This is a genomic window from Rhizobium album (genome assembly GCF_003122325.1).
Lineage (GTDB): Bacteria > Pseudomonadota > Alphaproteobacteria > Rhizobiales > Rhizobiaceae > Metarhizobium > Metarhizobium album.
In genome coordinates this window covers 677,238-733,902 of sequence record NZ_QFBC01000001.1, presented here as the reverse complement: position 1 = coordinate 733,902, position 56,665 = coordinate 677,238, and the positions used below count along the sequence as shown (strand labels likewise).

55 protein-coding genes, 1 tRNA gene and 1 pseudogene (2 of these 57 only partly in view) are annotated in these 56,665 nt (G+C 61.3%); 25 read left to right on the top strand and 32 right to left on the bottom strand.

Annotated features, from left to right (window positions below):
- The 3 genes from DEM27_RS03610 to DEM27_RS03600 all read left to right on the top strand — a co-directional run.
- Positions 1 to 32, top strand: partial view of a YfbR-like 5'-deoxynucleotidase gene (locus DEM27_RS03610; RefSeq protein ID WP_109456942.1) — the end only. The gene continues 553 nt to the left of window position 1, outside the view; 32 of the gene's 585 nt are visible here — the last part of the coding sequence; its start codon lies off the left edge, out of view; the stop codon is at positions 30 to 32.
- The gene (locus DEM27_RS03605) at positions 29 to 568 is read left to right on the top strand and encodes a tyrosine phosphatase family protein (RefSeq protein ID WP_109456783.1); all 540 of its coding nucleotides are present in this window, start codon (positions 29 to 31) and stop codon (positions 566 to 568) included. Before DEM27_RS03610 ends, DEM27_RS03605 begins: the two co-directional genes overlap by 4 nt.
- A 104-nt stretch (positions 569 to 672) precedes the next feature.
- Positions 673 to 1,491, top strand: coding sequence for a mechanosensitive ion channel family protein (locus DEM27_RS03600; protein ID WP_109456782.1), 819 nt, complete (start codon positions 673 to 675; stop codon positions 1,489 to 1,491).
- A gap of 25 nt (positions 1,492 to 1,516) precedes the next feature.
- On the opposite strand, the gene DEM27_RS03595 is transcribed toward DEM27_RS03600, so the two are convergent.
- Positions 1,517 to 2,023, bottom strand: a complete 507-nt coding sequence (locus DEM27_RS03595) for a superoxide dismutase family protein (RefSeq protein ID WP_109456781.1) — start codon at positions 2,021 to 2,023, stop codon at positions 1,517 to 1,519.
- A gap of 394 nt (positions 2,024 to 2,417) precedes the next feature.
- Here DEM27_RS03595 and DEM27_RS03590 point away from each other — a divergent pair, with 394 nt between their 5' ends.
- The 4 genes from DEM27_RS03590 to DEM27_RS03575 all read left to right on the top strand — a co-directional run bounded on the left by DEM27_RS03590 (position 2,418) and on the right by DEM27_RS03575 (position 8,820).
- Complete coding sequence (locus tag DEM27_RS03590) at positions 2,418 to 4,280, top strand: putative bifunctional diguanylate cyclase/phosphodiesterase (RefSeq protein WP_245445629.1); 1,863 nt, start codon at positions 2,418 to 2,420, stop codon at positions 4,278 to 4,280.
- 147 nt (positions 4,281 to 4,427) lie between these two features.
- Positions 4,428 to 7,241, top strand: coding sequence for a DUF2339 domain-containing protein (locus DEM27_RS03585; protein ID WP_109456780.1), 2,814 nt, complete (start codon positions 4,428 to 4,430; stop codon positions 7,239 to 7,241).
- Between the two features lie 35 nt (positions 7,242 to 7,276).
- Entirely contained in the window at positions 7,277 to 7,966 is a 690-nt protein-coding gene (locus tag DEM27_RS03580) for an HD domain-containing protein (protein WP_109456779.1), read from the top strand.
- Positions 7,966 to 8,820 (top strand): MOSC domain-containing protein, encoded by an 855-nt coding sequence (locus tag DEM27_RS03575; protein ID WP_109456778.1) that lies wholly within the window; start codon positions 7,966 to 7,968, stop codon positions 8,818 to 8,820. Before DEM27_RS03580 ends, DEM27_RS03575 begins: the two co-directional genes overlap by 1 nt.
- On the opposite strand, the gene recO is transcribed toward DEM27_RS03575, so the two are convergent.
- Positions 8,804 to 9,541 carry a DNA repair protein RecO gene (recO, locus tag DEM27_RS03570; protein ID WP_109456777.1) on the bottom strand — a complete coding sequence of 246 codons (738 nt, stop codon included), beginning with the start codon at positions 9,539 to 9,541 and terminating at the stop codon, positions 8,804 to 8,806. The genes DEM27_RS03575 and recO overlap by 17 nt on opposite strands.
- Positions 9,542 to 9,728: 187 nt before the next feature.
- Entirely contained in the window at positions 9,729 to 10,094 is a 366-nt protein-coding gene (locus tag DEM27_RS03565) for a response regulator (protein ID WP_337250463.1), read from the bottom strand.
- Between DEM27_RS03565 and DEM27_RS33470 the strand changes: the two genes are divergently transcribed.
- On the top strand, positions 10,077 to 10,433 hold the full coding sequence (locus tag DEM27_RS33470; protein WP_165823307.1) for a hypothetical protein: 357 nt from the start codon (positions 10,077 to 10,079) through the stop codon (positions 10,431 to 10,433). The genes DEM27_RS03565 and DEM27_RS33470 overlap by 18 nt on opposite strands.
- On the opposite strand, the gene DEM27_RS03560 is transcribed toward DEM27_RS33470, so the two are convergent.
- From DEM27_RS03560 to rpoZ, 9 genes are all read right to left on the bottom strand, one after another.
- Entirely contained in the window at positions 10,426 to 11,175 is a 750-nt protein-coding gene (locus DEM27_RS03560; RefSeq protein ID WP_109456776.1) for a Crp/Fnr family transcriptional regulator, read from the bottom strand. The genes DEM27_RS33470 and DEM27_RS03560 overlap by 8 nt on opposite strands.
- An 82-nt stretch (positions 11,176 to 11,257) precedes the next feature.
- Positions 11,258 to 12,208, bottom strand: coding sequence for a GTPase Era (gene era, locus DEM27_RS03555; protein WP_109456939.1), 951 nt, complete (start codon positions 12,206 to 12,208; stop codon positions 11,258 to 11,260).
- An 8-nt stretch (positions 12,209 to 12,216) separates the two neighbouring features.
- A complete protein-coding gene (rnc, locus tag DEM27_RS03550; protein ID WP_109456775.1) occupies positions 12,217 to 12,936 on the bottom strand; it encodes a ribonuclease III in 720 nt (239 codons plus the stop codon).
- The gene (gene lepB, locus DEM27_RS03545) at positions 12,933 to 13,676 is read right to left on the bottom strand and encodes a signal peptidase I (RefSeq protein WP_109456938.1); all 744 of its coding nucleotides are present in this window, start codon (positions 13,674 to 13,676) and stop codon (positions 12,933 to 12,935) included. Before lepB ends, rnc begins: the two co-directional genes overlap by 4 nt.
- 87 nt (positions 13,677 to 13,763) lie before the next feature.
- Positions 13,764 to 14,180 (bottom strand): holo-ACP synthase, encoded by a 417-nt coding sequence (gene acpS, locus DEM27_RS03540; protein ID WP_109456774.1) that lies wholly within the window; start codon positions 14,178 to 14,180, stop codon positions 13,764 to 13,766.
- A 63-nt stretch (positions 14,181 to 14,243) separates the two neighbouring features.
- Entirely contained in the window at positions 14,244 to 14,822 is a 579-nt protein-coding gene (locus tag DEM27_RS03535; RefSeq protein ID WP_109456937.1) for a DUF2062 domain-containing protein, read from the bottom strand.
- 120 nt (positions 14,823 to 14,942) lie between these two features.
- Entirely contained in the window at positions 14,943 to 15,095 is a 153-nt protein-coding gene (locus tag DEM27_RS03530) for a DUF3563 family protein (RefSeq protein ID WP_109456773.1), read from the bottom strand.
- Between the two features lie 263 nt (positions 15,096 to 15,358).
- A complete protein-coding gene (locus DEM27_RS03525) occupies positions 15,359 to 17,599 on the bottom strand; it encodes a RelA/SpoT family protein (RefSeq protein ID WP_109456772.1) in 2,241 nt (746 codons plus the stop codon).
- Between the two features lie 99 nt (positions 17,600 to 17,698).
- Entirely contained in the window at positions 17,699 to 18,109 is a 411-nt protein-coding gene (rpoZ, locus tag DEM27_RS03520; RefSeq protein WP_109456771.1) for a DNA-directed RNA polymerase subunit omega, read from the bottom strand.
- 302 nt (positions 18,110 to 18,411) lie between these two features.
- Between rpoZ and DEM27_RS03515 the strand changes: the two genes are divergently transcribed.
- Together DEM27_RS03515 and DEM27_RS03510 are read left to right on the top strand one after the other, a co-directional pair.
- Positions 18,412 to 18,990 carry a LabA-like NYN domain-containing protein gene (locus DEM27_RS03515; RefSeq protein ID WP_109456770.1) on the top strand — a complete coding sequence of 193 codons (579 nt, stop codon included), beginning with the start codon at positions 18,412 to 18,414 and terminating at the stop codon, positions 18,988 to 18,990.
- Positions 18,991 to 19,233: 243 nt separating this feature from the next.
- Positions 19,234 to 20,745 (top strand): globin-coupled sensor protein, encoded by a 1,512-nt coding sequence (locus DEM27_RS03510; protein ID WP_109456769.1) that lies wholly within the window; start codon positions 19,234 to 19,236, stop codon positions 20,743 to 20,745.
- A gap of 29 nt (positions 20,746 to 20,774) precedes the next feature.
- On the opposite strand, the gene DEM27_RS03505 is transcribed toward DEM27_RS03510, so the two are convergent.
- From DEM27_RS03505 to dapA, 3 genes are all read right to left on the bottom strand, one after another.
- On the bottom strand, positions 20,775 to 21,188 hold the full coding sequence (locus tag DEM27_RS03505) for a DUF3830 family protein (protein ID WP_109456768.1): 414 nt from the start codon (positions 21,186 to 21,188) through the stop codon (positions 20,775 to 20,777).
- 8 nt (positions 21,189 to 21,196) lie between these two features.
- The gene (gene smpB / locus DEM27_RS03500) at positions 21,197 to 21,673 is read right to left on the bottom strand and encodes an SsrA-binding protein SmpB (RefSeq protein ID WP_109456767.1); all 477 of its coding nucleotides are present in this window, start codon (positions 21,671 to 21,673) and stop codon (positions 21,197 to 21,199) included.
- A 124-nt stretch (positions 21,674 to 21,797) separates the two neighbouring features.
- Positions 21,798 to 22,682: a 4-hydroxy-tetrahydrodipicolinate synthase gene (dapA, locus tag DEM27_RS03495; protein WP_109456766.1), complete on the bottom strand. Its 885-nt coding sequence runs from the start codon at positions 22,680 to 22,682 to the stop codon at positions 21,798 to 21,800.
- A 262-nt stretch (positions 22,683 to 22,944) separates the two neighbouring features.
- On the opposite strand from dapA, the gene DEM27_RS03490 reads away from it, so the two are divergent.
- From DEM27_RS03490 to DEM27_RS03475, 4 genes are all read left to right on the top strand, one after another.
- Positions 22,945 to 25,008 carry a lytic transglycosylase domain-containing protein gene (locus DEM27_RS03490; protein WP_165823341.1) on the top strand — a complete coding sequence of 688 codons (2,064 nt, stop codon included), beginning with the start codon at positions 22,945 to 22,947 and terminating at the stop codon, positions 25,006 to 25,008.
- A 75-nt stretch (positions 25,009 to 25,083) separates the two neighbouring features.
- Positions 25,084 to 25,977 carry an alpha/beta fold hydrolase gene (locus DEM27_RS03485; RefSeq protein WP_109456764.1) on the top strand — a complete coding sequence of 298 codons (894 nt, stop codon included), beginning with the start codon at positions 25,084 to 25,086 and terminating at the stop codon, positions 25,975 to 25,977.
- A 197-nt stretch (positions 25,978 to 26,174) separates the two neighbouring features.
- Positions 26,175 to 27,203, top strand: coding sequence for a porin (locus DEM27_RS03480; protein WP_109456763.1), 1,029 nt, complete (start codon positions 26,175 to 26,177; stop codon positions 27,201 to 27,203).
- Between the two features lie 246 nt (positions 27,204 to 27,449).
- Complete coding sequence (locus DEM27_RS03475; RefSeq protein ID WP_109456936.1) at positions 27,450 to 28,397, top strand: tyrosine-type recombinase/integrase; 948 nt, start codon at positions 27,450 to 27,452, stop codon at positions 28,395 to 28,397.
- Between the two features lie 198 nt (positions 28,398 to 28,595).
- Here DEM27_RS03475 and DEM27_RS03470 read toward each other — a convergent pair whose 3' ends face one another.
- Together DEM27_RS03470 and DEM27_RS03465 are read right to left on the bottom strand one after the other, a co-directional pair.
- Positions 28,596 to 29,636 (bottom strand): porin, encoded by a 1,041-nt coding sequence (locus DEM27_RS03470; RefSeq protein WP_109456762.1) that lies wholly within the window; start codon positions 29,634 to 29,636, stop codon positions 28,596 to 28,598.
- A 454-nt stretch (positions 29,637 to 30,090) separates the two neighbouring features.
- Entirely contained in the window at positions 30,091 to 31,128 is a 1,038-nt protein-coding gene (locus DEM27_RS03465; protein WP_109456761.1) for a porin, read from the bottom strand.
- Positions 31,129 to 31,810: 682 nt separating this feature from the next.
- On the opposite strand from DEM27_RS03465, the gene DEM27_RS03460 reads away from it, so the two are divergent.
- On the top strand, positions 31,811 to 32,566 hold the full coding sequence (locus tag DEM27_RS03460) for a FadR/GntR family transcriptional regulator (RefSeq protein WP_245445627.1): 756 nt from the start codon (positions 31,811 to 31,813) through the stop codon (positions 32,564 to 32,566).
- Between the two features lie 139 nt (positions 32,567 to 32,705).
- Complete coding sequence (locus tag DEM27_RS03455; RefSeq protein WP_109456760.1) at positions 32,706 to 33,035, top strand: DUF6665 family protein; 330 nt, start codon at positions 32,706 to 32,708, stop codon at positions 33,033 to 33,035.
- Positions 33,036 to 33,047: 12 nt separating this feature from the next.
- On the opposite strand, the gene DEM27_RS03450 is transcribed toward DEM27_RS03455, so the two are convergent.
- From DEM27_RS03450 to DEM27_RS03425, 6 genes and pseudogenes are all read right to left on the bottom strand, one after another.
- Positions 33,048 to 33,254, bottom strand: a complete 207-nt coding sequence (locus DEM27_RS03450) for a hypothetical protein (RefSeq protein WP_109456759.1) — start codon at positions 33,252 to 33,254, stop codon at positions 33,048 to 33,050.
- A gap of 376 nt (positions 33,255 to 33,630) precedes the next feature.
- Positions 33,631 to 34,404, bottom strand: a pseudogene (locus DEM27_RS03445) (putative bifunctional diguanylate cyclase/phosphodiesterase); the annotation flags it as partial.
- Between the two features lie 350 nt (positions 34,405 to 34,754).
- Complete coding sequence (gene minE / locus DEM27_RS03440; RefSeq protein ID WP_109456757.1) at positions 34,755 to 35,015, bottom strand: cell division topological specificity factor MinE; 261 nt, start codon at positions 35,013 to 35,015, stop codon at positions 34,755 to 34,757.
- Positions 35,012 to 35,827, bottom strand: a complete 816-nt coding sequence (gene minD / locus DEM27_RS03435; RefSeq protein ID WP_109456756.1) for a septum site-determining protein MinD — start codon at positions 35,825 to 35,827, stop codon at positions 35,012 to 35,014. Before minD ends, minE begins: the two co-directional genes overlap by 4 nt.
- Positions 35,828 to 35,859: 32 nt before the next feature.
- Positions 35,860 to 36,600 (bottom strand): septum site-determining protein MinC, encoded by a 741-nt coding sequence (minC, locus tag DEM27_RS03430; RefSeq protein WP_109456755.1) that lies wholly within the window; start codon positions 36,598 to 36,600, stop codon positions 35,860 to 35,862.
- Positions 36,601 to 36,912: 312 nt separating this feature from the next.
- Entirely contained in the window at positions 36,913 to 37,386 is a 474-nt protein-coding gene (locus tag DEM27_RS03425; protein WP_109456754.1) for a nuclear transport factor 2 family protein, read from the bottom strand.
- Between the two features lie 312 nt (positions 37,387 to 37,698).
- Here DEM27_RS03425 and DEM27_RS03415 point away from each other — a divergent pair, with 312 nt between their 5' ends.
- Entirely contained in the window at positions 37,699 to 38,109 is a 411-nt protein-coding gene (locus DEM27_RS03415) for a winged helix-turn-helix transcriptional regulator (RefSeq protein WP_420028792.1), read from the top strand.
- Between the two features lie 178 nt (positions 38,110 to 38,287).
- Here DEM27_RS03415 and DEM27_RS03410 read toward each other — a convergent pair.
- The 5 genes from DEM27_RS03410 to DEM27_RS03390 form a co-directional block, all read right to left on the bottom strand.
- A tRNA-Ser gene (locus DEM27_RS03410) sits at positions 38,288 to 38,377 on the bottom strand.
- 397 nt (positions 38,378 to 38,774) lie between these two features.
- Positions 38,775 to 39,044 (bottom strand): BON domain-containing protein, encoded by a 270-nt coding sequence (locus DEM27_RS03405; protein WP_109456753.1) that lies wholly within the window; start codon positions 39,042 to 39,044, stop codon positions 38,775 to 38,777.
- A gap of 192 nt (positions 39,045 to 39,236) precedes the next feature.
- Positions 39,237 to 40,037: an aldolase/citrate lyase family protein gene (locus DEM27_RS03400; protein WP_109456752.1), complete on the bottom strand. Its 801-nt coding sequence runs from the start codon at positions 40,035 to 40,037 to the stop codon at positions 39,237 to 39,239.
- An 11-nt stretch (positions 40,038 to 40,048) separates the two neighbouring features.
- Positions 40,049 to 41,266 (bottom strand): NAD(P)/FAD-dependent oxidoreductase, encoded by a 1,218-nt coding sequence (locus tag DEM27_RS03395; protein WP_109456751.1) that lies wholly within the window; start codon positions 41,264 to 41,266, stop codon positions 40,049 to 40,051.
- A 313-nt stretch (positions 41,267 to 41,579) separates the two neighbouring features.
- Positions 41,580 to 44,951: a caspase family protein gene (locus DEM27_RS03390; protein ID WP_109456750.1), complete on the bottom strand. Its 3,372-nt coding sequence runs from the start codon at positions 44,949 to 44,951 to the stop codon at positions 41,580 to 41,582.
- A 245-nt stretch (positions 44,952 to 45,196) separates the two neighbouring features.
- On the opposite strand from DEM27_RS03390, the gene DEM27_RS03385 reads away from it, so the two are divergent.
- From DEM27_RS03385 to DEM27_RS03375, 3 genes are all read left to right on the top strand, one after another.
- Positions 45,197 to 45,550, top strand: coding sequence for a hypothetical protein (locus tag DEM27_RS03385; protein ID WP_109456749.1), 354 nt, complete (start codon positions 45,197 to 45,199; stop codon positions 45,548 to 45,550).
- Between the two features lie 177 nt (positions 45,551 to 45,727).
- Positions 45,728 to 46,087: a PilZ domain-containing protein gene (locus DEM27_RS03380; protein ID WP_109456748.1), complete on the top strand. Its 360-nt coding sequence runs from the start codon at positions 45,728 to 45,730 to the stop codon at positions 46,085 to 46,087.
- An 81-nt stretch (positions 46,088 to 46,168) separates the two neighbouring features.
- Positions 46,169 to 47,278: a pyridoxal phosphate-dependent aminotransferase gene (locus DEM27_RS03375; protein WP_109456747.1), complete on the top strand. Its 1,110-nt coding sequence runs from the start codon at positions 46,169 to 46,171 to the stop codon at positions 47,276 to 47,278.
- A gap of 250 nt (positions 47,279 to 47,528) precedes the next feature.
- On the opposite strand, the gene DEM27_RS03370 is transcribed toward DEM27_RS03375, so the two are convergent.
- Both DEM27_RS03370 and DEM27_RS03365 read right to left on the bottom strand, forming a co-directional pair.
- Complete coding sequence (locus DEM27_RS03370; RefSeq protein ID WP_109456746.1) at positions 47,529 to 47,795, bottom strand: sel1 repeat family protein; 267 nt, start codon at positions 47,793 to 47,795, stop codon at positions 47,529 to 47,531.
- Between the two features lie 448 nt (positions 47,796 to 48,243).
- Positions 48,244 to 48,942: a glutathione S-transferase family protein gene (locus tag DEM27_RS03365; RefSeq protein WP_109456745.1), complete on the bottom strand. Its 699-nt coding sequence runs from the start codon at positions 48,940 to 48,942 to the stop codon at positions 48,244 to 48,246.
- 155 nt (positions 48,943 to 49,097) lie between these two features.
- On the opposite strand from DEM27_RS03365, the gene DEM27_RS33840 reads away from it, so the two are divergent.
- A complete protein-coding gene (locus DEM27_RS33840) occupies positions 49,098 to 49,268 on the top strand; it encodes a hypothetical protein (RefSeq protein WP_165823306.1) in 171 nt (56 codons plus the stop codon).
- 89 nt (positions 49,269 to 49,357) lie between these two features.
- A complete protein-coding gene (gene amn, locus DEM27_RS03360; protein ID WP_109456744.1) occupies positions 49,358 to 50,860 on the top strand; it encodes an AMP nucleosidase in 1,503 nt (500 codons plus the stop codon).
- Positions 50,861 to 50,864: 4 nt separating this feature from the next.
- Here the strand turns inward: amn and DEM27_RS03355 are convergent, their stop codons facing one another.
- Positions 50,865 to 51,830 carry a lysylphosphatidylglycerol synthase transmembrane domain-containing protein gene (locus tag DEM27_RS03355; protein ID WP_109456743.1) on the bottom strand — a complete coding sequence of 322 codons (966 nt, stop codon included), beginning with the start codon at positions 51,828 to 51,830 and terminating at the stop codon, positions 50,865 to 50,867.
- Between the two features lie 102 nt (positions 51,831 to 51,932).
- Between DEM27_RS03355 and DEM27_RS03350 the strand changes: the two genes are divergently transcribed.
- From DEM27_RS03350 to DEM27_RS03335, 3 genes are all read left to right on the top strand, one after another.
- Positions 51,933 to 52,934, top strand: a complete 1,002-nt coding sequence (locus DEM27_RS03350; RefSeq protein ID WP_109456932.1) for a glycosyltransferase family 2 protein — start codon at positions 51,933 to 51,935, stop codon at positions 52,932 to 52,934.
- 1 nt (position 52,935) lies between these two features.
- Positions 52,936 to 54,438 (top strand): ArnT family glycosyltransferase, encoded by a 1,503-nt coding sequence (locus tag DEM27_RS03345; RefSeq protein WP_165823332.1) that lies wholly within the window; start codon positions 52,936 to 52,938, stop codon positions 54,436 to 54,438.
- Between the two features lie 216 nt (positions 54,439 to 54,654).
- Positions 54,655 to 56,010, top strand: a complete 1,356-nt coding sequence (locus tag DEM27_RS03335) for a glutamine synthetase family protein (RefSeq protein WP_109456740.1) — start codon at positions 54,655 to 54,657, stop codon at positions 56,008 to 56,010.
- On the opposite strand, the gene DEM27_RS03330 is transcribed toward DEM27_RS03335, so the two are convergent.
- Positions 56,011 to 56,665: the 3' portion of a diacylglycerol/lipid kinase family protein gene (locus tag DEM27_RS03330; protein WP_109456739.1), read on the bottom strand. Its footprint extends 308 nt past the window's final position; the window shows 655 of its 963 coding nt (coding positions 309-963); its start codon lies off the right edge, out of view; the stop codon is at positions 56,011 to 56,013.

The window sequence follows — 56,665 nt, the reverse complement described above, 5'->3', positions numbered from 1 at the left end:
AACGCGCGGACGCGAAGGAGACGGCCAAGTGACCATGATCGTCGTCTCTCCCCTCGCCCGCATGGCTGAAATGGCGGTCAAGCATCGCGCAAGGGAAATGGTCAGCCTGCTGGCGAAAGGCCAGGATTTTCATCGGCCGGCCGTCATCGACAAGGCGCGGCACCTCGTTCTCGGCATGAACGACATCAGCTTCGCGGGCACGCCCGACCTGGTTGCGCCGCAGGAGAGCCATGTCGGGCAGATCATCGATTTCGCCCGGAGCTGGGATCAATCGGCCCCCGTGCTCATTCACTGCTGGATGGGCATTTCCCGCTCGCCGGCTGCAGCCCTCATCACCGTTCTCGCGCTCCATCCCGATCAGGACGACGCGGTCCTGGCGAACCGCCTGCGGCAGGTCTCCCGATACGTCACACCGAACGCCCGGCTGGTCGAAATCGGCGATCACATGCTCGGGCGGAACGGCCGGCTGGTCGCAGCAGTGCGCGCCATCGGTCGTGGTGCGGACACGGACGGCAACGTGCCGTTCGTCCTTCCACTCCTGCCGTCCGGCGACGCTGCCTCCTCCTGAAGCCTCGCCTACCGACCCATCTGATCCAGCCCGGAAAGGTTGACCCGCCCGCCCGGTGCTCCATGTTCTGTTGCACCATCAATAGCTGGAGCCATCACCGGACAATGAACCAGGAAGCGACCGATTTCATTCTCGCCAGCCGCGCGGCTGTCAGCCAGGCCGGTGCGCTGGCGGTGCATTATTCGTTCTCGATCATCGGCGCCATCGTCATTCTCATTATCGGCTGGCTGCTGGCCGGCCTATTGCACCGCTGGGCGCATCGTGGCCTCAGGAGCGTTCACGGCATCGACGAAACGCTTGCCGGATTTTTCTCGAATCTCATCCGCTATCTGATTCTCATTCTCGTCTTCATCACCGTGCTGGGGCAGTTCGGCGTCCAGACAGCCTCGATCATCGCCGCCCTGGGTGCGGCGGGTCTTGCCATCGGCCTTGCCTTGCAAGGCACGCTGCAGAACATCGCCGCAGGCATCATGCTGCTGGTGCTGCGTCCCTTCCGCGTCGGGGAATATATCGAAACCTCGTCGGTTTCCGGCACCGTGCAGGAAATCGGCCTGTTCGCCACCGAACTACGAACCGCCGACGGGCTTTACCGTCTTGCACCCAATTCCACCTTGTGGAACACGCCGGTCACCAATTACAGCCGTGAAAAGGCCCGCCGCCACGACCTGAGCATCGTGCTCGACGTCAAGGACGACCTTCAGGATGCTGAAAGGAAACTCCACGAACTTGCCCGGCAGGTGCCGAATGTCGAGGCTTCGCCCGCACCACACACGTTCATCGCCGATCTCACCGACACGAAGGTGACGCTGACGTTGCGATACTGGGCGGGCACCCGCCATTGGGACGAGACCACCCGCGCCGTGCGCCGCGCGGTCAAACGCGCGTTCTATCAGCAACCGGAAGACGCGCCGGCCCGCCCCTGACACAAGGGGCGCGACCAAGGCGATCCTATTGGATCACGCCGCAGGCGAGCCTGTCTCCGGCATCGCCGGAGGGCTGGCTTCGATAATCGTCGGAGCGCGCGTGGATCATCAGCGCCTTGCCGCGAATGGCATTCTTGTCGTTCAGCGTTACCAGGTTGTTGAAGACATGCGCACGCGCCGTGCCGTCGGCGCCGACATAGATGTTCGGCATATCGCCGGCATGCGGTCCTTCGGCCGCCAGGAACCCATGCTCCTTCTTGTCCGGATTGAAATGACCGCCGGCGCTTTCATGATGGGAGGCGGCGTCGCAGCGACCGTTTTCATGGACGTGGAAGGCCACCCAGCTGTTCGGGGGCAGGTTGGAAACCTCGACTTCGATCAGTACGCCGGTCTTGCCCCCGGTCAGTGCGGCACGGCCGGTCTCCTTGCCGTCGGCCCCGATAAAATTGGCGATGGCGTTCTGGGTCTGTTGGGCGGCCGCCGGAGCGGCAAGGGCGATGACCGCCAACGCCGAAAAAAGAATGCTTCTCATCTCAGATCCTTCCTCGATCCTGTTTTCATCACTTGGAAGCCCAACGCCTGAGCCGGCATGCGGTTCCCGCCGGGCGCGGCGGGTAAACATGTGACAGGCGAATGCGGGCATTGGCGCCCGACCGCCGGCGGCCGGAAATTCTTCGTCCGGCGTCGCTGCGAGGAAGATGGAATCAACAGAATATTAACCTCGCTCACCCAATCTGGAGGTGGGGGATTTTCCTCGGATCGCACTATGTTTCAATGCCGTTTTCTCGTTGAGGATTCGGCAGTTACGGCATTTTTGGATATCGTTATCTTGTTATCTGCGGAGAAAATAATAGATGTTTCGACTGATTTTGCGGGACGCACCGCATTATGTCTCTTCCTCCCGTCCGACGCATTCTTAAGATGCAATGATGCTCTCGCCTGAACTCCAGTTCAGCCAGCAATGGCGCCTCGCCGCCGAGGGCGGCACGATCGATTCCGAGCGTCTGATGGATCTTGTCGTCGGGGCTTACCGCGACTACCAGACGGAAATCCGCCTCGCCGAAGAGGCGATGGGCAAGATGCGCTCCGTCCACCAGGCGACGACGGCAGACCTCGATTTCCGCCTTGCCGCCGCCAAGGCACGCAATGCCCTTTTGCAGAACGTCCTCGACAATGCGCCTGTCGGCATCAGCCTGTTCGACAGGAACGGCACGCTCGTCGCCTGCAACAAGCAGTTCTGCCAGCATCTCGGTCTTCCGTCCGCCAGCGTCCAGCCGGGGGTGAACTTCGAGACGTTGCGCCCGCTGGTCAAGGGAACGGAGAGCATGCGCAGTGCGCTTCTGCCGCAGGCATCCGAGACCACGCAACCGCAACGCACGGAATTTCGCGAATGGGAAATGGATGACGGAAGGATCATCCATGTCGTCCTGACCTTCCTGCCGGACGGCCAGTGTGTCGCTATCCACCAGGACGCGACAAAGGAGCGCAAGGCCGGGGACCGGCTACGGGAGATCGCGCTGCGCGATCCGCTGACCAACCTCGCCAACCGCCTCGCCTTCCGCCAACAACTGGAGGAGCGGCTTGCCGGGCTGAAGGACGGCGAAAAGCTCGCCTTGCTGCAACTCAATCTCGATTTCTTCAAGACGATCAACGATACGATGGGCGCCTCGACCGGCGACGAGGTGCTGAAGCTCGCCGCCGAACGGCTGGTCGAGTGCCTGGGACCGCAGGATGTCGTCGCACGGCTCGGATCCGACGAATTCGTCATCATCCAGACGAAGGCCCGCCAGCCTGAGGGATCAACCGATCTCGCCCACGCGATCATCGACCAGCTCGGTCACCCGTTTTCGGTCGACGGCAAGCAGATCCTGCTCAGCACCTCGATCGGCATCGTCATCGCGCCCGACTACGGCCAACAGCTCGATATCCTGCTGCGCAGCGCCGGCATGGCGCTGGCCCGCGCCAAATCCGAAGGCCGCAAGACCTTGCGGTATTTCAAGCCGGAGATGGATGCCCGCCAGCAGGCGCGCCGCGAACTGGAGGCCGACCTGCGGAAAGCGGTGCAGAACGGCGAATTCGAGCTGTATTACCAGCCGATCTACGATCTTCACCGGGAAAAGGTCTCGACGCTCGAAGCGCTGCTGCGCTGGAACCACCCGCAGCGCGGCCGCGTGTCGCCGGCCGATTTCATTCCCCTGGCGGAGGAAATGGGCCTGATCGTCGATCTCGGCCGCTGGGTGCTGTACCAGGCCTGCCTCGATGCGGCGCAGTGGCCGGAGGAGGTGAAGGTCTCCGTCAATGTTTCCGCCATCCAGTTCAAGAGCGCCGATCTCTTCGGCGACATCGTCTCGGCGCTGGCGGTCGCCGGACTTCCGCCGGAACGGCTGGACCTGGAAATCACCGAAAGCGTCATCATCCAGAACCGCGACCAGACGCTCGCTTTGCTGCACGACCTGAAATTCCATGGCGTCAGCATCTCGATGGATGATTTCGGAACCGGCTATTCCTCGCTGAGCTACCTGCGCAGCTTCCCGTTCGACAAGATCAAGATCGACAAGTCCTTCGTCGACGATATCGCCGAAAACCAGCAGGCGCTGGCGCTGATCCGGGCGATCATCTTCCTCGGCAAGACACTCGGCATGGCGATCACGGTCGAGGGCGTGGAAACCAGCGAACAGTTCTCGCTGCTGCAGAAGGAAGCCTGTGACGAAATCCAGGGGTATTACGTCAATGCGCCGCGGCCGGTCAGCGAGGCCCAGGCGATGATGGAATTCTACCCCGCCGAATAGGTCGAATAAACCGTTGCAGGCGCCCGTCTTCTCGACGGCTGTCAACAAGCTGTGTTGCGAAATACGCCGAATGCCGGCCAGGCCGCCTTTCCGTGTGCCGTCAATGCATTAGATTGGTGGACTCGGTTTCTCGATTTCTGGTGGGGCATGTTCGAAATCCTCCTTATCCTCGTCTTCATCATCGGCTTTGCGACGCAACGCGGCAACGACCGACGCCTGCGGCAGATGGAGAGAGAGCTAAACCGGCTGAGCGCGCAACTGGCCGAGATGCAGCTTGCGGCACCGGCAGCAGTCGAAACGGCCGCTGAAGCCGCCAGTCTTGCAACCAATGAAGTCGAGACGGCAGACGTGCAGGAACAGGTGGGAACGGCGACCGAACCGGTGACGCCGGAGGCACCGGAACCGACCGAAACGATACCGCCGGCGGAGGATGTTTCCCCTCAAATCGCTGCCCGCGAACTGCCGAGCCGGGAGAGCCTGGAAAGCTGGCTCGGTGCCCGATGGGCGGTCTGGGTCGGCGGCCTCGCCCTGGCGTTCGGCGGCATATTCCTGATCAAGTATTCCATCGAAAGCGGCCTCTTGAGCCCGGCCGTGCGGCTGGTGATGGCCGCCGTCTTCGGCCTCGCCTTGTTCGGCGCCGGCGAAGTGGTGCGCCGCCGGGCGCTACCGTTCGAGAAGGACGCTTTCCGCAACGCCATGATCCCCGGCGTGCTGACGGCCGCCGGCGCGGTGACGCTGTTCGGTGTCGTTTACGCCGCCTATGCGATCTACAGCTTCATCGGCCCGGCGCCGGCCTTCTTCATGCTGGCGCTCGTCGGTTTTGCAACGCTCGGGCTGTCGCTGCTGCACGGCCAGGCGCTGGCGGGCGTCGGCTTGTTGGGCTCGATGCTGACGCCGGCGCTGATCGCCGCGGATGCGCCGGATATCCGCGCCCTCTTCGCCTTTCTCAGCATCAGCTGGCTGGCAACCGCGGCGGCGGCGCGCTTCCGCCGCTGGACCATCGTGCCGTCGCTGGCCAATGCCGGCATGGCGATCTGGGCCCTCGCCTACATCGTCAAGGCGCCGGTCATCGATCCGGTTCCGGCAACGCTCGCCTTGCTGGTGATGCTGGCCGGCACCCTCTTTCTCTGGCCGGGCCGCAGCTTTGGTGAAACCGCTGCGACGGCTGAGCCGATAGATACAGATGCCGCCGAGCCCGTTGCAGGCGCGGCCCCCGCGGCGCCTACAGCCAGCCACGGTTGGCAGCCGGGACCTTGGGAGCGCCTTTTCGCCCGCCCGCCGGCGGCGCTGACTGTCACTGCCAGCCTTGCGGCCATGCTGCCGCCGCTCGCCATGATCGCCGTGCCGACGCCTGCGACGATGGATCCGGCCTTTGCCTTTGCCGCCCTGATCGCCACGGTCGCGGCCTTTGGCGCCGGCCGGCTATATGCGGCGCTGGCCGCCATCTTTGCCGCGCTTGGCGCCATCGCCGGCATGATGCTGCTGGCCGTCACCAGCTTCTATCCCGAGGTCATCGGCCTTGACGTCGAACCCGGCGCCACGGCTGCAGGCATCGGTTACGGCACCGAAATCGTCCTTTGCCTTGGGTTGGGGGCGCTGTTCGTGCTGTTCGGCTTTGCCTTCCTTTACCGGCATGGACGCGGCGAGCCGCAGTTTTCGACCCTGTGGTGCGCGCTCGCGGTCGTCGTGCCGCTGATCGGCGGCGGAATCAGTCTCTTGAATTTCGGCAATCTCGGCCGTGACTGGACACATGGGCTCTACGGGATCGGGCTAGGCCTCGCCTATCTCGCCGCCGCCGAGTGGCTGTCGCGCCGGGGCGAAGGCCGCACGGCTTCGCTCAACTGGCTCATCGCCGGCGCCTTTGCCATCTTCGTTTTCGCCCTGCATTGCCTTGTCCACGATGTGCAGGCGATCGTCGGCACGGCGATCATCGGTTTTGCCTTCGTCCTCGCCACGCGCATCCGACCATGGGCGATGCTGCCCTGGGCGATGGCGGCAGCCTGCGTGCTCGTGCTGGCGCAGATCGCCGCCGACCCCACCATCGTCGGTGTCGACAATCTCGGCACGCAGCCGATCTTCAACGCGCTGGCGGTCGGTTACGGTATTCCGGCGTTGCTTGCGGCCATCGCCGCCTTCGAACTGCGCGCCTGGCCGGATCTGCGCGTCCGCAACCTGCTGCAGGCGCTCGCCAGCCTGATGGCGTTCCTCACCGTCGCCGTCCTCGTGCGCCACGCGATGAACGGCGGCGTGCTGCAGGGCGACGTGCCGACGCTCAGCGAACAGTCCATCTACACGCTGCTGACCATCGGCGCGTCCGCGGTGCTGATGACGCTCGATTTCCGCTCGCCGAGCTCTGTGTTCCGTTATGGCTCGATGCTGGCCGGCGTGTTCTCGATGCTGTCGATCCTCGGCGCCCACCTGTTGACGCTCAACCCCTACTTTACCGGCGAAAATACCGGTCGCCTGCCGTTGCTCAACCTGCTGCTGATCGGCTACCTGCTGCCCGGCATCGCTTATGCCGGCCTCGCCTATTATGCCCGCAACCGCCGACCGATGCCTTATGTCACCGCGCTTGCCGTTGCCGGCGCGGTGCTGGGTTTCGTCTGGGCGACACTCTCGGTGCGGCGGTTCTGGCAGGGCGAAAATCTGCAGGACTGGAAAGGCTTCCTGCAAAGCGAGACCTACAGCTATTCGGTGGTCTGGCTGCTGATCGGCGTCATCCTGCTCGGGCTTGGTTCGCGGTTCGACGCCAAGAGCCTGCGCGTCGCTTCGGCGGTGCTGGTTTTCCTGACGGTCGTCAAGGTGTTTCTCATCGACATGTCGAACCTCGACGGCGTGCTGCGCCCGATCTCCTTCATCGGCCTCGGCATCGTGCTGATCGGCATCGGCCTGTTCTACCAGCGCATTCTCACCAGCAAGGGAAGTGGCAAGCCGCAGCGGGAGGTCGCGGCCGAGGGGTGATTGCCGACCGAAGCCGAAGGCGGTAAGGATCGCATATGTCGCATCGAAGCCGCTCCCTTCCGTCCTCGCACGATCTCAGTTCCGCCTTTGCGCCGCATCAGGCGCTGGCGGCAGAACTGCTGCCGCATGCGACGGAGGGCGACGACGGTTCGCACGATGTCGCCCACCTGCTGCGCGTCTACCGCAACGCCATGCGCATCCATGCCGTCGAAGGTGGCGACGGGCAGGTCCTGGCTGCGGCCGTGCTGCTGCACGACTGCGTCGCGGTCGAAAAGAATTCTCCCCTGCGATCGCAGGCCTCGCGGCTTGCAGCCGACAAGGCCGCCGGCATTCTCGACGGCCTCGGCTGGCGTGCGCAGGATATCGCCGCCGTCGCGCATGCGATCACAACGCACAGCTTTTCCGCCAACATCGCCCCGGAGACGTTGGAAGCAAAAATCCTGCAGGACGCCGACCGCCTCGATGCCATCGGCATGGTGGGCGCCGCGCGCTGCTTCTACGTCGCCGGCCGCATGGGCTCGGCGCTCTACGATGCTGCCGATCCCGAGGCGAACGCCCGGCCGCTCGACGACAGGGCCTATGCCATCGATCATTTCGCCGCCAAGCTTTTCAAGCTGGCGGACGGCTTCCACACGGTCGAAGGTGCAAGGCTGGCGCTGGAACGCCACGACCGGCTGCGGCAGGTCTACGACCTCTTTCTCGACGAAATCCAAGGAAACCTCTGATGCGTGTCGCCAACCTGTTCATCTATCCGTTCAAGAGCGCCCGCGGCATCACGCTCGACAGCGCCAGGATCGACGCCTTCGGCATGCAAGGCGACCGTTTCGCCATGCTGACGGACCCGGACGGACATTTCATCACCCAGCGGGACATGCCGGCATTGGCGCGCATCAGCGTCGAACCGGCCGGGGACGGTGGGCTTCGGCTGGCCATGGACGGCAAGGGCGAGATCGTCGCTGCCCGGCCGACGGGTGAGGACCGCCTCGGCGTCGACGTCTGGAAATCGGAACTGAGCGCAGCGCTGGCCGATGCGGCGGTGCATGCGACGCTGAGCGACTGGCTGGAGCGGCCGGTGCGCCTGGTGTTCTTCGACAGCCATTCGACACGCATCGCCAGCGAGGAATGGGCCGGCGAAGGCACGCCGGTGCGTTTTGCCGACGGCTACCAGATCCTGGTGACGACGACGGGTTCGCTGAAGGCCCTGAACGACGACATGGCGGCGCATGGCGAGGCGGGCGTCGGCATGGATCGCTTCCGACCGAACATCGTCATCGACAGCGACGAGCCCTGGGCGGAGGACCGCTGGGCGGCCATCGAGATCGGCGGCATCAGGCTCGACCTCGTCAAGCCCTGTGCCCGCTGCATCATGACGACCCAGGACCAGCGCACCGGCTCCCGCGAGATCGCCTCACCGATGCCGGCCATGGGCCGCATCCGCATGTCCGCCGATCGGCGCGTGCCCGGCCCGCTGTTCGGCTGGAACGCCGTGCCGCGCGGCGAAGGCCACATCGACCTCGGCGACGCGGTGACGGTGATCCATGAGCGGCCGGAAGGCTGGGCGATCAAGCGGCGCGCTTGAGCGCTTTCAGGGCGGCCTGGACGAAACCGTCGCGTGCCGACGTCACCGTCAGGCCACGCGGCTCATAGACGTGGCGATGAAGGAAAAAGGCGGTGAGGCGAAAGGCGGCTTCCAGACCGTGATAGTCGGCGCCCCGGCGCTCGCCATTGGCGAGGAACGACGGCAGGGCGAGCAGGCGTTCGGCATAAGGGGCACCGGCCGCACGGCAGACGGCGCGGCCGGATTTCGGCGAGACGTAAACGAGATCGTCGCTGCTGCCGGTCGCGGCGCATTCGTTGAGATCGAGGCCGAAACCGAGATCGTTGAGCACCGCCAGCTCGAAACGGATGAACAGCTCGCCAGCGCCAATGGGCTCGTGGAGATGGCCGAGGATCACGTCCAGTGCCTCGAAAAGATGCGGATGCGGATCGCGCTCCGGCAACAGGCGCAGCAGGGCGGCCATGGCCTGGATGCCGTAGACGGCGGTCGCCGTTTCCATCAGCTGCGCGGCACGCAGCCGCACCGGTTCGATCTTGAATTCGCCGAGATGCTCGTCGAGCCTCGCCCGCCAGGTGACCTCGACTTCGTTGCCGGCCTGCAGCACCGGCTGCATGCTGCGCGAACGGCCGTTGCGCACCAGGCCCAGATGCCGGCCGCGCCCACGCGTCATCACTTCGGCGATGACGCTTGTTTCGCCGAGCCGCTTGATGCCGAGAATGATCGCCTGTTCCTGCCACTGCATCGGCGGGATAACCGTCCTGATTTGTTTTGCCGAACCTAGCGCAATTCCGGGAAAAGTGCGTCGCGGTTTTGCGTAAAAACAAAGAGATGGAGCGTTTCGGGGAAACGCGGAAACAGTCTATCGCAACCGGCGGCGAAGGGAAACCGTCAATGACGCGCCCTCACCGCACCGGGCAGGTCCTGCCAGATCAGCCGTGCTTGCCGAACACATCGGCCAGATGTTGCAGGATCGTCTCCTCGCCGAAAGGCTTGCGCAGCAGCGAGACACTCTTCAGGTCGTCTGGAAAGTCGGTGTTGTCGGGATAGCCGCTCGAAAATCCGAAAGGAACACCCTTTTCACGCAACGCGCGGGCGAAGTCGAAACTCATGGTGGAGCCGAGATTGACGTCCAGAAGCGCAAAATCGATCGGATGGACATCGATCAGTTCTTTCGCCTCGCGCAGATTGCTGGCGACATAGATCTCGCTCGCCCCCAGGCCGCGAAAAATATCCTCCGCCTCCATCGCGATAATCAGGCTGTCCTCCAGGACAAGAATGTGGTGAGGCGTTATCAATGGCTCTCTCTCTTCCGGCATCTGCCCTTTGGCGGCAAGACGGCGCTTGTAGCTGCACATACTCGCCACGCACCATGCCAAAAGCAATCGGCGTCATCGCACGGAACCATTCCGCATCGCAATCCTTCCGCTGACAAAGCAGCTTCCAGTCTGGTCGATTTCATCGCATCGTACATGCCCCATGGCGAAGACAAGACGCCTTTGCCGGCCCCGTTCTATATCGCCTCCCGCCTGCCGATTGGAATCGATGGCGGCGGAAAGATGCATTCACCCTATTCCGGCAACCCCGCCAGCGCATTTAAAAAAGATATAAACCTTCGCTGCAAATCGTTCAAATGAAAGGTCGGGACTTTTCCTCCAGCCCCTCCCACCCGGAGACCGCTTTCAGCGCCTCTTCGTCGAGCACGTCGCAGCTTCGGTCGCGCCAGACGATGGCGCCGCGGTCGGCGAGTTTCTTCAAGGTCTTGTTGGTGTGGACGATGGAGAGGCCGAGCGTGTCCGCCACATGCTGCTGGGTGATCGGCAAGACAACCCGGCCTTCGACCATCCGCAGCGCTTTCGCCCGTTGCGCCAGGAAGGCAAGCAGATAGGCAGCCCGCTCGATGGCTGTCCGCCGGCCGATGCTCAACAGATGCTCGTCGAGAATGCGCTCCTCCCGCGCGGCGATCCAGGTGATATCGTAAGCCAGGCTGGGATACCGCGAAAACAGCGTATGAAGCTGCGTCCTTTCGAAGACGCACAAGGTCACGGTCGAAAGCGCCTCGACCGAATGCTGCATTTCGCCGGTGATCGATCCCTGCAGCCCGACGAGATCCCCCGGCATCACATAGTTGAGGATCTGCCGGCGACCGTCCAGCAGCGTCTTGTAGCGGAAGGCCCATCCCGACAGCACGGTGTAGAGATGCGCGCTGCGCGCTCCTTCGAGAAGCACGATGGCGCCGGGATCGACGGTCAGCTCGCCCTTCTTGAAGTCCGAGACGAAATCGAGTTCTTCCGAGGTGAATTCCCGAAAATGCGGCAGGGGCCGCAGAGGACAAAGCTCGCAGGGGGTCTTTCTGGAATTGGTGAGCTTAGCAGCCATGGGCACCTGACGTTAGAGAAAGTGGCCGGACAGACGACCACCGATGTTCAAACGCTCAAATACCAAAAATGTTCCCTGTCGCTCAGCCGCGCGGAAACTCCAGTCCCATTTCACGGAAACGCTCCGGATCGTCGCCCCAGTTCTCGCGCACCTTGACGAACAGGAAGAGGTGCACCGGTTGCTCGAGGATTTCCGAAAGCTCCTTGCGCGAGGCCGTCGAGATCGATTTGATCGCCTCGCCGTTCTTGCCGAGCGCAATCTTCTTCTGGCTCTCGCGCTCGACGTAGATCACCTGTTCGATGCGGACCGAACCGTCCTTGCGCTCCTCCCATTTTTCCGTCTCGACATGCGACGAGTAGGGAAGCTCCTGGTGCAGCCGCAGAAACAGCTTTTCGCGGGTAATCTCGGCGGCGAGCTGGCGCATCGGCAGGTCGGAAATCTGGTCTTCCGGATAATACCACGGGCCTTCCGGCAGGGTCTCGGCCAGATAGTCCATGATGTCGTCGCAGCCTGAACCGGTCGTTGCCGAAATCATGAAGGTGCGCTCGAAGGCAATCTTCTCGTTGGCGGCGGCGGCAAGCTTCAGCAGATCTTCCGGGCGCACCTGGTCGATCTTGTTCAGCGCCAGGATCTTGCGCTGCGGCACGTCCTTGAGGCCTTCGAGGATCGCCTCGGCATCGCCGCGCAGGCCGCGCTCGCTGTCGATCAAGAGCATGATCAGGTCAGCATCCTTGGCGCCGCCCCAGGCCGACGTCACCATGGCGCGGTCCAGCCGGCGGCGCGGCTTGAAGATGCCGGGCGTATCCATGAAGACGATCTGGGCGTTGTCATGGATGGCGATGCCGCGCACCACGGCGCGCGTCGTCTGCACCTTGTGGCTGACGATCGACACCTTGGCGCCGACGAGGCGGTTGAGCAGCGTCGATTTGCCGGCATTGGTCGGGCCGATCAGGGCGACAAAGCCGGAATGGGTGGGGCCAGGCGCTGCAGAAACTGCGTCTTCCGTGCCGGGCGTTTCTTGATCTTCTGCCATCTTGTCCGTCATTTTTCTGCAGGCGCTGCCTGCCAAACGCCTTCGCGTTCCAACAATTTCATCGCCGCGACCTGTTCCGCCGCCCGCTTGGAGCGCTCGACACCCGTCTCCGGCGCCACGCCGGGGATCTCGACCGTCACGGTGAAGCGCGGATCATGATCCGGGCCCGAACGATCTTCAACCCGATATTGCGGCGTGACCGCGAATTTCGCGTGCGCCCATTCCTGCAGCTCCGTCTTGGCATCCCGGCGGGCGGCATCGGCGCGGGTGGCGCGTTCCTCCCAGAATCGCAGGATAAAGCCGCGGGCCGTCTCCAGGCCGCCATCGAGATAAAGGGCCGCGATCAGGCTCTCGACCACGTCGGCGCGCACGTTGAGCATGCGCTTGCCGGTCAGTTTCTTGACGTCGGCGCCGGTGCGGATGAAACGGTGCAGTTCCATCTCGTCGGCCACTTCGGCGCAGGTCTCCGCGCTGACCAGCTGGTTGAGGCGAACCGAAAGCTCCCCTTCCCCGGCATTGGCGAAGGTGCGGAACAGAAGTTCGGCGATGCACAGGCCGAGCACCCGGTCGCCGAGGAATTCCAGCCGTTCGTAATTTCCAGCCTTGCCGGAGCGCGCGCTCGAATGGGTAAGCGCCCTGTCCAGGCGCTCCTTCTGCGCGAATTCATGACCGATCACCGTTTCCAGCCGGAGGCGATCCGCCGGCGAGAGGGCTACCGGCTTGCTCATTCGACGACCTTGAACAGGCGGTCCCAACGCATGTTGGCGGGCCAGCGCCAGATCTCGCGGAAGGCCGTATCGTTTCCGAGCGAGAAGAAGATGATGCTGGCGCGGCCGATCAGGTTTTCCGCCGGAACGAAACCGACATCGAAGCGGCTGTCGGCGGAATTGTCGCGGTTGTCGCCCATCATGAAATAATGGCCTTCCGGCACGATGAACTCACGCGTGTTGTCGCCGCGCGAATTCGGCGACTGGTCGAGCGTGTCGTAGGCGACGCCCGTATCCAGCGTCTCGCGGAATACCGGCACGTCCTCGCCCGGATCCATTTTGTAGTCCGAGGTGAAGGTGCCGTCCGGCTCCTTCGGCACGGCCTCGCCGTTGACGTGAAGCACGCCGGCGATCATCTGCACCCGGTCGCCGGGCAGGCCGATGACGCGCTTGATGTAGTCGATGTCCGGGTTCGGCGGAAAGCGGAAGACCACGACGTCGCCACGCGCCGGCTGGCTGCCGAAAATACGGCCGCTGAACAGGTTCGGCGAGAAGGGCAGCGAATATTTCGAATAGCCGTAGGCAAACTTGTTGACGAAGATGTAGTCGCCGACGAGCAGCGTCGGCATCATCGAGCCCGACGGGATGGTGAAAGGCTGGAAGAGAACGGTCCGGATGACCATCGCCAGAACCAGAGCCTGGACGATGACCTTTATGTTTTCCCAAAGCGCATTCTGCTTCTTCTCAACTTTTTCGGACACGCAGGCATCTTCCTTCAACACGGCAATTGGCCTCTCTCTAGCTGCTTCATCGGCTCGCGGCAATGCCGACGCTCAATAAACCCGCTGTTAGCGGGCTCCTGCGGCGATTTCCGGGCAGGCTTCGATGATGACGAAAGCTTGAGCATAGGGGTGGTCGTCGGTGATCGTCAGGTGGATGATCGCCACATGTCCATCCGGCAACAGCGCCTTGAGACGTTCCTCGGCGCCACCGGTCAGCTTCATCGTCGGCTTTCCCGATGGCAGGTTTATGACACCCATGTCCTTCCAGAACACGCCCTCGGCAAGCCCGGTGCCGAGCGCCTTGGAACAGGCCTCCTTGGCAGCGAACCGCTTGGCATAGGAGGCGGCGCGATTGGCGCGGCGATCCGAACGGGCGCGCTCGACATCCGTAAAGCAGCGATGGGTGAAACGCTCGCCGAACCGCTCGATGGATTTTTCAACCCGCGTGATGTCGATGAGATCGCTGCCGATGCCGATGATCATTCTTTCCAACCTTCCGCCCATTCGCCGCCGGCGCCACATGCCGCCGGCAGCTGTCCAATATCGTCAAACGCTTGAAATTTCGTCGGGATAACGCAGCTGGCTTCGCGCCCGCTCCAGAAGCCGCAGGTGCCGGCGGCGCTGGAAGCTGCGCACGGCAAGGAATGCCAGACCATACAGGAGGGTGGAACTGACGGCGGCGAACGGAATGGCGCCAACCAGCATCGGCTTCAGCACCGGTTCCCAAAGCTGTGCGAAATCCAGGCTTTCGAACAGGGCGGCGAGGTCGATGTGGCTCTTCTCACCGTTCGTGCCGAGAATCCACTTGCCCGTCTCCCAGGTGAGAGCCGAAATGACCGGGAACGTCGCGGGGTTGCTGACAGTGGTGCCGAGAGCGGCGGCAACCAGGTTTCCGGCAAGCAGATAAGAAACGATGATCGCCAGGACGAGATGAAAGCCGAGGAACGGGGTCCAGGACAAAGCGATCCCGCAGGCAAAGCCGGTGGCGATCGAATGGGGCGACGCGCTCAGCCGCAGCAATCGCATCCGGAAGTAGCGGAATGACCGCGTAAAACCTTTGCGGGGCCAGAACAACTCCCGCAACTTATCGGACAATCGGGCAGGCTTGCGGCGTCGAAAGAGCATGGCGCACATTTAGTGCATTACGGTCCGACATGACAAGACCACACCTGCCGCGCGGTTGCCGAGGCAACCACGCCTTCCCATGACGCAGCCGCATGGCTGGCATCATGCAATCGATGGATCTCAGAAGCCGCGACGGAACAGGCCGCGATCGACCTGGCGCTGGCGGTATTCGAGATCGACACGGTCGCCGGCACCGTTGAGATATGCCATCTCGCGTTCTTCGACGCTGGGAACGCGCAGGGCGCGGGCGATTTTCTTGATTTGACCGAACATGACGTGGTCCTTTCCTTCGTTCTCTTCGATGAGATGAAGATAGGCCCTGCATCGCCTTTTTACTAATGTTGCATCGCACAATCAGCCATGCATGATACGCATGCCCTGGCGCTCAGATCGTCATTTTTCTGCCCATTTCAAAGGCATTTGCCAAACAACATGGCCACAAAGGGGTAAAACCGGCAGCAAGCAGGGACAGGCCGACCACGACGGGCCGGGCAGCAGTCTGCCGCCCCGGCCCGTTTACGGGAAAAGGGATCGTTTCAGTCGAAAATGCGCTTCACCGTGGCGATGCAGTCGAGGTCCTTGAGCTGCGCCAGCAGATGGTTCAGCTGGCGCAGGTCCCAGACTTCGACATCGACGGCCATCTCGGTGAAGTCGGTGGCGACGCCGATCATCGTCAGGCCGCGAATGTTGACGTCCAGCGTCGCGATGGTCTGCGCCACCTTGGCCAGCGTGCCGGGTTCGTTCAGCGCGTTGATCATCAGCCGCGCCATGAAGCGCGACTTGTTGGCCTCGTCGAGATCCCAGCGAATGTCGATCCAGCTTTCCGGTTCGTCGTCGAAGCGCTGCAGCGCCGGCGCCTGGATCGGGTAGATGGTGATCCCCTTGCCCTTCTCCATGATGCCGACGATGCGATCGCCGGGAACGGCGCCGGAGGGGGAGAAATGCACCTCGGCATTGCTGGTGATGCCGCGGATCGGCAGGACGTCGAGGTCGCCGCCGGCCTCGTCGCCGATCTGCGAACGGTCGAGGTCGGCCTTGGTCTTCCCGGGAATGCGGAAGACCATGCCGGAGGCGCTGCGCATGTTGAACCAGCCTTCATCACTGTTCGGCTTGACCGTGACGCGCTCGTCCTGGTGATCGGGAAAGACCGCCCGCAGCACGTCGAGCGACGAAATCTCCCCGCGTCCGACGGAGGCGATGGCATCCTCGACTTCCTTGCGTCCGAGCCGGTGCAAAGCGGGCTTCATGACATCCTTGGAAAAGACCTTGCCGGCCCGCTCGAAAGTGCGTTCGAGGATGCGGTGGCCGAGGCCGGCATATTGCTTGCGGATGGCCATGCGCGTCGCGCGGCGGATGGCGGCGCGCGCCTTGCCGGTGACGACGATTTCTTCCCAGGCGGCCGGCGGTACCTGCACGCCGGAGCGGATGATCTCCACTTCGTCGCCATTGGCGAGTCGCGTCACCAACGGCATGATCCGGCCGTTGATCTTGGCGCCTACGGTGGTGTCGCCGATATTGGTGTGGACGGCGTAGGCGAAATCGATCGGCGTGGCGCCGCGCGGCAGGGCGATCAGCTTGCCCTTCGGGGTAAAACAGAAGACCTGGTCCTGGAAGAGTTCGAGCTTGGTATGCTCCAGAAACTCTTCGGGACTGTCGCCCTCGGCCAGGGATTCGATGGTGTGGCGCAGCCACGAATAGGCATTGCTTTCACGCGACAGCAGATCGCTGTCGCCGCCCGTCGCGCCGTCCTTGTAGAGCGTATGCGCCGCGATGCCGAACTCGGCGATCTCATGCATGCGCCGGGTGCGGATCTGCAGTTCGATACGCTGGTTGGACGGGCCGACGATCGTCGTGTGGATCGAGCGATAGTCGTTCTGCTTCGGTGTCGAGATATAATCCTTGAAACGGCCGGGCACGACGCGCCAGCGCGTGTGGACGATGCCGAGCGCCCGGTAACAGGCCGGGATATCGTCGACGATGATACGGAAACCATAGACGTCGGAAAGCTGCTCGAAGGAGAGCGACTTCGACTGCATCTTGCGGAAAACCGAATAGGCCTTTTTCTGCCGCCCCTTGACGAAGGCGTTGGTCAGGCCGTTGGCGACCAGGAGATCGCGCAACTCCTCCTCGATCTTGCGGATCAGGCCTTCGTTGCGCGAAGAAAGCTCTTCCAGCCGCTTGGTGACGGTCTCGTAAGCTTCCGGGTTGATGTACTGGAAGGAAAGCTGTTCCAGCTCCTCGCGCATGTCCTGCATACCCATGCGGCCGGCGAGCGGCGCATAGATATCCATGGTTTCTTCTGAAATGCGGGCGCGCTTCTCCTGGTTCATATGCTCCAGGGTGCGCATGTTGTGCAGGCGGTCGGCGAGCTTGACGAGCAGCACGCGGACGTCGTCGGAAATCGCCAGGAGCAGCTTGCGCAGGTTTTCGGCCTGCTTCGCCTTCTTGGTGACGAGGTCGAGCTTCTTGATCTTCGTCAGGCCTTCGACAAGCGCGCCGATATCCTCGCCGAACAGTTCGTCGATTTCGGCACGCGTTGCGGTGGTGTCCTCGATCGTGTCGTGCAGCAGGGCGACGGCGATGGTCGATTCGTCGAGATGCAGTTCCGTCAGGATCGCCGCGACTTCCAGCGGATGCGAGATATAGGGATCGCCACTCGCGCGTTTCTGCTGCCCATGCTTCTGCATCGCATAGACATAGGCCTTGTTGAGCAGCGCTTCATTGGCATCCGGCTTGTATTTCTGAACGCGCTCGACGAGCTCGTATTGCCGCATCATCCAAAGCTACTCCGGGAGGAAATAAAAAACGCGCCAATCATAGGATTGGCGCGCGCCATTGCAACGCGAAAGAACACATAGTGGAATAAAGATTGACGATTAGTAATCGTCGCTCTTTTCCGGCGGCACGAGGCCTTCGATACCGGCCAGCAGGTCTTCTTCCGACATCTGGTCGAAAGTCAGCGTTTCCGGCAGATCGTCTTCCTCGTCGCCCTTGTCGGCGGCGGCAACGCCGCCCTGTGCGCCGATCAGCGACCCCGTATCGTGTTCCGGCTCGTCGATTTCCACATGCTTCTGCAGCGAGTGGATCAGGTCTTCCTTGAGGTCGTCGGGCGACAGTGTTTCGTCGGCGATTTCGCGCAACGCCACCACCGGGTTCTTGTCGTTGTCACGGTCGATGGTGATCGCCGCACCCTGTGAAATCAGGCGGGCACGATGGCTGGCGAGGAGCACCAGTTCGAAACGGTTATCAACCTTGTCGATGCAATCTTCTACTGTGACACGGGCCATTGCCTGTCCTTTACGGTCGAGTTTTCATGAATTAGCACGCCCGATACAATCAAAGTGCGGCGAATTCAAGTTTTTCCTGCAAGGGACCATCGCTTGCCCTGTCGCACAATTTATAGAGCCGGCACGCTTGCCGCGCAAATTCTACCCCCGGTTGCTTGGATTATCCTGAATCGTGCCCTAAATGAAAGATATATGAATAGTTCTTAATGTACATGAATTATTCCGTTCCGCGACCAAGCTATCGCCTCGGTTACTTGATGGCGGAACATATATCATTTTGCGCGAACGGGAATTGAAGCGCCATGTTTGACCCACGGGAAAAAATTGCTCTTTTTATAGATGGAGCAAATCTTTACGCAGCATCCAAAAGTCTTGGCTTCGATATAGACTATCGGAAACTACTGAAAGCATTTCAAAAACGGGGATATCTTCTTCGTGCATATTACTATACGGCCCTTATCGAAGATCAGGAATACTCATCGATCAGGCCGCTTATAGATTGGCTTGATTACAACGGTTACAAGGTCATTACTAAGCCTGCCAAAGAATTTACCGACTCCATGGGCCGCCGCAAGATCAAGGGCAACATGGATATTGAGCTTGCCATCGATGCGATGGAGCAATCCGAAACCGTCGATCACCTCGTCATATTCTCCGGTGACGGTGATTTCACAACTCTCGTGGAAGCCTTGCAACGCAGGGGACGCAAGGTCTCCGTCGTATCGACGATGGTAACACAACCGCCGATGATCGCCGACGACCTGCGCCGGCAGGCCGACCATTTCATCGACCTGATGAGCCTGAAAAGCGAGGTCGGTCGTGATCCTTCGGAACGGGCGCCACGCCCGGTGGACCCGCCCGACGACGAGCTGCAGTCCTGACCCCTCCCTCCCTTGGTGAAAAAGGTCCCCGCGAACAGGCGTCGGGAGAGACCAAGGCTGAAATTTGGCGAAATAATATAAGCAATTACATATATCGCCAGGCCGGCCCTGCTTATTATCAAAGATCAATAGTTGGGGCCGGTATTAACACCATTTTAAGGATAATTTAGCCAGAGTGAATTTGTGCACGGCGGTCGTCATCGGGCGTTGTAAATCCTTTTCTCATTCCGGGCGATATTGTTGATGAGCGGCCATATTTCGAAAAGCAAACTTCTGAACGACAGGATGGACTTTCTCGGCCTCGGGTCCGAGCAGAAAAGGGCGATTGCAGATATCGCACCCATCATCGTCGGCTCGCTCGACCGTTCGCTCGACCTTTTCTACGCTAAGGCGAAGACGCATCCGGACACGAAGAAATTCTTTGCCAATGAAGCCCATGTCCAACACGCCAAGAGCATGCAGAAGCAGCATTGGTCGCGGCTTGCCGGCGGCAAGATCGACGAAGGTTATGTCGATGCCGTTTCCGCCGTCGGCCGCACGCACGCACGCCTGGGCCTTGAGCCGCGGTGGTACATCGGCGCCTACGCACTTATCCTCGAGGAGATCATTCGCGCGATCATCACTGCGGAACTGAAAGGTTTCATGCTGGATCGCAAGGCCAAGAAAGTGGCGGGCGATATCGCCGTGACGATGAAGGTCGCCTTTCTCGACATGGACTATGGCATCAGCGTCTACCTCGAAGCTCTCGCCCAGGAGCGGCAGAAGGTCGAGGAAGAGCGCGTGCGGCTGGAAGCCGAACAGGAAGAGGCAATGCATGCGCTAGACAGCGCCCTCAACGGCCTGGCAGCCGGCGACCTCACCTCGACGATCAACCAGTCACTCGCCCCGCAGTTCGACCGGCTGAAATCGAATTACAACAAGTCGATCGCCAAGCTCGAAAACGCTTTCTCGGAAATCATCCGCGCCTCCAAGCTCGTCTCATCCAACACGAACGAACTTTCGGCGGCCACCGACGACATGGCCAAGCGCACCGAACAACAGGCAAGCTCGCTCGAACAGACCGCAGCCGCCATCGAGCAGATCACCGCGATCTCGCAGCAATCCGCCATGCGCACTCGCGATGCACAGGCGGTCGTGCGCAATTCCGCCGAAGAAGCGATCCGGTCCGGTGAAGTGGTCGGCCAGGCCGTCCAGGCGATGAGCGCAATCGAAACCTCATCGCAGAAGATCACCCAGATCATCGGCGTCATCGACGAAATCGCCTTCCAGACCAACCTCTTGGCACTGAATGCCGGCGTCGAGGCCGCCCGCGCCGGTGAAGCCGGGCGCGGGTTCGCCGTCGTCGCCCAGGAGGTTCGCGAACTGGCGCAACGCTCCGCCAACGCCGCCAAGGAAATCAAGTCGCTGATCGACAAGTCCTTCCAGGACGTGGTTCTCGGCGTTTCACTCGTCAACAAGACCGGCGAGGCGCTGACCAGCATCGGCCAGCAGGTTCACTCGATCAACGAACACATCACCGCCATCGCCTCGTCGGCGCAGGAACAATCGGCCGGCGTCAACGAGATCAACACCGCAATCAACAACATGGACCGGGTGACGCAGCAGAACGCCGCCATGGTCCAGGAAACCAACATGTCGACCCGCAACCTCACCGAAGCGAGCAATACGCTGGCACGCCTGGTGGCGAGCTTCACCGTTTCCGGTTCCGTGCGCTTCCAGGAAAACGGCGCGTCTTTCCAGCGCCGCTACGCCTGACCCGCTGCTTGCGTTTCGAGGCGGCAAGGTCAAGCCGCTTCGAAACGGATCGGCTGGGCACCCTGCCACAGCACCATCTTGCCCATTGCCTCCAGATGCTCCTGGCCGCTGATCACGGTCAGGAAATGATTGCCGGCGAGCGCGCCCATCTTGCTGGCAAAGGACGAACTGCCGTAGGCAAACAGCAGCTCCGTCTCGCTGTGACCGCCGGGATACAGCAGGATATCGCCGCGGGAGGGATGGCAGGTGTGGTTCTCGAAGCCGACACCAAAGGCGAAATCGCCAAGCGGCACCCAGACCGCCTCGCCGCTCCAGCGTGAATGGATCGTCTGGTTGTTGAACGGCAGGAAACTCTGAAAGACGCGGCAGGTTTCCGGCGCCTTTTCCAGTTCCATCCTGGCCATGAAAACATGCGGGCCGACCGTGATCTTGAGATTGCGCATCGCCGCCCTCAACCTGTCTTCAGAAGCCGCGACTTCTGGCGATTCCAGTCACGCTCCTTCTCGGTTTCGCGCTTGTCGTGCAGTTTCTTGCCCTTCGCCAACGCCAGTTCCAGCTTGGCCCTGCCCTTCTCGTTGAAATAGATCTTCAACGGCACCAGCGTCATGCCTTCGCGATTGATCGCGGCACGCAACCGGTTGATCTCCCGCTTGGACAGCAGCAGCTTGCGGCGACGGCGCGGCTCATGATTGAAGCGGTTCGCCTGCAGATATTCCGGCAGGTGCGAATTGATGAGCCAGATCTCCTCGCCTTCATCGGAGGCATAGGATTCGGCAATGTTGGCCTTGCCGTCGCGCAACGACTTGACCTCGGTGCCGGTCAGAACGAGACCGGCCTCGTAGGTATCGATGATCTCGTAGTTGAAGCGGGCCTTGCGGTTTTCCGCGACGATCTTGTTGACGGTGCGCTGGCTGCCTTTGGGGGCCATGGTGGATGATCCGATCACTCTGTCTCGATGCACTTGCCCCGCCGACGGACGGAAGGGCAAGTCTTCTATGTAAGACAAGGTGACAGGAATGTGAAGACGAAGCGGTGAGGCTTCGTCGTCGCGATCAGTTCAGCAGGCCGGCGTGGCGCAGGGCGGCATCGATCGCCGCTTCGGTCGCCGGCTCCAGCGTCGACAGAAGCGGCGAACGCACGGCACGGCTCATGCGCCCGAGCTTCGACAGGCCGTATTTTGCGCCGCAAAGGCCGGGCTCGAGGAAGATCGCCTTGTGCAGCGGCATCAACAGGTCCTGGAGTTCCAGGGCACGGGCATAATCACCGGCAAGCGTCGCCGTCTGGAACTCCGCACAGAGGCGCGGGGCGACATTGGCGGTGACGGAAATACAGCCGACGCCGCCATGGGCGTTGAAGCCGAGCGCCGTGGCATCCTCCCCGGACAGCTGCACGAAGTTGCGGCCACAGGTGATGCGTTGTTCCGATACCCGCTCCAGCTTGCCGGTCGCATCCTTCACGCCGATGATGTTGGAATGCGCCTTGGCAAGCGCCCCCATGGTTTCCGGCGACATGTCGACGACGGAGCGGCCGGGAATGTTGTAGATGAAGATCGGCAGCCTGGTGCTTTCGGCAATCGCGGAAAAATGCGCGATCAAGCCCTTCTGCGTCGGCTTGTTATAATAAGGTGTGACGACAAGCAGCGCATCCGCGCCGGCCTTTTCGGCATGCTGGCCAAGCTCGATCGCCTCGCGGGTATTGTTGGAGCCGGCCCCGGCGATCACCGGCACGCGCTTGTTGGCGGTGGCGATGCAGACTTCGACGACACGTTTGTGTTCTTCATGGGAAAGGGTCGGAGATTCGCCCGTGGTGCCGACCGGCACGAGGCCCTGGCTGCCTTCGGCGATCTGCCATTCGACATGCGCCGCGAAGGCATCTTCGTCCACAGCGCCCGTGGCGGTGAACGGCGTGACGAGAGCGGGAATGGATCCCTTGAACATGCATAACTCCTCGAGGCCGCGCCCATGCTTCGGCCGTATTCCATGATTAAAACTCGCGCACCATAAAGCGACAAACCTGCCTCGACAAGCGAAGAGACGGTCGATGTCGCGATTGGGGCCGAAATCAAAAGCGCGTGCACTGCCGGCCGGAAAACGGTCACCACGGAGACATGAGCAAAGTTTAATATTCGTGATAAGGTTTCGTTAACGGGGATCACGGTTAATGGAAAACAAAGGGTCATTGTTGCGAGTATCCCGGATGATCATAAGGTCCATCCTGACATTGTCGGCCGTCGGCGGCGGTATCGTCGCCTGGAATGTTTTTGCCTCCCCGCTCGAAAACAACTTCGTGCCGGTGCCGGAAAGCAAACCTTTCGAGGATATGGGCCTGATCACGCCGACACCGGAGACGACCGGCACCATTCCGCGGAATTCGCAGTTCACGCCCGCCAGCGCCGAACTGAAGGCCGGGCTCGACGCCCTGTCGAACAAGGACGCGGTGCGCGCCCTTGCCGTTCGCGACAGCCTGCCCAAGGCCTCGCTCGACCGGCATATCCTCACCTGGGCGATTGCCGTTTCCGGCCAGCGCGGCGTGCCGTCACGGGAAATCGCCGCCGCACAGCGCGAATTGCAGGGATGGCCGGGCCTGTCTCGCCTGCGCGGCAATTCCGAACGGGCGCTTTATGCCGAGAACCCGCCGGCAACCGACGTGATCGCCGCCTTCGGAAACACCACACCGGAAACGGTGGAAGGCAGCGTTGCGCTTGCCCGCGCGCTGGCCGCAACCGGACAGGCCGCCAAGGCCGGCACGCTTTTGCAGCGCCTCTGGGTCAGCGAGCCGCTCGACAAGGACTGGGAAGACCGCATCATCAAGGAATTTCCCGGCTTCCTCTCGGTTTCGACCCACAAGGCGCGGATGGACTACCTGATGTTCCGCAGCCACGTCGACCAGGCGAAACGGTTTTCCGAACTCGGCAAGGCACAATCGCTCTACAAGGCCTGGGCCGCGGTGATCCGCAAGTCGGCGAATGCCGGCGAACTGCTCGGCGCCGTCGATGCGAAATGGCAATCCGACCCCGGCTATCTCTTCGCGCGCATCGAGCTTTTGCGCCGCCAGAACAAATATGCCGAGGCTGCCGCCCTGCTGAAGCTGATCCCGGCAGAACGCGCCGCGCTGGTCAATCCCGGCGAATGGTGGACGGAGCAACGCATCGTCAGCCGTGGCCTTGCCGACCAGGGCAAATTCAAAGCCGCCTACCAGATCACGGCGTCGCATGTGGCCAGCAGCGCCACCGACGTCGTCGAGGCCGAATTCCACGCCGGATGGTACGCCTTGCGCGGTCTCCAGGATCCGGCGGCGGCGGCCAAACATTTCCAGCGGATCCTGCAGACATCCAACCGGCCGCTTTCGGCCTCGCGCGCCCTGTACTGGCTCGGACGGGCTGCCGAACAGGGCGGCCCGGGCAAGGCGGCCGATTATTTCGCCAAGGCCGCCGCCTATCCCAGCACGTTCTACGGCCAGCTGGCGGCGGCGCGGCTGGGCAAGAAGGGGCTGGACGTTTCCTATCCGAAGCCGAGCGCCGAGGACCGGCAGCGTTTCGAAGGCCGGGAGGCGGTGCAGGCGATTGACCGGCTGGAATCCGCCGGCCACGGCTGGCGGGCCGACAGCCTGTATCGCGCGCTGGCCGAGCAGATCGACAGCCCGGGCGAACTGGCGATCCTGTCCGCACGCGCCGAAAAGAGCCGCAGCCACCAGTTGGCGCTGCAGGTCGGCAAGCTGGCTTATAGTCGCGGCATCGAAGTCGCGGCCCTCGCCTTCCCGGTCGGCGTCATTCCCGACAGCGCCAACATCACCTCCTCCGGCAAGGCGCTGGCTTATGCGATTGCACGGCAGGAAAGCGCCTTCGATCCGGCTGCCGTTTCCCCGGCGAATGCCCGCGGCCTGCTGCAGCTCCTGCCAGGCACGGCCAAGAATGTCGCCGGGCGGCATGGCATCGCCTTTTCCAAGGACAAGCTGACCTCGGATGCCGGTTATAATGCCACGCTCGGTTCGCATTATCTCGGCGAGCAGATCGATGCCTTTGATGGCTCCTACATCCTGACCTTCATTGCCTACAATGCCGGACCGAAACGCGTGCCCGAATGGATTGCCCGTTACGGCGATCCGCGCGGCAAGCCGATCGACGAGGTCGTCGACTGGATCGAACGCATCCCGTTTTCGGAAACCCGCAATTATGTGCAGCGGGTGATGGAGAACTACCAGGTCTACAAGACCCGGCTCGGCCAAACAGCCGATATCGAGCACGATCTGCGCTACGGGCGATAGGTCTCGCTTTCCGAGCAACGCGAAGCCGTCTACATATTGCCGCTGTATCGACCGGATCGGCAGGAGGCATGGCACTTGACCCAGGATTACGAGAGCGGTTTTTCGTCGCGAACATTTCATACGCATGACGGCCTGAAACTGTATGCACGCGATTACGGCTATGACGATCCGAAGACGGCGGGCCGTACGCCCCTGGTCTGCCTGCCGGGACTGACGCGCAACTCCCGCGACTTTCATCAATTGGCGGTGCTTCTGTCGAGCCAGGGAGAACAGCCGCGGCGCGTCGTCAGCTTCGATTATCGCGGGCGCGGTTTTTCGGATTGGGACAACGACAAGAGCCACTACAATCTGCTGGTCGAAGCCGACGACGTGATCGCCGGTTGCGCCGCCCTCGGCATCGAAAACGCCGTGTTCCTCGGAACCTCGCGTGGCGGCCTGACCCTGCACCTGCTCGCCGGCATGCGCCCTGCCCTGCTGAAAGCCGTCATCCTCAACGATATCGGACCGGTCATCGAAGGCGCCGGGCTGGCGCAGATCAAGGCCTATCTCAACCGCGACGAAAAACCCCGGGACTGGCAGGACGCCGTAAAACTTCTGCAGGACATCCACGGCCGCGCCTTCACCGCGCTGACCGCGCAGGATTGGGTGGACATGGCCTATGCGATCTATGCCGAAATCGACGGCAAGGTGGTCGGCGATTTCGACCCGGCCATTGCGCAGCAGATGAAGGACCTCGATCTCAGTGCGCCGGTCCAGACGCTGTGGCAACAATTCGACGCCTTGACCACCGTTCCGCTGATGGTGATCCGCGGAGAAAACTCCGCACTGCTGTCGGAAGAAACCATCGACGAAATCCGCCGCCGTCATCCGCGCCTGACGGCACTGACGGTTGCCGGCCACGGCCATGCGCCGATCGTCCATCTGTCGGGCATCCCCGAAGCCATCCTCCGTTTCATCGGCGACCTGTAGTCCGCCGGCGAAAGGCACGAAAACACCACGACAATCGCCGCTCGCCGCCATGCCGGAGCAAGCAGGCTCGCATCGACCGCCATCACGGCTGCGAGACAAGATTTTTAGCAAATACGACGACTTCAACCGTGGCGGATATCGGTCCGATCAATATTTACTCATGAGTGCAAAACTTCATTTTTGACTGGAGGTCAAAAATGAACATCAAGAGCCTTCTTCTCGGCTCCGCTGCAGCCCTCGCTGTAGTTTCCGGCGCACAGGCTGCTGACGCAATCGTAGCTGCTGAGCCTGAGCCCATGGAATATGTCCGCGTTTGCGACGCTTTCGGCACTGGCTATTTCTACATCCCGGGCACGGAAACCTGCCTCAAGGTCGGCGGCCGCGTCCGCTTCGACGTCCAGGCTGCTGATTCCTACACCCCGAACAGCGACAACGGCTGGAACACCCGTTCGCGCGCTGAACTGTACCTCGACTCGGCCAGCGACACCGAATACGGTGCTCTGAAGACCCAGATCGTTGCCCGTTTCGACTTCGACGGTGACTACAACGACGGCCAGCACACCACCACCAAGCTGATCGCTGCCAACATCACCCTCGCCGGCTTCCTCGTCGGTCTGGCTGACTCGCAGTTCACGTCCTTCACCGGCTATGCTGGCGACATCATCAACGACGACGTGATTTCCTACGGTCAGTTCGAAGTTAACCAGATCAGCTACACCTATGACGGCGGCAACGGCTTCACGGCTGTTCTCTCGCTCGAAGACGATAGCCGCACCGGCGACGACTACATGGTCGACGTAGTCGGCGGTATCGGCTACTCCACAGGCACCTTCGGCTTCAAGGTCGTCGGCGGTTACGACGAAAGCGCTGAAGAAGGCGCGATCAAGGCTCGTTTGGACGGCAACTTCGGCGCTCTGTCGGCCTTCTTGATGGCTGGCTGGAACTCCGACGGCGACACCGTCAACAAGTTCGCAAACGGCGACTCGATCGGTCAGAGCTGGGGCGACTGGGCTGTTTGGGGTGGCGTAGGCTACTCGTTCAGCGACACGCTCGCTGCCAACCTGCAGCTCGCTTACACCGACAACGAGACCTTCGCAGCTGCTGCGAACCTGAAGTGGAACCCGGTTCCGGGCCTGCTGATCCAGCCGGAAATCACCTACACCAACTGGGATACGATCGACGAAGACCAGTGGAACGGCATGGTTCGCTTCCAGCGCACGTTCTAATCAGAACATTGGAGCCCGGCAAAACCGGGCTCCTTTCTTTTGTGCTCCAGTCTCTTGGTTTTTTGTTTTAGTAAGTCAAACGAGCGAAATACTAAGTAGACATTATCATAATCGACCCTTATTATCAGTATTGCTTCTAAAGTTGGAGCAAAATTGAGTATAATAGGGGCGCTTCACTGTTGCCAAAATTCCTGATACTCAGTCACTTTCTGCCTGACCCGAGTATTGGAGTTCGTTTTGGAAAATATTATTGCGCCACATGGTGGCAATGCAGATTACGTCCTTCCCGAAGACTTGCCCTACAATATTCGGTATAGGCTCCAGGGCTCGCCATCCGTCGGGGAGACGCGGCAAATATCCCTGCGTATTCTTTTTGAGAGATACGGGGATATATTGTGGGTTCCCGGTCGCCATAAATACACCGTGACGAATTTCATCTCCGAATTGCACGATCTGTTGGCCGAACCCAGTTTCTTTTCTTTCTCACAGAATATGCTCGATGAGTTGATCGGTCTGCTCCGCAAGCGGGGCAACAGCAACGCGACGATCAACCGTAAAATGGCGGCCTTGAGCAAATTGCTGCGAAAGGCCTACAAGATGAAGGATATCGGCAGCCTTCCGGAATTTACACGGGAAAAAGAAAAAGCCGGCCGGATACGTTTCCTCGATACCAACGAGGAGCAACGCATTTTCGACGGCATCGCCGTACATTCGGAAGCCTATTATCGCCTATGCATCTTCCTGGTCGATACAGGCGCCCGCCTCGGAGAAGCGATCGGACTGCGCTGGAACGACATCAGCGGCAGCCGGGTGACGTTCTGGGTGACTAAATCGGGAAGAAGCCGCTCCGTACCCCTGACGCAAAGAGCCAAAGACGTCGTCGATATCCCGAAGCAACGCCGCAGCGGCCCGTTCAGCGACATCGACCAGCAGCGCTTTCGCACCGCCTGGAACAGGGTCAAGCAGGACGTCGGCCTCGGTCGCGACAAGGATGTGGTTCCCCACGTACTGCGCCATACCTGCGCGTCCAGGTTGGTCCAGGGCGGCGTCGATATCCGGCGCGTCCAGACCTGGCTCGGCCACCAGACCCTGCAGATGACCATGCGTTACGCCCATCTTGCATCGCAGGATCTGGATGCCTGCGTCGCGGTTCTGGAAAAGATGTCGCAGAACCGTCCCGCACAGGACAACTGATTTTTCGTTTTTATCCGGCCGTCCACATCGACCGGAGGTCGGCTTGCCGTCTTCTCCGCCGAGCCTCGACCTGACGCTGCTGCCATCATCAACGTAGCAATCCTTCACCGCCCAGCCACCATTTTCCCAAGCGATCCGGAAAGCAAAAAGCCCGGCACGAGGGCCGGGCTTTCGGAAAATCTCTGAAAATTCAGAAGATTAGAACGTGCGCTGGAAGCGAACCATGCCGTTCCACTGGTCTTCGTCGATCGAATCCCAGTTGGTGTAGGTGATTTCCGGCTGGATCAGCAGGCCGGGAACCGGGTTCCACTTGACGTTCGCAGCAGCTGCGAAGACTTCCGAGTCGGTGTAAGCGAGCTGCAGGTTGGCAGCGAGCGTGTCGCTGAACGAGTAGCCGAGACCACCCCAAACGGCCCAGTCACCCCAGCCGATGCCAGCAGCAGCGCCGCCGAAGTTCGACGGAGCGAACTTGTGAACGACATCGCCGTCAGAGTTCCAGCCAGCCATCAAGAAGGCCGACAGAGCGCCGAAGTTGCCGTCCAAACGAGCCTTGATCGCGCCTTCTTCAGCGCTTTCGTCGTAACCGCCGACGACCTTGAAGCCGAAGGTGCCGGTGGAGTAGCCGATACCGCCGACCACGTCGACCATGTAGTCGTCGCCGGTGCGGCTATCGTCTTCGAGCGAGATAACAGCCGTGAAGCCGTTGCCGCCGTCATAGGTGTAGCTGATCTGGTTAACTTCGAACTCACCGTAAGCGATCACGTCGTCGTTGATGATGTCGCCAGCGTAGCCGGTGAACGAGGTGTACTGCGAGTCAGCCAGACCGACGAGGAAGCCGGCGAGGGTGATGTTGGCAGCGATCAGCTTGGAAGTGGTGTGCTGGCCGTCGTTGTAGTCACCGTCGAAGTCCCAACGGGCAACGATCTGGGTCTTCAGAGCACCGTATTCGGTGTCGCTGGCCGAGTCGAGGTACAGTTCAGCGCGCGAACGGGTGTTCCAGCCGTTGTCGCTGTTCGGCGAGTAAGAGTCAGCAGCCTGAACGTCGAAGCGGACGCGGCCGCCGACCTTGAGGCAGGTTTCCGTGCCCGGGATGTAGAAATAGCCAGTGCCGAAAGCGTCGCAAACGCGGACATATTCCATGGGCTCAGGCTCGGCAGCTACGATTGCGTCAGCAGCCTGTGCGCCGGAAACTACAGCGAGGGCTGCAGCGGAGCCGAGAAGAAGGCTCTTGATGTTCATTTTTGACCTCCAGTCAAAGTTACAATTGGGTTTGGGTTCTTTTGCTGAAGGACAGCATTCCCTGCCCCATTCCCGTTGATTCAGAAGACGGACGATCCACCGCCTGGCTTCTGACAGTGAAGATACAAAACGGTTCGGGCCGCGCAATCATCAACTTGTCATCTTCGCGACAATCCGCGTCTCTTGTCGCCGTCCTGTTGCCAAAACAACACAAAACGGCAAGAGACCCGCCACAAGACTTTATAAAGAGTTAAAAAACGCGTTGAATTTGAAGCGTTTCCGGCCACGGCACAACAGGACGGACGATCTTTTCCGGGCCATCCGGAGGTCATGAGCGGCGATTCCCGATTCTATCCGGACGCCGCGGGAGGGTACGCGGGAGCATGATTCCGGCGCGCAACACGTGAGAAGTCCGGCTCGGAAGCCGGACTTCATGACACTCGCCTTGAGGCGATCAGAAGCTGCGCTGGAAGCGAACCATGCCGTTCCACTGGTCTTCGTCGATCGTATCCCAGTTGGTGTAGGTGATTTCCGGCTGGATCAGCAGGCCCGGAACCGGGTTCCACTTGACGTTCGCAGCGGCTGCGAAGATCTCGCTGTCGGTGTAGGCGATCTGCATGTTGAGATCGAGGCTGTCGGAAATCTGGTAGCCGGCGCCGGCCCAGAGAGCCCAGTCGCCCCAGCCGATACCCTTCAGGCTGCCGCCGCCTGCCGGAGCGAAGGTGTGCACGACGTCGCCGTCCGAGTTCCAGCCGCCCATGACGAAAGCGGAGAAATCGCCGAACGTGCCGTCGACGCGCGCCTTGACGGCGCCTTCTTCGGCGCTTTCATCGTAACCGCCGACGACGCGGAACTGGAAGTTGCCGGCCTTGTAGCCGAGACCGCCGACGAGATCGACCATGTATTCGTCGCCGTCCTTGGAATCGTCCTGCACGGAAACGACGGCGCTGAAGCCGCTGTCGCCCTTGTAGATGTAGCTGATCTGGTTGACTTCGAACTGGCCGAAGGAAACCACGTCGTCGTTTGCCACGTCGCCGGCGTTGCCGGTGAAGTTGGTGAACTGCGAGTCGGCGAGACCGACGAGGAAGCCGGCGAGCGTGATGTTGGCGGCCATCAGCTTGGTGGTGGTGTGCGTGCCGTCGTTGTAGTCACCGTCGAAGTCCCAGCGGGCGACGATCTTGGTCTTCAGCGCGCCGTATTCGGTGTCGCTGGCCGAGTCCATGTAGAGTTCGGCGCGGCTCTTCGTGCGCCAGCCCGTATCGCTGTTCGGCGAGTAGGAGTTGGCAGCCTGAACGTCGAAACGAACGCGGCCGCCGACCTTGAGGCAGGTTTCCGTGCCCGGAATGTAGAAGTAGCCGGTGCCGAAAGCATCGCAAACCCGGACATATTCCATGGGCTCGGGCTCGGCAGCCACGATCGCGTCGGCAGCCTGTGCGCCGGAAACGACAGCCAGGGCTGCAGCGGAGCCGAGAAGAAGGCTCTTGATGTTCATTTTAAATCTCCAGTCATAGATGTCCGGACCCGTTATGCGGATCCTTCGCCCCAGGGCGGAATTTCGACCCACCCCACATGAAACAGCGAACCACCCCGGTTCGCCGCCGGCGCAGAGATCGTCCACGCGCCGGCAGAGAGCAAAAGATATTGTTGTCACAATTTGCACGCCGGCATCCGCTTGCAAGCCACTGTGGCAACAGCGCCACGATATTGGCCACAGGAGGGGCTTTTGTTACAGTTTCATGACAGAAGCTGTTATAATTCAGAGACTTACATCAACCAGGAAGAGAGCGGCCACAACCATCCGGGGCGGCACTTTCGACCCGGCGGCGTCATTGGACGGCACGGCTTCCGCCACACTGAAAACGACGCACCTACGGGCGAAATGCCGAAGACCAGCGGACACTGTCCGGGCGGCGCAATCCGTAATTGGTACTTTTATCAGACCAGTTTGATCTCGGCTCTTTGCTCAGCCACTGCGAGATGTCATCGGAAAGCTGCCGGCGCCGGCTGATATCGAAGAAAAGAGCAATCCTGCCGAATGTTTTTAAGAAACGCTTGCGACAGTATCATGAGCGCCCGGCTCCGGCACCTACAGGGTTTTTTCCGGCAAGAGACGTGACAGTGACCGTGGAATGGTTTAACTGGACTGACAAACAGTCCAGTGCTCGGCGGATCACATGATCAGTCCTCTCTCGCCCCTGCGCGAAACCATTCACAAGCAGACCGCGAAGGACATGATTCGCGACAAGATCGTATCGATGGTCGCTTCCGGCATCCTGCAGATGGGCGACGAACTGCCGAGCGAACGTGAACTGGCGACCATGCTGATGGTCAGCCGCGAAACGGTTCGCGGCGCCATCCAGCGGCTTGCCGGCGAAGGCGTGGTGCAGGTATCGCAGGGCGCGCGCACGCGGGTCGCGCGGGTCGATGTCGAGGTCGGCGCGCAACGAATAGGCGTAACCAGCCCGACGGCAATCAACGGTTACGGCCTGGAGGCCGTTCATTCCGCCCGGCTTCTCGTCGAAACCGCGGTCGTCGCCGATGCGGCGCGCAACCTCAGCGACGAAGACATCCAGCGGCTGGAGGATTCGATCACGGCGCAGGAACAGGCGGTCAAGGACCCGGTGCTGTTCCTGATCTGCGACCGGGAATTTCACCTGACCATCTATTACGCCTCGCAGAACCGGCTGCTGGCCGATTTCGTCGTGGACCTCTACACTTACATGCTGGATTACCGCCGCATCGCCATGGCGCAGCCCGGCGCCATCGAAAAAAGCCTCGAAGATCACCGGTTTATCGTGCGGGCACTGAAAATGCGCAATCTCGAAGCGGTCGCCGCCGCCTTTTCCGAACACATCCTGCGCATTCACGACACGACGCTGGCGGTCGACCAGGACGGTCGTCTCGGCGACGGCGAAAAAACGACGGCCTGACGTTTCCAAGCGAGATTTTTTCGATCCGCATCGCAAGCAGGCGCCCGACACGCCAGCTCAGGACGCAAAACCGCCGTGCTCTACTGCTTCAATAGCTTCGAATTGCAGACGCCCCTCCCCCGCAGAGAAGGATCGCCCCTTGAGCTTTCGACCTCCCCGACTGTCCGACCGGTCCTCGGCATCGCAGAGCGGCCTGAACATTCTGGAATATGAACTCCTGGCCGAACGCGCCGATTCGCTCGGGCGTCATGGTCGGAAAGTCGAAGCTGCGCTTGAAAAACTGCAAGGCTGGCTGCCGCAAGGCAAGAACGCTGTCGATCGCGAAGCTTTGCTGAACGATGCGGCCGACGCGGTTTGGGCATTTTTCGTGCAGCGCGAGATCTGCGGGCTGCGCAATGGCCGGGATGTCATCCAACGTTACGGCATTCCGGGCGAAGTGCTGGCAAGGCTCGGCGCGTCGCGAAAATAGGCGAAAGTACCGTCAGGCGGACTGCACCGCCGCAACAGGAAACTGGCTTTCGAACAGGCGCAGAAGCGTCGTCATTTCCCGGGCGGTGCCGTGGCGCAAAAAAACCGAAAGGCAGCGGAAGGCGACCCTGGTTTCATCGCTGCTGGCGTGTCGCTGCATCAACTCTTCAACAGCCGAATCCAGCGTCAGATGATCCGCAATCGCCAAAATGCCCTCCATGATTCGCCGCATTTCCAGATTCTAGGCTTTGGCCTCAGAAACAGTCAATCAATCATATTGTAATGCGGGAACAACTGCTTTCCACGCAATTTCCCGTCACAGCCGACCCGGCCCTTCCGCACTCAGAAAAAGGCCAAAAGCAACAGGACGACAGAAAACGGGACAAAAAAACAAACCGCGAAGCGCTTGAATTGCTTCATCCGCAGGGCTCGCCCACCTTCCCAGTCATATGCCATTCGATGCTCCGAGCACAATTACAGTCCGCTACCTAATACGGGCACCTTTTCCGTAGCTTACCAAATTTCGCTTCCGGCCGGTTTCCAGCCCGCAACTCCACGACACAGATCAATCATCGGCGCACACGACGCGCCTTATTCTACGGAACCCGGTTCTTGTCCCAGATACCGTTGAAGCTCTCGACGGCGGCGGCCCCCATCGGCCGGCCGAAGAAATAGCCCTGCAGATGGTCGCATCCCTTTTCGATGAGCCACCGCGCCTGCTGTTCGGTTTCGACGCCTTCGGCCGTCACCGCCATGCCGAGACCGTGGGCGAGGCCGATGACAAAATCGACGATGGTGCGGCTGTTTTCGTTCTCGATGAGATCGGAGATGAAATATTTGTCGATCTTGATGTAGTCGAAGGGGAAATTCTTGAGATAGGACAGCGACGAATATTCCGTACCGAAATCGTCGAGCGCGATGCGTATGCCCAAAAGCTTGAGGATGTTGAGGATATCGAGATTGTTGATCGTCCGTTCGAGCAACACCGATTCGGTGATTTCCAGGATCAGCCGTTCCGCCGGAAAACCGATGGCATCCAGCGTCTGGGAAATGCTGTCGGTCAGGTCTGCCGACAGGAACTGCGCGGGGGAGAGATTGACGGCAATGGACTGGTGCTGGGGCCAGTTCAGGGCGTCCGTGCAGGCCTGGCGTAGCGCCAGAACACCGATCTCGGGCATCAGCCCGTCCGCTTCGGCGATGGGGATGAAGGTCACGGGGGGAACCAGCCCGAAAACGGGGTGGCGCCAGCGCAGCAGCGCCTCATAGCCCGCAATCGACCTTCCGGCCACGATCGGCTGATATTCCAGGAACAGTTCTTTGCGTTTCAACGCCAACCGCAGATCACGGCGAAGCGTCTGATGGTCGTCCATAGCTGTAAAACCCCTGCGCGGCCATTCTTGTTTGTCGTTGGCAACAGTCGCGCTGTGCAAGATTTTATGGTCCACGGCGCGAAAGATAGCGGAAACTCGTTAACGAGAATCCTGCCCGCGATACGCGGTATCGACAGCATTCATTGTGATTTTGGGTTGCATGCGCCGATTTCAAGGGGTTTGAGCCAGAAAGGCCCCGTCCACATGCGGAGTTCCGGCAACGAAGGTTAACACTTCATCGGCCACCGTCCGGAAGGGATGCCGGACTTCGCAAGGAAGGCGGCAGCGTCTGTATGCCGCCGCCCTCATCTTCGAGACATCAGGCTTGCCGCCCGGATACAAGGCGCCGATCAGGCGGCCTTCACCACCGCATCGAGAGGCAGTTCGACATCGATCTCCAGCACGGAGACGTTTTCGTCGCGGTCCATCTTGACGCAAACCTTGTCCTGATCGACCTGCACATGCCTGGCGATCACCGCGAGGATCTCTTCGCGCAAAAGCGATACCAGATCCGACCCCGCCGGCGAACGTTCGTGCGCCAGCAGGATCTGCAGGCGTTCGCGGGCCAGGGGAGCCGACCGTTGCTTGCCGAAGAAGCGGAGAAAACTCATGCTGCCCTCCGTCCGAATATCTTGCCGAACAGGCTGCGCCGGTCGCCGGGAATGGCGATCGGCACGGGCTCGCCGGTCAGCCGGCGCACAGCATCGAAATAGGCCATGGCTGGGGCGCTGCGATTGTCGGCGAGCGTCACCGGAGCGCCGATGTTGGAGGCGCGCAGCACGTCGGTGCTTTCCGGAATGATGCCGAGAAGCGGGATGGACAGGATTTCCAGCACGTCGTCAACCTTCAGCATGTCGCCGCGATCCGCACGCATGGAATCGTAGCGGGTGAGCAGCAGGTGCTTTTCCATGCGCTCGCCCAGTTCCGCCTTCAGCGTCTTGGAATCGAGCAGGCCGATGATCCGATCGGAATCGCGCACCGACGAGACTTCCGGGTTGGCGACGACGATCGCCATGTCCGCATGCCGCATCGCCAACGTCGCCCCGCGTTCGATGCCCGCCGGGCTGTCGCAGATGATCCAGTCGAAATGCTTCTTGAGGTCGTTGATGACGCGTTCCACGCCTTCCGGGGTCAGGCTGTCCTTGTCGCGGGTCTGCGAGGCGGGCAGCAGGAACAGCGTTTCCAGCCGCTTGTCGCGGATCAGCGCCTGCGGCAGCTTGGCATCGCCCTGGATAACGTTGACCAGGTCGTAGACCACGCGGCGTTCGGCGCCCATGACGAGGTCGAGATTGCGCAGACCGACGTCGAAATCCACGACGACCGTCCGCTCGTTTCTCTGCGCCAGCGCAGCGCCGATTGCGGCCGTCGACGTGGTCTTGCCCACCCCGCCCTTTCCTGATGTTACGACGACGACTTTTGCCATCTTGCGCTCCTGTTTGCTGGCCGGCTTCCGGCTCAGATAAGTTTCTCTGCCATGATTGCTTCGCCTTCGAGCCAAAGCTGCACTGCTTTTCCGCGAAGGTCGGGGGCCAGATCATCGGCCGTCTTGTAAATTCCATCGATGGCCAGAAGCTCGGCTTCGAGCTTGCGGCAAAAAATCCGCGCCGAGGCGTTGCCGACCGAACCGGCCAGCGCCCGACCGCGCAGGGCACCATAGATATGCACCGAACCGCCGGCGATGACCTCTGCACCCGAGGACACCGAACCGATGACCGTCACATCCCCTTCGGGGAAGATCAGCGACTGGCCGGAGCGGATCGGCTCGCGGACGATGATCGACGGCGTCGGCATGCGGACTTCGGCCACGACCGGCGTCGGCGGCATCACTTCCACCGTTTCGACCACCGGTTTCTGGGCTGTCGCCTCGACCTCGAAATCGGATGCAGGCCGGCCGCCCTTCATTGCAGCGGGCATGCCCGGCCCTAGAAGCGAAGGACGTGCGCCCTCGATGCCCATGATCCGGACGTTCCGCTTTCCAAGCTCCTCGATCAGTTCTTTCAATTGCTTGCGGTCGATCGTCAGGTCCGTGACATCGAGAACCACGGGCCTGTCGAGAAAGAATCCGGCCGACCGCGCGGCCAGATCGTCGAGCCGGACCAGCCACTGATCGAGGGGGAGATCCGGTGAAAGAACGACCGCGAGGAACGACCGACCCTTGATCCGGATGGAGCGGGAATCTGTTAGCACTTTGGTGATCTACGTTAATTTTTCGTTGCTTAGGTCTAACTCGCGGATGGTTAACAAATGGTTAATCCGCATGCCGCGAAGGCACATGCCGGAGGTGGCGGCGACGCATTTCCCGGCCGGCCGGGCCGGCGCAAACTGTCATTCCACGTCAAAACCGCGCTGTGGAAAGAGGAGACCGCACATTCGCCATCGAGAGATTTTTTTGCGTCGGCTGTGACGGATCGCCGAAGAATCGACGCCCTCAAGCATCGTTGGGCGGCCGGCGAGCCTTCATGGCTTTCGTTGCGCGGAAATGCGGAGGCTTTATTGACCCGCGAGGGATCAAAACATGGTGTTGTCATTGGCCGCCGTTTCCGGCACGGCCTGGATCACGTCCCAATGCTCCACGATCTTGCCGTTCTGGACGCGGAAGATATCGACGACCGCCTGCCCCCGGTCGTCAGGTCCCTCGTTCGAATGAACATGCAGATAAACGAGATCCCCGTCGGTCGCACTTCGGACAATCCGCGTGCGCGAGTGCGGATTGTCCTTGAAGTAGCCCGTGAAGAAGGAGACGAACGGCGCCTTGCCATCTGGCACCTGCGGATTGTGCTGGATGTAATCCTCCGCAACGACCTGCGCCGCTTCGGCTGTCTCATGCCTGTTGAAGAAGCGGTCGTAGAATTCGAGTACGAGCGCCCGGTTGGCTTCTTCCGCCGCAAGGTCGCGCGATGCGGGTTGCGCAAAGGCCGGGCTTATCGAAAGGGCGAGAACAAAGCTTCCGGCGAGGACGAGAACTCTTCGAAAGGAAATCATTGCATTTCTCCTGTTTATGATCGGTATCTTACGTAAAGCGCTGGCAAGAGTAGGATCGCTTTTCGGGGCCGCCCACGAGCGCGATCTTTTTGGCGTTGCAGGCAGTCGCCGCGACGGTGCGCCGCCGGTTCGAGAGCTCCTTGAGGATAGGTATCCGGCCTGTCCGGACACGCCTTTCAGAGCGGCGCTGCTCACGGCGACCCCCTTGGTCCCGTTTTGGTCCTTGATCTAAATAGTAGACCATGCAGCTCAGGTATAGTAACCAGACTGGCCCCACAAGGAGTCATTTTCAGGCGAGCAGGTCACGCCACGATGACTGAAACCGGAAAAGAGAAAGCGATCACCATGCCCGAAGCGGAAAACAATACCTTCGACCAGCCCTGTCCGATCCGCGATGTCCTCGATAGAATCGGCGATCAATGGAGCTTGCTCGTCCTCGAAGCCCTCGGCACGGGAAGGATGCGTTTCAACGAACTCGGTCGGGAGATCGGCGATATTTCACGCCAGATGCTGTCGCGCACCCTCAGGCGGCTGGAACATGACGGCCTCGTCGACCGCACCATATTCGCCGAGGTGCCCCCGCGTGTCGAATACGCCTTGACGGATCTCGGCAGGTCGTTCCTTGGGCCTATGCAGGTGCTGGTCAAATGGGCCGACGACAACCATCAGGCCATCTGCAACGCGCGCCTGCGCATCAATAAGCATGATGGATCGCAACCTTGAACGACGGATCGTGAAGCTTGAAAAGGAAAAGCTGCTGGCCGTTGAAAAGCTTTCCGGGATGGTCTTAAGGCTGGCCTTTGCCGAGCGTCCGGCATATTCGCGAAATACAGGATTTCGAACACCAAAACCACCTTGCCATTCAAGGTGTGAGGCGACTTTTACGGGGGTGAAAGTAATATGGCGGAGAGGAAGGGATTCGAACCCTCGATACCGTTCCCGGTATACGCCCTTAGCAGGGGCGCGCCTTCGACCACTCGGCCACCTCTCCGTCGCCGGTTTGACTAAGTGGTTTGCCCTGGCAGATCAAGCCCTTTTTTGGATTTGTGACGCTTTTTCCCATCTGGTTCGGCCCCGAATTTTCCCGCAAACGCATAGGAACGAAAAGTCAGGCTGGGGGCTCTTGCGGGATATGATGCAACCTCCTTGTCGCGTGGTGGCTTTCTCCTGGCGAGCGTTGTGGGTATGGTGATCGGCCTCTATCGACTCTCCTTCGAAAAGCTGCTTGAATGCCGCGCTGTGAGGCTGCACATCGGTCCTGTTGAATGTGAGGGGGTCAATGGTTTACGATTGGAGCGGAACACGCACGCGACGTGTCCATCATTTCAAGATTGGGTTGATCTGTTTGGCGGCCGTAACCATGCTGGCTGTCCCGCTGTTTATCACGATCAGCTGATCCGCGGATAAAGCAGGCGGCTGCGAACATAATTTTCGCCGACGATTTCTCCCGCCACGTCTTCCGCGCGTTGCCGCTCGACCGGGGACCGGACGAAGCCGCTCAGGACAACATACGATCCGACAACGGAAACGGTGATCGCCGACGCGTCGATATCGTAGGCAGCGGACAAGGCATTGCTGACAGCTGCGCCGACGGCTTCATGGCCGTGGTCTTGTCTACCGAAAGAAGCGTCGTCGGAGCCGGAAAATCGGATAACCATGCTGCCTCCTCTCAGACGGCACAAGGTGCCGGCTACGGCACGTTCATGACATCGAGGTGTTGACGTTTCTGCAGCACAGGGGCCGGTCCGGGCGGCTCCATGCCGCAGCATGCCGATGGTTAACGCCCGGCAAGGCAATCGGTTCAAAGAGAACGGGATCCGGGCGGCCGGAGCCGCCGTCTCTTCAGGCAATCAATAGCTGCTCGAAGAGCCTCCGCCGCCGTCCCTGCCGGTAAAGGAGCTGGCAAGGCCACGCAAAGCGGCGGAAAAGGTGGTCACATCCGTACCGACCGCCAGCAGGTTGGCGCCGACATCCCTGTAATGGCGTGTGACCGTCTCGTCGAGCGTCAGGATGCCGGCGGCCTTGCCGGCGGCGCGGATGGTGCGGATCGCCTTCTCGACCATCGCGCGCACCTCCGGCGCATCGGCCTGGCCAAGCAGGCCCATGTCGGCGGCAAGATCCGCCGGGCCGATGAAGACGCCGTCGACGCCCTCCACCGCGGCAATGCGTTCAAGATCCTCCATCGCCGCACGGCTTTCGGCCTGCACCAGCAGGCAGACCTCGGCATTGGCCGTCGGCACGTAGTCGGGCACGGTGTTGAAGAAGGATGCCCTTGCGATCGCCGCACCGACCCCGCGGACGCCTGCGGGCGGATACCGCGTGGCGCGCACGAGCTCTTCGGCCTGCTCGGCGCAATCGACCATCGGCACGAGGATCGTCCGGGCGCCGATATCGAGCAGCTGCTTGATCACCCAGGTCTCGCCGATCGGCGCGCGCACGGCCACCTCGACCGGCAGGCCTTCGAGAACCTGCAGCTGCCGCATGATGCTGCGCACGTCGTTCGGGCCGTGCTCGCCGTCGATGACGAGCCAGTCGAAACCGGCGCGGCCGGCGATTTCGGCGGCATAGGCATCGGCCATTGCGAGCCAAAGGCCGATCAGCGGGCGGCCGTCCTGCATGGCGGCCTTCAGGCCATTGCTGGGTGCGGGCATGGGAAATCCTGTTATGCGAGAAATTGTTTCAGGTCGGTCGCCGGATCGGCAAGCAGCGCCTTATCCGGCGTGATGCCGCTCTCGATCATCTTCTTGCCGGCGACATAGGCGCGGGCATCGTTGATGGCGTCGACGGCGATCAGTTCGCCTGCCTTGAAGTACCAGACGGAAGCGCTGCCTTCACGGGCGCCGGTACGCAGCAGCGTTTCGTCGTAACCGAGGTTAAAACCGGCGATCTGCAGCTTGACGTCGTACTGGTCGGACCAGAACCAGGGTTTCGGCTCATAGGGCGCCGAGCCACCGGCCATCAGCGCTGCGGCAGCCTCCGCCTGGTCGACGGCGTTCTGCACCGATTCCAGGCGGATGCGCATGCCGTTCCACGGCAGCATGGCGCAGTCGCCGATCGCATAGATCGCCGGGTCGGAACTGCGGGCGAATTCATCGACGACGATGCCGTTGGCGACATCGAGACCGGCCTCCTTCGCCAGCTGGTCGTTCGGCGTCACGCCGATGCCGGCAATGACGAAATCCACCTCGATCACCGAACCGTCGGAAAGCTCCGCCGCCGAGACATGGCCGTTCGTATCGATCAGCTTCGTCAGGCCCACCCCTTCGCGGATGACCACGTCATGACCGAGATGGATGGTGCGCATGATATCGGCCGTTTCCTTGGCCGCGACGCGCTGCAGGATGCGTTCGGCCATTTCGATGACCGTCACCTCCAGCCCGAGATGGCGGGCGACGGCGGCGGCCTCCAGGCCGATATAGCCGCCACCGATGATCAGCAGGCGACGGCCGGCGCGCATCTCGCCGGTCAGGAGATCGGCATCGCGCTTGTCGCGGGCGACGTAGACACCGCGCAATTCGCCGCCGACGCTGGCCGGCAATTGCCGCGGCGTGGAACCGGTGGCCAGCGCCAGAGTCTCGTAGTCGAGCCGCGAGCCGTCCTGCATCACCACCTGGCGCTGGTCGCGATCGATCTTTTCCACCCAGGTCGAGAGGCGCACCTCGACGTCATTGTCGTGAAACCATTGCTCCGGCCGGAACAGCAGGCGGTCGAAACTCATTTCGCCCAGCAGGTATTTCTTCGAAAGCGGCGGCCGCTGATAAGGAAGGGTTTCCTCGATGCCGACCATGGTGATCGGTCGCGTGTCCTTCAAGGCCCGAAGTTTTGCGGCAAGCGCGAACGCTGCCTGCCCTGCCCCGACGATAACCAGTCTGCCTGCCACGTGTTCCTCCCTCCGGCACTTGCCGGACATATCCGCTCCGGCTGCCCGTTCCCCTTGATCGAATCCGATTTGGTGTTTTGCAAGACAGCCGCCGCAAAGGCGTAGCGGCAAGGTTCGGCGCGGTCAACGCCCGGCTGCGGTATTACCGGTGCCAAAGCGCGCCGCGCTCTTCCGGTTTGGCGGTCCGGCTTTGCCGCTTGGTCTGCACCAGTCACCATCGCAAACCGCAGGGCATTCTCCAGAAACAGACTTCAAAAGCAAACAGCCCGGCCGCAGGGTGGCCGGGCTGTTCGAAATGCGAGGCAAGCCGTCGTCAGGACTTCTGGCCGGACAGCTTGTCGATGGCATTCTGGGTGGCAACACCGAAATCGCCGTCGACCGGACCGGAATAATAGCCCTTCTCCTTCAGAAGGCGCTGTACTTCCTTGCGGAACTGGGCGGAGAAGTTTCCGGGATAAGTCTTCATCTCGTCACGCTTCGAGGGTTCTCCGCCCTCGACGCTCGCCACGGCCCAGCGGGCGGCCTGCTTGGCATCGGCGCGCGTCCCCAGACCCTGGTCGTAGAGGCGGGAGAGGTTGCCCATGGCATAGGCGTTGCCGCCGTTGGCCGCATCTTCGTAGAGACGGCGGGCTTCGTTAAAGTCCTGCTTCACGCCGTTGCCGCTTTCATACAGCCAGGCCAGCGAGGCGATGGAGTAATAATCGTTCTCCTTGGCGGCCAGTTCGTACCAGCGGCGCGCCTCGTTGAAGTCGATGGCGGTGCCGAGACCGTTCTGCACGGCATATCCCATCGAGGACATCGCGTTCACGTCACCGGCATCGGCGGCCTTGCGGTACCATTCCAGTGATTTCGCATAGTCCTGCGGCAGGCCGACGCCTTCGCGATGCATCCAGCCCAGCGAAGCCATGGCGTTGGCGTAACCCTGTTCGCCGGACAATGTATACCACTTGGCAGCTTCGTTGACGTCCTTCGTCACGCCCGCATATCCCTCGCGGTAGACCCAGGCGATCGAAGCCTGCGCATAGGCATTGCCGGCTTCGGCCGCCTTGCGGAACATCGACATGCCCGCATCGGTATCCTGCGCGCCATCGGTGCCGTAGATCGAGAACCAGGCAAGGTTCGTCAGTGCGTACAGGTTGCCCGCATCGATGGCCTGCTGGTAGGCACGCCGTGCTTCGGGATAATTCTGCGCCGAGTCGTAGGCACGGCCCAGCATGTTCACCAGCATCGAATCGCTCGGATCATCGGAAATGGCCTGCTTGCAGGCAGGAATGGCTTTGCCCGTGTCGATCTTTGCAAACAACACGCCGTTGAAACCGGGCTGGGAATTCGGCTCTCCCGCAAGTTCATAGCACTGCTTCACGGATTCGCTGGAACTGGTCGTTCCCGAAGACAGCAATGAACTGCTGGTGGATACCGTGCTGCTGCCGGTGGAAGCCACTTCGGTACGACCGGCGGCAAGCGCATCGAGAGCCGCTGCCGTCGAGCTGCCGAAGATGCCGTCGAGAGAACCGCTGAAAAGACCGCGTTCCTTCAGCAGGCCCTGCAGCTCCTTGCGGAACTCTTCGGTAAAGTTTTCGGGCTTCTGCTTGAGTTCCGTCAGCTTGTCGGCATCCTTGCTTTCGACCGCGGCCACGGCCCAGCGAACGGCCTCCTTGGGATCGGCCTTGGTGCCGAGACCCCAGTCGTAGAGCCGGCTCAGATTGCCCATGGCATAGGTGCTGCCGGAATTGGCAGCCTTTTCATACCAGTAGCGCGCCTCGATATAATCCTGCTTCACGCCGTTGCCGGTGTCGTAGAGCCAGGCGAGCGACGCCATCGAATAGGAATCGTCGGCCTTGGTGCCCTTTTCATACCAGGCCTTGGCCTCGGCATAATTCTGCGCCGTGCCGAGACCGTTCTGGTAGGCGTAACCCATCGAGGAGATGGCGTTGGCATCGCCACGGTCCGCCGCCTGACGGTAATAATCCAGCGACTTGACGTAATCCTGGGTAACGCCCACGCCTTCGCGGTAGAACCAGCCCATGCTCGCCAGCGCGTTGGCATTGCCCTGGTTGGCGGCCTGGCCGTACCATTTCAGGGCTTCGGCATAATCCTGCGTCACGCCGCCGTAGCCTTCGCGATACAGCCAGCCGAGCGATGCCTGGGCGTAATGATTGCCGGCGATCGCAGCCTTTTCGAACATCTGGCGGCCGGCCTCGACATCGAGCGTGCCGTCGGTGCCGTAGACCGAGAACCAGCCGAGGTTGGTCAGGGCGTACATGTTGCCGAGATCGACGGCCTTCTGGTAATTGCGCCGCGCCTCGGTGTAGTTTCTTCCCGCGTCGTAGGAACGGCCAAGCAGGTTGACGAGCATGCCGTCCTGCGGGTTCTCGTTGACCGCCTGGGCGCACGCCGTCAGCGAACGGGTGGAATCGATCTTCAGGAAGGCCACGCCGTTGAAGTCAGGCAGCGACTGCGGCTCGCCTGCCAGCAGATAACAATCCCGAACCGCCTGGCTCTGCTGCTGCTCGACATTGACCGAAAGGCCCTTCTGCGGCTCGAGCAAGGCGATCTGCTGCTCGGCCTCCACCTTGTGGGAGCTTTCCGGATACCGTTCGATGAAACGGGTGAGTGCCGCGGCATCCGTCGAGCCCTTCAGGGCTTCCCAGGCGATTTCCGATGCATCCTGACCCTTGGTCTGTTCCGCTTCCGCCAGGAGCTTGAGCTTCTTTTCGGCCAGCATCTTGTAGACCGGATCGGAGCCGTGCTTGGCAATGAAGGCGTCCAGCAGGTCCTTGTCGGCGAGGTCGCGAATGTTCTGCCAGTCGGCAGCCGCTTCCGACTGGCCGTTCGGCGAAACCTGCTGCTGCTGTTCGGTGCCGGTGGTGCCGTTGTTCGTGACGTTGATGTTGACTTCCTTGATGTTCAGGAAGATCTGCGCGCCGCCGAGCGAACCGTAGACGAACGGCTCCTGGTTGCGGTCGGTGGCCTGCACCACCTCGTCACGCACCTTGCCGAGCGCGATGCGGACATCGACGCCCGGTTGGACGAGGTATTTCGACAGCGCTTCCGCGAAGGGGCTGTTGACGCCGTCGCCGTCGAGCGCCACCGTGCCGGCCTTCGAGGCGAAAGCGATCAGCATGTCGGCCGATTCCGGCTCGACGCGGGCAAGGCCCTTGGTCACGGCGCGGGTGCCGACCGACCGGGTCATCGACTGGACGAACGGATTGTTGCGGCAGGCGTCGAGAATGATCAGCTTCAGTCGCTTGGCGCCTTCGATGGAGCGCTGGACGCGGTCCAGCGGCACGGCCTCGTCCTCGACATCCTTGTCGGTCTGAAGCCTCGCATCGACCGGCAGAAGGTAATTCTGGCCGTTCATCTCCATCCCGTGCCCGGAATAATAGACAACGGCAACATCGGCGCCTTCCGCCTTGTCCTCGAAATTGCGCAACGCCTTGACCATGGCGGACCTGTCCAGGTCCACCACGGTCTCGATCATGTCAAAACCCGCGCTTTCCAGCGATGAACGCATCAGTTGGATGTCGTTTACTGGATTTTTCAGCTGACTCGTTTCACTGTAGTTGCTGTTGCCGATCAACAGCGCGACCCGGCTGGCAGCCAGGGCGTCATCGAAGCGGAAAACCACGACAGCAACTGAAATGAAAAGCAGCGGCATCCAGCGACGTGAATGTCGAATGTACATGCCCAACCCTCCGGCAATATATTTACAGATTATTACGTATGGGCGGGCGCCTTTCAATGACTCGGCAGGATGATTTTTTTCATTTTTTTTCGTGGAGAGACGACGGCATCATCCTGATTGCTATCCCCACGCGTCCTGGCTGGCGTATCACCATGATACGGAGAGTTTTAGCGGTTTTCTAAACGGCTCTTCAGTGCACCTGCGCTATGGTGCAGTCCCATGGAGGAGAAACGGAGGGTCACCACATGCCCCTGAACCCGCGAACCACACCGAGACGCATCGATCATCCCGAGCGCGCATTCCAGAATTTCGTCGTCGACCGGCCCGGCCGCATCATCATCGTCGGCCACCACCTCAGCGCCAAGACGCATATCCGCTGCCTCGTGCGACATATTTCGCTCTATGGGGCGTTGCTGGAAGTCAGCCCCTACCTGACTTTCCCCAGCAACTTCTTCCTGGAAATCATCGGCATCAAGGACGAGATCGGCTGCACCGTCATCAGCCGCGAGGAAGAATTCGTGACCGTCGGCTTCAACATGCTGATCGCCCAGGAATTCTTGACCCACGTCATCCGCCTCGGTAACACCACCACCCACTGATATCGACGTGATCATGGCCTGGCCGGACCTGGACAAGGTCCGGCCAACTGCGTTTTGCAAACCCTCCTTTTTTCCGAAAACCTGTCTTTCCACTATTGCTAAAATTTGAATGAATACATTGATTTCGCTGAAATTTATTCGTGCGAGGCTCACTTCGTCAAAGACAGGGAGAAGCGAATGTCCCGTGCCGCCGTGCAAGTTTCCGCTCCTCGTGCAGCAACGGAGGAACGGAATTGGGAGCGTTTCAGGGTTCGCAGACCGGCGCGGCTGATCGCGGTCCGCCCCTGTCTCGCCGGCATGTCGATCCGCAGTTGCCAGATCACGGATATATCGCAGGGCGGCGCCGGTTTCTCCGTCCACACCACCATCGGCCTGCCGGATCACTATTATCTCAACATCCTTGGGCTGCTCACTCGCGTCGGCTGCGCCGAAGTCTATCGCAACGGCAACCGCGTCGGCGTGAAATTCATCGACATCCTGGACGAGGAAACGGTGCGCAGCATCGTCCGCGCCGATTTCGCCGGGGCTGCAAAATAGCGATCGCCGCAGGACGGCACTTGCCTCGGGCGCGCAAGAACCTATTGTGGGCGCGATTTGCAACCAGCCCGGAATGACCGAATGTCTGCCTTCTCGCGCTTCACGCCGCTGATCCGCGCCCTTCCTTCCACAGTTCCCTTCGTCGGCCCGGAGGCCATCGAGCGTCAGCGCAACCTTCCGGTGAAGGCCCGCATCGGCGCCAACGAGAGCGGCTTCGGCCCGGCGCCTTCGGTGCTCGCCGCCATCCGCGCGCGCGCCGGCGAGACCTGGAAATACAACGATCCGGAAAACCACGACCTGAAGCAGGCGCTTGCCGTCCATCTCGGCATCCGGGCGGACAACATCGCCATCGGCGAAGGCATCGACAGCCTGCTCGGCCTGATCGTCCGCCTCGTCATCGATCCGGGCTCGGTGGTCGTCACCTCCTTCGGCGCCTATCCGACGTTCAACTTCCACGCCAACGGTTTCGGCTGCCGGCTGGCGACCGTACCCTATGCCGGCGACCGCGAAGACCTGAATGCCCTGCTCGACGCCGTTAAGCGCGAAGATGCGACGCTCGTCTATTTCGCCAATCCCGACAATCCGATGGGAAGCTGGTGGGAGGCCGACGACATCGTCGCCTTCACCCGGGCGCTGCCGGAAACCTGCCTGATGATCCTCGACGAAGCCTATTGCGAAACCGGCCCGGCAAGCGCCATGCCGTCGATGCAGGCGCTGATCGAACAGCCAAACGTCATCCGCACACGCACCTTCTCCAAGGCCTATGGCTTGGCCGGATCGCGGGTCGGTTATGCCATCGGCACGCCCGGCACGGTCCAGGCCTTCGACAAGATCCGCCATCATTTCGGCATGAACCGCATCGGCATGGTGGCGGCACAAGCGGCACTCGCCGACCAGGCTTATCTGCACGCGGTGGTCGGCAAGATCAAAAAGGCGCGGGAGCGGATTGCGGCGATCGCCGCCGACAACGGCCTGCTGGCCCTGCCCTCGGCGACCAACTTCGTCGCCATCGATTGCGGCGGGGACGGCGTTCGCGCCCGCGCCGTCGTCGACGGCCTGATGCAGCACGGCGTCTTCATCCGCATGCCGGGTGTCGCGCCGCTGAACCGTTGCATCCGGATCAGCGTCGGGCCGGAACACGACCTCGATCTGCTCGCCGAAGCGCTGCCGCAGGTGCTGAAGGCGCTCTGACGCCAAAAACAAAGGAACCGCGCCGGCCTTGTCCCTGCCGGTCGCGGTTCTCATGTGTCAGCGTGGTCCCGTCTGAAAGTCCCCGCCGACGTCCCTCTCCGGGCCTTTTTCTTTTTGTTCTGGAATTTTGTACCGCTTGGTGTTGCAGGCTCAAAGCGTGACGCGATCTTTCAGATTCGCTCTGACGCTTTGCTTTTCTGTTTCCGCATGTCTTTTTCGCAAAACCGCTGCACGCTTTTGCGCGCCATGCTCAGTGCATGGTCATCCATTCGCGGGCAGCGCGAAGGGCGGTGGCGAGCTGCATCTTGCTCATGGTCGAGGCCAGATCGGCGCGCAGCTCGGCAGCGCGCTCGGAACCCTTGATCGCCGCGATGTTAAGCCATTTGTGTGCGGCAACGAGGTCGATGTCGCAGCCGCGGCCGGTTGCATACATCAGTCCCATTTCGCAATAGACTTCAGCGCGGTTTTCGCCACCCATGGTGGCCATTTCGGAATTGGAAATTTCAAAGCGTGCCATTGGATCTGTCCCTGTTAAAGCCTGTTTGGTTCCGTAAAGTCCCTGTTTTTCCTCGATTTTCGAGGCATTCACCGGAAACGATCTCTCCGTCTTCTAGCGGGTTTTCGATCGTTCCGGTCGGCGGGTTATTCCCTGCTCGTCTGATGGCTTCACTATGCCAAACGGCCTTCAACACGCGTTTAAAATGCATGATTAATTTGACACAAACAAAATACAAACACCCGGTAAACGCCGGATTCCGTTAAGCATCGCACCGCCTGGAAATTAAGGACTTTTCGGAGAATTTTACGAAAAATAAACACCTCGATCTCAACCCTTTGTTCACCCTGAATCGAGCCGCCGATTTTTTCGCATGAATTTTTCCGGCCGGAGGAAAGAGATTCCGGGCATGAAAAAGCCCGGCGGCGCAGGCCCCGGGCTGATCTTCAGCATTGGAACGAGGTGTTGATCAGCGGGCGCGCTGGCCGAACAGCACCTTCTGGGCTTCCTTGTCCGTGGCGAGGTTGGAGCGATCACGCTCTTCCTTGCCGACGGCAATCGCCTTGATCACCGCCGGACGGGCCATGACCGTCTCGTACCAGCGCTTCAGGTTGGGGAAGTCGTCGAGATCCTGCCCCTGCCGTTCATGGGGGATGACCCAGCCGATCGACGCCATGTCGGCGATCGAATAATCGCCGGCGAGGAAATCGCGCTCGGCGAGCCGCTTGTTCATCACACCGTAAAGGCGGTTCACCTCGTTGGTATAGCGATTGATGCCGTATTCGATCTTTTCCGGCGCGTACTGGCGGAAATGATGCGCCTGTCCGGCCATCGGCCCGAGGCCGCCGACCTGCCAGAACAGCCATTCCTCGACCTGTACGCGGGTGCGCTCGTCCGTCGGATAGAACCTGCCGAACTTGCGGCCGAGATATTGCAGGATGGCGCCGGACTCGAAGACGGAGATCGGTTCGCCGCCCGGGCCGTCCGGATCGACGATCGCCGGCATGCGGTTGTTGGGGGCGATCTTCAGGAAGTCCGGCTCGAACTGCTCGCCCTTGCCGATGTTGATGTACTTCACCTCGTAGGGAACGCCGAGTTCCTCCAGCATGACGGTGATCTTCCAGCCGTTCGGGGTCGGCCAGTAATAAAGTTCGATAGGCGCAGTCATCCGGATCCTCTCCTGTTGGTCGATCAGAGGTAATCATGCCGCTGCCGAGTTCAAGAGCCTTTCTGAACGGAAAATGAACTACCGTCTCAGCGCCTGTTCAGGCCCGGCGTATCAAAGTGGAACAATCAAGGGGATACCACTTACGGGGCTTGGCAATGGCAATTCTGGCACGGCGTCTTACCATCATCACCCTCACCGCGGCGATTTTCGCCATGGCTTTCTCGGCGGCGGTGCTGCATTCCGGCCGGACGCCGGCGCGGGTGCACATCGGCACCGCCGCGCCCTGCTACCATCCGGCAAGCCCCTCCTGCGTCGCCGTCCTCTGAGGACCGCAAGGCGTTCTGCCGGTAGGATTTTCCGGGGAAATCCATCGGGATGTCGCTTGCTTGTCAACAGCGCCAATCTATAGTGGCGCATGAGCAAACGAATCTCGTCCCTTCCCCTTCCCTTCATCTCGCCGGACCCATTTGTCCCGCAGACATTCGATAATTCCGCGCAGGCCGTTGCTGCGCTGACGGAGCTTTACGAGCGCAACACTGTCTTCCTCACCGATGCCTTCAAATCCCTGGCACAGGGTGCGCCGGTCACCGGCCGCTACCGCGCGTGCTACCCTCAGGTCAGCATCGAGACGAGCAGTTTCGGCCATGTGGATTCCCGCCTGTCCTACGGCCACGTGACGGCGCCCGGCGTCTACAGCACGACGATCACCCGGCCGCGGCTTTTCAAGCACTATCTCAAGGAACAGCTCAATCTTCTGATGCGCAACCACAATGTGCCGATGACGGTGTCTGAATCGGCCACGCCGATCCCGCTGCATTTCGCCTTCGGAGAAGGCGCGCATGTCGAGGCGTCCGCCTCCTCGTCGCTCTCCGACGTGCCGCTGCGCGACCTGTTCGACACGCCCGACCTCAACAACACCGACGACCTGATCGCCAACGGCGAATACGAACTGCCGCCGGGCGAGCCGGCGCCGCTTGCGCCCTTCACCGCGCAGCGCATCGATTATTCGCTGGCGCGGCTCAGCCACTACACGGCGACGAACGCCAACCACTTCCAGAACTTCGTGCTGTTCACCAACTACCAGTTCTATATCGACGAGTTCTGCGCCTGGGCGCGGGAGCTGATGTCGATCGGCGGCGAGGGCTATACGGAATTCGTCGAGCCGGGCAACATCGTCACGCCCGCCGGCGCCGACCGGCCGGCTTCCGACCTTGCCATGGTGCGCCTGCCGCAGATGCCGGCCTATCACCTCAAGAAAAAGGGGCATGCCGGCATCACCATGGTCAATATCGGCGTCGGTCCGTCGAATGCCAAGACCATCACCGACCACATCGCCGTGCTGCGCCCGCATGCCTGGCTGATGCTCGGCCATTGCGCCGGCCTGCGCAACAGTCAGCGCCTGGGCGACTATGTGCTGGCGCATGCCTATGTGCGCGAGGATCACGTGCTCGATGACGACCTGCCCGTCTGGGTGCCGATCCCGGCATTGGCGGAAGTGCAGGTGGCGCTGGAGGCCGCCGTGGCGGAAATCACCGGCTATGAGGGTTTCGAGCTGAAGCGCATCATGCGCACCGGCACCGTCGCCACCATCGACAACCGCAACTGGGAACTGCGCGACCAGCGCGGCCCGGTCAAGCGCCTGTCGCAATCGCGTGCCATCGCGCTCGACATGGAATCGGCGACGATCGCCGCCAACGGTTTCCGTTTCCGCGTGCCCTACGGCACGCTGCTCTGCGTTTCGGACAAGCCGCTGCATGGCGAACTGAAACTGCCGGGCATGGCGACGGCCTTTTATCGTACCCAGGTCAGCCAGCATCTGCAGATCGGTATCCGGGCCGTGCAGAAACTGGCGGCGATGCCGACCGAAGCGCTGCATTCCCGCAAGCTGCGCAGCTTCTACGAGACGGCCTTCCAGTAGGTCGTCAGGTTTTCGGAGAGCGCCGGGAGAGAAGCAGGGCAAGCCCGGTGCCGGCAAGCGCCGAGACCAGGATCAGCAGGTGGGCATTGACGCTTGCCCTGCCGAGAATGGCGAAAGCCTCGCCCTTGGCCGGCGCTCCGAAAGACAGTGCGCCGGCAACGATGCCGGCCGGATAGGTGCCGACGCCGCCCGGCGCATGCACCGGCAGCACCGACGACAATTCGCCGCCCAGCGCACCGCCGAAACAGGCGGCGAACGGCTCGACGCCCATCAACGCCAGCGCCCAGGCCAGCACCACCACCTTGATGCCCCAGTTGGCGACCGTGACCATCCAGGCGCGCACGAAGGCAAGCATGTCGACAGGCATGCCGCGATCGACCTCATCGACCAGCCGCCGCAGCTTTTCCGGCAGCCGGTCGGAAAGGAAAGCGAAGACCGGCCGCTTCATGGCGTAGAAGGCGACGGGCGACAGCAGGAAGGTAAACCAGAGTGCGGCCGCCGGCGGGCGATAACCGGCGCCGATGACGATCCCGATGCCGGCGGCGGCAAACAGGGCGTGCAGATCGAGCAGCCGCATGACCAGGAGTGCTGCAGTGGCGCGGGCGAGCGGCATGCCGAATTCCGAGCGCATCAAGAGCGGGAAACTGGTTTCCCCGGTCCGCAGCGGCAGCATGATGTTGAGCAGGTTGTGGACCTGCGTCACGCGAAACAGCAGCAGAAAGCGCCCGGACGTTTCGGCCGGGAAGTAGTCGTGGATGCGCCAGCAGCGAATGAAATAGGTGCCCACCAGTGCCGCGAGCGCCAACGACAACGGCATGTAACCGACGGCTGCAAATTCCCTGAACAGCACCGCCCAGCCGAACGCCCACTCGATAAAGGCTGCGTAACCGGCCATGACCGCCACCGCCAAAATGACCATCCGATTGCGGAGAATCCCTCTCTCTCGGCTGGCATCCTTTCTGGAATTCATATAGTCGTGGCTTTCCCGTGCGATTGCTGACGGGCCGGTTGTTAGCATGGCAGATAGCATGATGGCCATCGGGCCGCTTTGGAGAAGTTGAACTTGCAGAACATGACGGAAGCCGAGCTGATATCTCAGAGCAGCGTCCAGCCGATGGAACTATCCCTCGTCGTGCCGATCTTCAACGAGGAAGAAAGTGTCGGCCCCCTGATCGATCGCATCTGCGAGGCGATGAAAGATTACCCGCATCGCTGGGAACTGGTGCTCGTCGACGACGGCAGCGCCGATGCGACGCTCCTCAATGCCCGCAAATATGTCGAGCGCCCGGACCTCGACCTGAAAATCGTCGAGCTGCAGCGCAACTTCGGCCAGACCGCCGCCATGCAGGCCGGCATTGACACCGCCCGCGGCCGGCTCATCGCCACGCTCGACGGCGACCTGCAGAACGATCCCAAGGACATTCCGAGCATGGTGGAGGCGCTGGAAGCCCGCGAACTCGACCTGCTCGTCGGTTGGCGCAAGAACCGTCAGGACGGTCTGTTCCTGCGCAAGATCCCGTCCTGGTGCGCCAACTATCTCATCGGCCGCATCACCGGCGTCAAGCTGCACGACTACGGCTGCAGCCTGAAGATCTACCGCGCCTCGATCATCAAGCAGGTCAAGCTGATGGGCGAGATGCACCGCTTCATCCCCGCCTGGGTGGCCGGCGTCGTGCCGAGCTCGCGCATCGGGGAAATGCCCGTCACCCACCATGCACGCCAGCACGGCGTATCGAAATACGGGATCTCGCGGACCTTCCGCGTCATCCTCGACCTGCTGTCCGTGATGTTCTTCATGCGCTACAAGGCGCGGCCGGGACATTTTTTCGGATCGCTCGGCCTCGGCACCGGATTCCTGAGCGTCCTGATCCTGCTTTATCTCTTTGTTGACAAATTCATCTTTGGTAACGACATCGGTGGCAGGCCGATGCTGATCGTCGGTGTCATGTTGTTCCTCTCGTCGGTGCAGCTTGTCACGACAGGCATCCTCGCCGAGATGATCGCCCGAACCTATTTCCAGGCCGATGAAACACCAAACTACATTATCCGTACAACCTTCCGACGGCAGGATTGACGTGGCGGCTTTGCTTCAAAGGCGGCCGAACCTCGTCCTCGTTCTGCTCGCAGGTTATTTTCTGCTCAATCTCATCGTCCGGCTATCGCTGCCGGACTCGCTGGAGATTGACGAAGCGGAGCAGATTTTTGTCTCGCAATGGCTGGCGCTCGGCTACGACACCCAGCCGCCTTTCTACAACTGGCTGCAATACGGGGTAATCGCCCTTTTCGGCGTCTCGATCCCGGCCATCGCCGTCTTCAAGAACCTCGTTCTTTTCTCCTTTTATGCCTTTTACTGGTTTGCCGCCCGACAGGTTCTGCAGAGCCGCCAACTGGCCATCATCGCCGTGCTTGGCTTGTTGACCATTCCCCAGGTCGTCTATGAATCGCAGCGGGATCTGACGCACACCGTCGGCGCCATCTTCTGCGCCAGCATGTTCCTCTACGGTTTTCTCAGGACGCTGCGGGCGCCGACGATCTTCAGTTATGCGCTAACGGGTCTGGCGATCGGCTGCGGCCTGATCGCCAAGTACAATTTCGCCCTTCTGACCAGCGCCGCCCTGATCGCCGTGCTGCTCGATCCCGACCTGCGCAAGCGCCTGTTCGACTGGCGGCTGCTGGTGACGGCGGTGATCGCCCTTACCGTCGTCACGCCACATTCCTTGTGGCTCTTCGACAATCTGGAACTGGCCTCGGCCCGCACGCTGGAAAAGATGCAGGGCACCACTGACACCAGCATCTTCCTGCAGATCCCAAAAGGGTTCCTCTCCTACGTCCTCGCCCTGCTGGGTTTCGGCGCCCTCACCTTCTTCTGCTTCTGGCTGACCTTCAAGGAAGCGCTGATCAAGAGCCTGACGGCGCAGAGCCAGTGGACGCGGCTGATCGGCCGCATCCTTGCCATGGTACTCGGCTTTATCGTGCTGCTGATCCTGTTTGCCGATGCCGAAAACATCAAGGACCGCTGGCTGACGCCCTTCCTGATCCTGCTGCCGCTCTATTTCGCGCTGAAGCTGGAAGCGGCCGGCAATGTTCCGGACAACGCCTTGAAGCGTTTCCTGCCGATCGCCTTCATCATCATGGCGATCGTGCCGCTCGTGCTGTTCTCGCGCTCCAAGGTGGCCTACCTGACGGGTTATTACGAGAAGCTGAACGTGCCTTATGCCGCCTTTACCCAGACGCTGGCCGACGAAATCGGCAAAACCCCGGCAATCGTGATTGCCGGCGACCCGCATCTCGGCGGTAACATTAGGCTGCACATGCCTGATGTGCCGATCGATACGCTGTTCTATCCCGGTTACAAGCCGGCCTACGAATGGACAGCGGATCACCCCATCGTCTTTGCCTGGCGCCGTCGCGGCGAACCGGATCCGGCACCACCGGAAGACCTGAGCAACTGGCTGAAGACCATCGCCGGGCCGGATGCCAGGATCGAAGCGAAGGACGTGGCGCTCCCTTACATTAACGGCCGGCCGGGCGATCTTTATCATTTCAGCTATGCGGTGGTTTATCCGAAAGCCGGATAGGCAAGGCCGACAGTGTCGAAAAGAAAAACAAAGCCGGCGCGCGACATTCGGGCGCCGGCTTTGTTTTGCCGGCCGCGTGCCGGCTTCCGGCCCCGATTGAAAGGCGGATGGATTTCGGATACCAACAGGGCGTCATAATAAGCGCCTGGCACCGGCTTCACCGGCTGATCGGACCAGGAACAATACGAAAAACTTTCAGAGCGAGTACGTCAAAACATGTCAGACCAAACGAAGGCCGCGGAAGACGCGTCTGCCGCCCTGCCGCCGCGTATCGAAATCCTGCTCGTCGGCATGAACGGCGATCTTCGCGGCAAGCAGATCCCGATCGACGCGGAAAAGAAGGTCTGGGATGGTTCCGTCCGCCTGCCTTCGTCGACGCAGTCGCTCGACATCTGGGGCGACGACAACGACGACATCACCGGCCTGTCGCTGACGATCGGCGATCCGGACGGCGTCTGCATCGCCGACAGGCGCTCGCATGTGCCGATGCCCTGGGCGCCGGCGGGCTCCTCGCAGGTTCTGGCAACCATGTACGAACTCGACGGCACGCCGAGCTTCATGGATCCGCGCGCGATCCTGGCCTCCGTCCTGAAGAAATACGACGACCGCGGCCTGACGCCGGTCGTCGCCACCGAACTCGAATTTTACGTCGTCGAGGACGACTGGCGCGAGACCGGCAAGCCGACGCCGCCGAAGAGGCTGACGTACAAGGGCGAGCCGAACGGCTACCAGCTCTACGACATGTCGGCGGTCGATGCGCTGGATTCCTACCTGCAGACCGTACGCGCCTGGGCCAAGGCACAGGACCTGCCCGCCGACGCCACCACGGCGGAATTCGGCCCCGGCCAGTTCGAGATCAACCTGCTGCACCGTCCCGACGCGCTTGCCGCTGCCGACGACTGCATCTACCTGAAGCGCATTGCCGAACAGGCGGCGCGCAAGCACGGGCTGAAATCGACCTGCATGGCGAAACCCTACGCCAACCATGCCGGCTCCGGCCTGCACGTGCATGCCAGCATCATCGACAAGTCCGGCAAGAACGTTCTCGATGCCAAGGGCGGCGATCCGGTCAAGCTCAAGTCGGTTTGCGCCGGCATGCTGAACTCCATGCGCGACGCACAGCTGATCTTCGCGCCCTTCGCCAATTCCTATCGCCGCTTCCAGCCCGGTTCCTTCGCGCCGGTCGACCTGACCTGGGGTTTTGGCCATCGCGGCACGGCGATCCGCATTCCTGACAAGGACGGCCCGGCCGCCCGCGTCGAACATCGCGTCGCCGGCGCCGATGCCAATCCGCACCTGCTGCTGGCCGCCATTCTCGGCGGCATGCTGCTCGGCCTTGACGAAGACCTCGACCCCGGCCCGGCGACCGAGCCCGGCACCGTGGTCGAGGCCAAGCGGCTGACGCATGACTTCCTTACCGCCGTCGAAGAATTCTCCTCCTCGGCCTTCATCGCCGATGTTTTTGGCGAGAGCTATCGCAAGCTCTACGGCGATACCAAGCGCAAGGAAGCCATCACCTACCTGCGCACCGTGTCGGATTTCGACTACCAGACCTATCTGCCGCGCATCTGATCACGGCTTGGGCTCCGATGCGGGAAGAACCGCCGCCATGCGCTCGATCAAGGTCGGCACGGGCGGCGGGTCGCCGACCAGCACCTTCAGTTCGCCGGGGTGCAGGCGCAGCGACACGTCGGTCTCCATCGGCAGCAACTCGCCGTCGATGACACAATTGCTCCGACCCTTCGCATCCGGGAAATGCAGGTCGAGCGCCTGCACCGCCATGGCGGTCACGGCATAGTTCTCCTTCAGCCGGCCACGCATGATATCGAAAACCAGCCGGGCAACGCCGGCGGGCTTCAGCGGCTGTGTGGTGTAGAAGCCCAGTTGCCCGCCGGTCAGGTCATCGGCAAAAAGAAGCGGATCGCGGCCGAACTCGTTGTTGGAGACGGAGATCGCCGACACCTTGCGACGCTCGATGACGCCATCGACGGAAAACTCCATCTCGAACTCCGGCGGATTAAAAACCACGCCGATGGATGCCCGGACATTCGCAGAAATCTTGCCCATGCGGGAAGCGTAGGAGATCGTGTTGCGGAAACGCACCATGCGGGCGTGCAGGCCGGCAGAGAACTGGTGGATGAAGGGACGCCCGTTGGCGCTGCCGATATCGACATTCTCGATCCGCCCGTGCGCCAGCGTTTCCAGCACGGCGTGGATATCCAGCGGC

Excerpts from the sequence above, each read along its gene's own strand:
- DEM27_RS03600 (WP_109456782.1), top strand. The coding sequence starts at position 673 with ATGAACCAGGAAGCGACCGATTTCATTCTCGCCAGCCGCGCGGCTGTC.
- DEM27_RS03595 (WP_109456781.1), bottom strand. The coding sequence starts at position 2,023 with ATGAGAAGCATTCTTTTTTCGGCGTTGGCGGTCATCGCCCTTGCCGCT.
- DEM27_RS03590 (WP_245445629.1), top strand. The coding sequence starts at position 2,418 with ATGATGCTCTCGCCTGAACTCCAGTTCAGCCAGCAATGGCGCCTCGCC.
- DEM27_RS03585 (WP_109456780.1), top strand. The coding sequence starts at position 4,428 with ATGTTCGAAATCCTCCTTATCCTCGTCTTCATCATCGGCTTTGCGACG.
- DEM27_RS03580 (WP_109456779.1), top strand. The coding sequence starts at position 7,277 with ATGTCGCATCGAAGCCGCTCCCTTCCGTCCTCGCACGATCTCAGTTCC.
- DEM27_RS03575 (WP_109456778.1), top strand. The coding sequence starts at position 7,966 with ATGCGTGTCGCCAACCTGTTCATCTATCCGTTCAAGAGCGCCCGCGGC.
- recO (WP_109456777.1), bottom strand. The coding sequence starts at position 9,541 with ATGCAGTGGCAGGAACAGGCGATCATTCTCGGCATCAAGCGGCTCGGC.
- DEM27_RS03560 (WP_109456776.1), bottom strand. The coding sequence starts at position 11,175 with ATGGCTGCTAAGCTCACCAATTCCAGAAAGACCCCCTGCGAGCTTTGT.
- era (WP_109456939.1), bottom strand. The coding sequence starts at position 12,208 with ATGGCAGAAGATCAAGAAACGCCCGGCACGGAAGACGCAGTTTCTGCA.
- rnc (WP_109456775.1), bottom strand. The coding sequence starts at position 12,936 with ATGAGCAAGCCGGTAGCCCTCTCGCCGGCGGATCGCCTCCGGCTGGAA.
- acpS (WP_109456774.1), bottom strand. The coding sequence starts at position 14,180 with ATGATCATCGGCATCGGCAGCGATCTCATCGACATCACGCGGGTTGAA.
- DEM27_RS03535 (WP_109456937.1), bottom strand. The coding sequence starts at position 14,822 with ATGCTCTTTCGACGCCGCAAGCCTGCCCGATTGTCCGATAAGTTGCGG.
- DEM27_RS03530 (WP_109456773.1), bottom strand. The coding sequence starts at position 15,095 with ATGTTCGGTCAAATCAAGAAAATCGCCCGCGCCCTGCGCGTTCCCAGC.
- DEM27_RS03525 (WP_109456772.1), bottom strand. The coding sequence starts at position 17,599 with ATGATGCGGCAATACGAGCTCGTCGAGCGCGTTCAGAAATACAAGCCG.
- rpoZ (WP_109456771.1), bottom strand. The coding sequence starts at position 18,109 with ATGGCCCGTGTCACAGTAGAAGATTGCATCGACAAGGTTGATAACCGT.
- DEM27_RS03515 (WP_109456770.1), top strand. The coding sequence starts at position 18,412 with ATGTTTGACCCACGGGAAAAAATTGCTCTTTTTATAGATGGAGCAAAT.
- DEM27_RS03510 (WP_109456769.1), top strand. The coding sequence starts at position 19,234 with ATGAGCGGCCATATTTCGAAAAGCAAACTTCTGAACGACAGGATGGAC.
- DEM27_RS03505 (WP_109456768.1), bottom strand. The coding sequence starts at position 21,188 with ATGCGCAATCTCAAGATCACGGTCGGCCCGCATGTTTTCATGGCCAGG.
- smpB (WP_109456767.1), bottom strand. The coding sequence starts at position 21,673 with ATGGCCCCCAAAGGCAGCCAGCGCACCGTCAACAAGATCGTCGCGGAA.
- dapA (WP_109456766.1), bottom strand. The coding sequence starts at position 22,682 with ATGTTCAAGGGATCCATTCCCGCTCTCGTCACGCCGTTCACCGCCACG.
- DEM27_RS03480 (WP_109456763.1), top strand. The coding sequence starts at position 26,175 with ATGAACATCAAGAGCCTTCTTCTCGGCTCCGCTGCAGCCCTCGCTGTA.
- DEM27_RS03470 (WP_109456762.1), bottom strand. The coding sequence starts at position 29,636 with ATGAACATCAAGAGCCTTCTTCTCGGCTCCGCTGCAGCCCTCGCTGTA.
- DEM27_RS03465 (WP_109456761.1), bottom strand. The coding sequence starts at position 31,128 with ATGAACATCAAGAGCCTTCTTCTCGGCTCCGCTGCAGCCCTGGCTGTC.
- DEM27_RS03460 (WP_245445627.1), top strand. The coding sequence starts at position 31,811 with ATGATCAGTCCTCTCTCGCCCCTGCGCGAAACCATTCACAAGCAGACC.
- DEM27_RS03450 (WP_109456759.1), bottom strand. The coding sequence starts at position 33,254 with ATGGAGGGCATTTTGGCGATTGCGGATCATCTGACGCTGGATTCGGCT.
- minE (WP_109456757.1), bottom strand. The coding sequence starts at position 35,015 with ATGAGTTTTCTCCGCTTCTTCGGCAAGCAACGGTCGGCTCCCCTGGCC.
- minD (WP_109456756.1), bottom strand. The coding sequence starts at position 35,827 with ATGGCAAAAGTCGTCGTCGTAACATCAGGAAAGGGCGGGGTGGGCAAG.
- DEM27_RS03425 (WP_109456754.1), bottom strand. The coding sequence starts at position 37,386 with ATGATTTCCTTTCGAAGAGTTCTCGTCCTCGCCGGAAGCTTTGTTCTC.
- DEM27_RS03415 (WP_420028792.1), top strand. The coding sequence starts at position 37,699 with ATGACTGAAACCGGAAAAGAGAAAGCGATCACCATGCCCGAAGCGGAA.
- DEM27_RS03405 (WP_109456753.1), bottom strand. The coding sequence starts at position 39,044 with ATGGTTATCCGATTTTCCGGCTCCGACGACGCTTCTTTCGGTAGACAA.
- DEM27_RS03400 (WP_109456752.1), bottom strand. The coding sequence starts at position 40,037 with ATGCCCGCACCCAGCAATGGCCTGAAGGCCGCCATGCAGGACGGCCGC.
- DEM27_RS03390 (WP_109456750.1), bottom strand. The coding sequence starts at position 44,951 with ATGTACATTCGACATTCACGTCGCTGGATGCCGCTGCTTTTCATTTCA.
- DEM27_RS03385 (WP_109456749.1), top strand. The coding sequence starts at position 45,197 with ATGCCCCTGAACCCGCGAACCACACCGAGACGCATCGATCATCCCGAG.
- DEM27_RS03380 (WP_109456748.1), top strand. The coding sequence starts at position 45,728 with ATGTCCCGTGCCGCCGTGCAAGTTTCCGCTCCTCGTGCAGCAACGGAG.
- DEM27_RS03375 (WP_109456747.1), top strand. The coding sequence starts at position 46,169 with ATGTCTGCCTTCTCGCGCTTCACGCCGCTGATCCGCGCCCTTCCTTCC.
- DEM27_RS03370 (WP_109456746.1), bottom strand. The coding sequence starts at position 47,795 with ATGGCACGCTTTGAAATTTCCAATTCCGAAATGGCCACCATGGGTGGC.
- DEM27_RS03365 (WP_109456745.1), bottom strand. The coding sequence starts at position 48,942 with ATGACTGCGCCTATCGAACTTTATTACTGGCCGACCCCGAACGGCTGG.
- DEM27_RS33840 (WP_165823306.1), top strand. The coding sequence starts at position 49,098 with ATGGCAATTCTGGCACGGCGTCTTACCATCATCACCCTCACCGCGGCG.
- amn (WP_109456744.1), top strand. The coding sequence starts at position 49,358 with ATGAGCAAACGAATCTCGTCCCTTCCCCTTCCCTTCATCTCGCCGGAC.
- DEM27_RS03355 (WP_109456743.1), bottom strand. The coding sequence starts at position 51,830 with ATGAATTCCAGAAAGGATGCCAGCCGAGAGAGAGGGATTCTCCGCAAT.
- DEM27_RS03350 (WP_109456932.1), top strand. The coding sequence starts at position 51,933 with ATGACGGAAGCCGAGCTGATATCTCAGAGCAGCGTCCAGCCGATGGAA.
- DEM27_RS03335 (WP_109456740.1), top strand. The coding sequence starts at position 54,655 with ATGTCAGACCAAACGAAGGCCGCGGAAGACGCGTCTGCCGCCCTGCCG.